The sequence below is a fragment of the Pseudomonas sp. GM18 genome, assembly GCF_000282195.1.
Classification (GTDB): Bacteria; Pseudomonadota; Gammaproteobacteria; order Pseudomonadales; family Pseudomonadaceae; genus Aquipseudomonas.
The window spans coordinates 173015-228574 of the sequence record NZ_AKJT01000022.1; the positions used below are offsets into that span (position 1 = coordinate 173015).

Annotated in this window: 56 protein-coding genes and 1 pseudogene (2 of these 57 only partly in view); 29 read left to right on the top strand and 28 right to left on the bottom strand. The window is 58.3% G+C overall.

What is annotated here, in order from left to right; genetic code table 11:
- The 6 genes from PMI21_RS23860 to PMI21_RS23850 form a co-directional block, all read left to right on the top strand.
- Positions 1–1696, top strand: partial view of a type VI secretion system Vgr family protein gene (locus PMI21_RS23860; protein ID WP_007934557.1) — the 3' portion only. The gene continues 341 nt to the left of window position 1, outside the view; 1696 of the gene's 2037 nt are visible here — the last part of the coding sequence; its start codon lies off the left edge, out of view; its stop codon occupies positions 1694–1696.
- A 5-nt stretch (positions 1697–1701) separates the two neighbouring features.
- Positions 1702–1902: a hypothetical protein gene (locus tag PMI21_RS29425; protein ID WP_157214287.1), complete on the top strand. Its 201-nt coding sequence runs from the start codon at positions 1702–1704 to the stop codon at positions 1900–1902.
- The gene (locus tag PMI21_RS23855) at positions 1895–4567 is read left to right on the top strand and encodes a glycoside hydrolase family 19 protein (protein WP_007934561.1); all 2673 of its coding nucleotides are present in this window, start codon (positions 1895–1897) and stop codon (positions 4565–4567) included. Before PMI21_RS29425 ends, PMI21_RS23855 begins: the two co-directional genes overlap by 8 nt.
- A 20-nt stretch (positions 4568–4587) precedes the next feature.
- A complete protein-coding gene (locus tag PMI21_RS28590; protein WP_238541196.1) occupies positions 4588–5088 on the top strand; it encodes a hypothetical protein in 501 nt (166 codons plus the stop codon).
- A gap of 244 nt (positions 5089–5332) precedes the next feature.
- Positions 5333–5872, top strand: a complete 540-nt coding sequence (locus PMI21_RS28595) for a hypothetical protein (protein WP_007934563.1) — start codon at positions 5333–5335, stop codon at positions 5870–5872.
- Between the two features lie 42 nt (positions 5873–5914).
- A complete protein-coding gene (locus PMI21_RS23850) occupies positions 5915–7276 on the top strand; it encodes a lysozyme inhibitor LprI family protein (RefSeq protein ID WP_007934564.1) in 1362 nt (453 codons plus the stop codon).
- Between the two features lie 60 nt (positions 7277–7336).
- Here PMI21_RS23850 and PMI21_RS23845 read toward each other — a convergent pair whose 3' ends face one another.
- Positions 7337–7717 carry a DUF6124 family protein gene (locus PMI21_RS23845; protein WP_007934565.1) on the bottom strand — a complete coding sequence of 127 codons (381 nt, stop codon included), beginning with the start codon at positions 7715–7717 and terminating at the stop codon, positions 7337–7339.
- A gap of 393 nt (positions 7718–8110) precedes the next feature.
- Here PMI21_RS23845 and PMI21_RS23840 point away from each other — a divergent pair, with 393 nt between their 5' ends.
- The 5 genes from PMI21_RS23840 to PMI21_RS23820 all read left to right on the top strand — a co-directional run bounded on the left by PMI21_RS23840 (position 8111) and on the right by PMI21_RS23820 (position 12278).
- Positions 8111–9391: a hypothetical protein gene (locus PMI21_RS23840; protein WP_007934566.1), complete on the top strand. Its 1281-nt coding sequence runs from the start codon at positions 8111–8113 to the stop codon at positions 9389–9391.
- 109 nt (positions 9392–9500) lie between these two features.
- Entirely contained in the window at positions 9501–9989 is a 489-nt protein-coding gene (locus PMI21_RS23835; RefSeq protein WP_007934570.1) for a hypothetical protein, read from the top strand.
- A gap of 188 nt (positions 9990–10177) precedes the next feature.
- Positions 10178–10600, top strand: a complete 423-nt coding sequence (locus PMI21_RS23830) for a hypothetical protein (protein WP_007934573.1) — start codon at positions 10178–10180, stop codon at positions 10598–10600.
- A complete protein-coding gene (locus tag PMI21_RS23825) occupies positions 10597–11679 on the top strand; it encodes a bacterial transcriptional activator domain-containing protein (RefSeq protein ID WP_238541197.1) in 1083 nt (360 codons plus the stop codon). Before PMI21_RS23830 ends, PMI21_RS23825 begins: the two co-directional genes overlap by 4 nt.
- The gene (locus PMI21_RS23820; protein ID WP_007934577.1) at positions 11676–12278 is read left to right on the top strand and encodes a lysozyme inhibitor LprI family protein; all 603 of its coding nucleotides are present in this window, start codon (positions 11676–11678) and stop codon (positions 12276–12278) included. Before PMI21_RS23825 ends, PMI21_RS23820 begins: the two co-directional genes overlap by 4 nt.
- Before the next feature lie 38 nt (positions 12279–12316).
- Here the strand turns inward: PMI21_RS23820 and PMI21_RS23815 are convergent, their stop codons facing one another.
- The gene (locus PMI21_RS23815; protein ID WP_007934579.1) at positions 12317–12697 is read right to left on the bottom strand and encodes a DUF6124 family protein; all 381 of its coding nucleotides are present in this window, start codon (positions 12695–12697) and stop codon (positions 12317–12319) included.
- Between the two features lie 585 nt (positions 12698–13282).
- On the opposite strand from PMI21_RS23815, the gene PMI21_RS23810 reads away from it, so the two are divergent.
- Positions 13283–13666, top strand: coding sequence for a hypothetical protein (locus PMI21_RS23810; protein ID WP_007934580.1), 384 nt, complete (start codon positions 13283–13285; stop codon positions 13664–13666).
- A gap of 277 nt (positions 13667–13943) precedes the next feature.
- Here the strand turns inward: PMI21_RS23810 and PMI21_RS23805 are convergent, their stop codons facing one another.
- The 6 genes from PMI21_RS23805 to exbB all read right to left on the bottom strand — a co-directional run bounded on the left by PMI21_RS23805 (position 13944) and on the right by exbB (position 20744).
- Positions 13944–15344: an aminoacyl-tRNA deacylase and HDOD domain-containing protein gene (locus PMI21_RS23805; protein WP_007934583.1), complete on the bottom strand. Its 1401-nt coding sequence runs from the start codon at positions 15342–15344 to the stop codon at positions 13944–13946.
- Between the two features lie 78 nt (positions 15345–15422).
- The gene (gene recG / locus PMI21_RS23800; protein WP_007934585.1) at positions 15423–17498 is read right to left on the bottom strand and encodes an ATP-dependent DNA helicase RecG; all 2076 of its coding nucleotides are present in this window, start codon (positions 17496–17498) and stop codon (positions 15423–15425) included.
- A gap of 9 nt (positions 17499–17507) precedes the next feature.
- Complete coding sequence (locus tag PMI21_RS23795) at positions 17508–18437, bottom strand: hydrogen peroxide-inducible genes activator (RefSeq protein ID WP_007894647.1); 930 nt, start codon at positions 18435–18437, stop codon at positions 17508–17510.
- A 187-nt stretch (positions 18438–18624) separates the two neighbouring features.
- Positions 18625–19371 (bottom strand): energy transducer TonB family protein, encoded by a 747-nt coding sequence (locus PMI21_RS23790; RefSeq protein WP_007894649.1) that lies wholly within the window; start codon positions 19369–19371, stop codon positions 18625–18627.
- Positions 19368–19796, bottom strand: a complete 429-nt coding sequence (exbD, locus tag PMI21_RS23785) for a TonB system transport protein ExbD (RefSeq protein ID WP_007934588.1) — start codon at positions 19794–19796, stop codon at positions 19368–19370. The genes PMI21_RS23790 and exbD overlap by 4 nt, the downstream gene beginning before the upstream one ends.
- 6 nt (positions 19797–19802) lie before the next feature.
- Positions 19803–20744: a tonB-system energizer ExbB gene (gene exbB, locus PMI21_RS23780; RefSeq protein ID WP_007934589.1), complete on the bottom strand. Its 942-nt coding sequence runs from the start codon at positions 20742–20744 to the stop codon at positions 19803–19805.
- A gap of 189 nt (positions 20745–20933) precedes the next feature.
- Here exbB and PMI21_RS23775 point away from each other — a divergent pair, with 189 nt between their 5' ends.
- Positions 20934–21791 carry an SDR family oxidoreductase gene (locus PMI21_RS23775; protein WP_007934590.1) on the top strand — a complete coding sequence of 286 codons (858 nt, stop codon included), beginning with the start codon at positions 20934–20936 and terminating at the stop codon, positions 21789–21791.
- A gap of 140 nt (positions 21792–21931) precedes the next feature.
- On the opposite strand, the gene PMI21_RS23770 is transcribed toward PMI21_RS23775, so the two are convergent.
- From PMI21_RS23770 to PMI21_RS23745, 6 genes are all read right to left on the bottom strand, one after another.
- Positions 21932–22672 carry a hypothetical protein gene (locus PMI21_RS23770; RefSeq protein ID WP_007934592.1) on the bottom strand — a complete coding sequence of 247 codons (741 nt, stop codon included), beginning with the start codon at positions 22670–22672 and terminating at the stop codon, positions 21932–21934.
- Positions 22673–22741: 69 nt separating this feature from the next.
- Positions 22742–23122 carry a RidA family protein gene (locus PMI21_RS23765; protein ID WP_003177257.1) on the bottom strand — a complete coding sequence of 127 codons (381 nt, stop codon included), beginning with the start codon at positions 23120–23122 and terminating at the stop codon, positions 22742–22744.
- A 24-nt stretch (positions 23123–23146) separates the two neighbouring features.
- Positions 23147–25252: a bifunctional GTP diphosphokinase/guanosine-3',5'-bis pyrophosphate 3'-pyrophosphohydrolase gene (gene spoT / locus PMI21_RS23760; RefSeq protein ID WP_007934594.1), complete on the bottom strand. Its 2106-nt coding sequence runs from the start codon at positions 25250–25252 to the stop codon at positions 23147–23149.
- Between the two features lie 57 nt (positions 25253–25309).
- The gene (rpoZ, locus tag PMI21_RS23755; RefSeq protein WP_003177259.1) at positions 25310–25573 is read right to left on the bottom strand and encodes a DNA-directed RNA polymerase subunit omega; all 264 of its coding nucleotides are present in this window, start codon (positions 25571–25573) and stop codon (positions 25310–25312) included.
- Positions 25574–25740: 167 nt separating this feature from the next.
- A complete protein-coding gene (gene gmk, locus PMI21_RS23750) occupies positions 25741–26361 on the bottom strand; it encodes a guanylate kinase (protein ID WP_003229498.1) in 621 nt (206 codons plus the stop codon).
- 12 nt (positions 26362–26373) lie between these two features.
- The gene (locus PMI21_RS23745) at positions 26374–27237 is read right to left on the bottom strand and encodes a YicC/YloC family endoribonuclease (RefSeq protein WP_007934598.1); all 864 of its coding nucleotides are present in this window, start codon (positions 27235–27237) and stop codon (positions 26374–26376) included.
- 268 nt (positions 27238–27505) lie between these two features.
- Here PMI21_RS23745 and rph point away from each other — a divergent pair, with 268 nt between their 5' ends.
- Together rph and PMI21_RS23735 are read left to right on the top strand one after the other, a co-directional pair.
- The gene (gene rph, locus PMI21_RS23740) at positions 27506–28228 is read left to right on the top strand and encodes a ribonuclease PH (protein WP_007934600.1); all 723 of its coding nucleotides are present in this window, start codon (positions 27506–27508) and stop codon (positions 28226–28228) included.
- A 30-nt stretch (positions 28229–28258) separates the two neighbouring features.
- A complete protein-coding gene (locus tag PMI21_RS23735; RefSeq protein WP_007934607.1) occupies positions 28259–28627 on the top strand; it encodes a DUF4870 domain-containing protein in 369 nt (122 codons plus the stop codon).
- 90 nt (positions 28628–28717) lie between these two features.
- Here PMI21_RS23735 and PMI21_RS23730 read toward each other — a convergent pair whose 3' ends face one another.
- On the bottom strand, positions 28718–29497 hold the full coding sequence (locus PMI21_RS23730; RefSeq protein ID WP_007934608.1) for an exodeoxyribonuclease III: 780 nt from the start codon (positions 29495–29497) through the stop codon (positions 28718–28720).
- Positions 29498–29579: 82 nt separating this feature from the next.
- Between PMI21_RS23730 and pyrE the strand changes: the two genes are divergently transcribed.
- Positions 29580–30224: an orotate phosphoribosyltransferase gene (gene pyrE, locus PMI21_RS23725; RefSeq protein WP_007934609.1), complete on the top strand. Its 645-nt coding sequence runs from the start codon at positions 29580–29582 to the stop codon at positions 30222–30224.
- 118 nt (positions 30225–30342) lie between these two features.
- Here the strand turns inward: pyrE and PMI21_RS23720 are convergent, their stop codons facing one another.
- The 5 genes and pseudogenes from PMI21_RS23720 to coaBC all read right to left on the bottom strand — a co-directional run bounded on the left by PMI21_RS23720 (position 30343) and on the right by coaBC (position 35118).
- Complete coding sequence (locus tag PMI21_RS23720; protein WP_007934610.1) at positions 30343–30603, bottom strand: hypothetical protein; 261 nt, start codon at positions 30601–30603, stop codon at positions 30343–30345.
- A 195-nt stretch (positions 30604–30798) separates the two neighbouring features.
- The gene (gene argB / locus PMI21_RS23715) at positions 30799–31704 is read right to left on the bottom strand and encodes an acetylglutamate kinase (protein WP_007934611.1); all 906 of its coding nucleotides are present in this window, start codon (positions 31702–31704) and stop codon (positions 30799–30801) included.
- A gap of 25 nt (positions 31705–31729) precedes the next feature.
- Positions 31730–33106, bottom strand: a pseudogene (locus PMI21_RS23710) (phosphomannomutase/phosphoglucomutase); the annotation flags it as partial.
- Positions 33107–33448: 342 nt separating this feature from the next.
- Entirely contained in the window at positions 33449–33904 is a 456-nt protein-coding gene (gene dut / locus PMI21_RS23705; RefSeq protein ID WP_007934613.1) for a dUTP diphosphatase, read from the bottom strand.
- A gap of 5 nt (positions 33905–33909) precedes the next feature.
- Positions 33910–35118 (bottom strand): bifunctional phosphopantothenoylcysteine decarboxylase/phosphopantothenate--cysteine ligase CoaBC, encoded by a 1209-nt coding sequence (gene coaBC, locus PMI21_RS23700; protein WP_007934614.1) that lies wholly within the window; start codon positions 35116–35118, stop codon positions 33910–33912.
- Positions 35119–35253: 135 nt separating this feature from the next.
- Here coaBC and radC point away from each other — a divergent pair, with 135 nt between their 5' ends.
- Positions 35254–35928, top strand: a complete 675-nt coding sequence (radC, locus tag PMI21_RS23695; protein ID WP_007934616.1) for a RadC family protein — start codon at positions 35254–35256, stop codon at positions 35926–35928.
- A gap of 70 nt (positions 35929–35998) precedes the next feature.
- Here the strand turns inward: radC and PMI21_RS23690 are convergent, their stop codons facing one another.
- Positions 35999–37585, bottom strand: coding sequence for an ABC transporter substrate-binding protein (locus PMI21_RS23690; protein ID WP_007934618.1), 1587 nt, complete (start codon positions 37583–37585; stop codon positions 35999–36001).
- Between the two features lie 446 nt (positions 37586–38031).
- Here PMI21_RS23690 and rpmB point away from each other — a divergent pair, with 446 nt between their 5' ends.
- Both rpmB and rpmG read left to right on the top strand, forming a co-directional pair.
- Positions 38032–38265, top strand: coding sequence for a 50S ribosomal protein L28 (gene rpmB, locus PMI21_RS23685; protein ID WP_007894701.1), 234 nt, complete (start codon positions 38032–38034; stop codon positions 38263–38265).
- 11 nt (positions 38266–38276) lie between these two features.
- Positions 38277–38432: a 50S ribosomal protein L33 gene (gene rpmG / locus PMI21_RS23680; protein WP_003177274.1), complete on the top strand. Its 156-nt coding sequence runs from the start codon at positions 38277–38279 to the stop codon at positions 38430–38432.
- A gap of 84 nt (positions 38433–38516) precedes the next feature.
- Here rpmG and PMI21_RS23675 read toward each other — a convergent pair whose 3' ends face one another.
- Positions 38517–38879 (bottom strand): cupin domain-containing protein, encoded by a 363-nt coding sequence (locus PMI21_RS23675; protein WP_007934620.1) that lies wholly within the window; start codon positions 38877–38879, stop codon positions 38517–38519.
- Between the two features lie 236 nt (positions 38880–39115).
- Between PMI21_RS23675 and PMI21_RS23670 the strand changes: the two genes are divergently transcribed.
- Complete coding sequence (locus PMI21_RS23670; protein WP_007934621.1) at positions 39116–40609, top strand: aldehyde dehydrogenase; 1494 nt, start codon at positions 39116–39118, stop codon at positions 40607–40609.
- Positions 40610–40793: 184 nt separating this feature from the next.
- The gene (locus tag PMI21_RS23665) at positions 40794–41936 is read left to right on the top strand and encodes an MFS transporter (RefSeq protein ID WP_007934622.1); all 1143 of its coding nucleotides are present in this window, start codon (positions 40794–40796) and stop codon (positions 41934–41936) included.
- 28 nt (positions 41937–41964) lie between these two features.
- Here the strand turns inward: PMI21_RS23665 and PMI21_RS23660 are convergent, their stop codons facing one another.
- Positions 41965–43533, bottom strand: coding sequence for a phospholipase D family protein (locus tag PMI21_RS23660; RefSeq protein ID WP_033063812.1), 1569 nt, complete (start codon positions 43531–43533; stop codon positions 41965–41967).
- A 58-nt stretch (positions 43534–43591) separates the two neighbouring features.
- Complete coding sequence (locus PMI21_RS23655; protein ID WP_007934624.1) at positions 43592–45013, bottom strand: aminotransferase-like domain-containing protein; 1422 nt, start codon at positions 45011–45013, stop codon at positions 43592–43594.
- A gap of 179 nt (positions 45014–45192) precedes the next feature.
- Here PMI21_RS23655 and PMI21_RS23650 point away from each other — a divergent pair, with 179 nt between their 5' ends.
- Positions 45193–45438 (top strand): DUF1127 domain-containing protein, encoded by a 246-nt coding sequence (locus PMI21_RS23650; RefSeq protein WP_007934625.1) that lies wholly within the window; start codon positions 45193–45195, stop codon positions 45436–45438.
- A 51-nt stretch (positions 45439–45489) separates the two neighbouring features.
- On the opposite strand, the gene PMI21_RS23645 is transcribed toward PMI21_RS23650, so the two are convergent.
- A complete protein-coding gene (locus PMI21_RS23645; RefSeq protein ID WP_007934626.1) occupies positions 45490–46803 on the bottom strand; it encodes an NAD(P)/FAD-dependent oxidoreductase in 1314 nt (437 codons plus the stop codon).
- A 147-nt stretch (positions 46804–46950) separates the two neighbouring features.
- Between PMI21_RS23645 and PMI21_RS23640 the strand changes: the two genes are divergently transcribed.
- The gene (locus PMI21_RS23640; RefSeq protein WP_007934627.1) at positions 46951–47304 is read left to right on the top strand and encodes a YkgJ family cysteine cluster protein; all 354 of its coding nucleotides are present in this window, start codon (positions 46951–46953) and stop codon (positions 47302–47304) included.
- Positions 47305–47358: 54 nt separating this feature from the next.
- On the opposite strand, the gene PMI21_RS23635 is transcribed toward PMI21_RS23640, so the two are convergent.
- Positions 47359–47847 carry an Lrp/AsnC ligand binding domain-containing protein gene (locus PMI21_RS23635; protein ID WP_003177284.1) on the bottom strand — a complete coding sequence of 163 codons (489 nt, stop codon included), beginning with the start codon at positions 47845–47847 and terminating at the stop codon, positions 47359–47361.
- Between the two features lie 156 nt (positions 47848–48003).
- On the opposite strand from PMI21_RS23635, the gene dadA reads away from it, so the two are divergent.
- The 6 genes from dadA to PMI21_RS23605 all read left to right on the top strand — a co-directional run bounded on the left by dadA (position 48004) and on the right by PMI21_RS23605 (position 54150).
- A complete protein-coding gene (dadA, locus tag PMI21_RS23630; protein WP_007934630.1) occupies positions 48004–49308 on the top strand; it encodes a D-amino acid dehydrogenase in 1305 nt (434 codons plus the stop codon).
- Positions 49280–49633: a RidA family protein gene (locus PMI21_RS23625; RefSeq protein WP_007934633.1), complete on the top strand. Its 354-nt coding sequence runs from the start codon at positions 49280–49282 to the stop codon at positions 49631–49633. Before dadA ends, PMI21_RS23625 begins: the two co-directional genes overlap by 29 nt.
- Positions 49634–49744: 111 nt before the next feature.
- Positions 49745–50818 (top strand): alanine racemase, encoded by a 1074-nt coding sequence (gene alr / locus PMI21_RS23620; RefSeq protein ID WP_007934635.1) that lies wholly within the window; start codon positions 49745–49747, stop codon positions 50816–50818.
- Between the two features lie 128 nt (positions 50819–50946).
- A complete protein-coding gene (locus PMI21_RS23615; protein WP_007894746.1) occupies positions 50947–51495 on the top strand; it encodes a cupin domain-containing protein in 549 nt (182 codons plus the stop codon).
- A 170-nt stretch (positions 51496–51665) separates the two neighbouring features.
- Positions 51666–52094: a c-type cytochrome gene (locus PMI21_RS23610; RefSeq protein WP_007934643.1), complete on the top strand. Its 429-nt coding sequence runs from the start codon at positions 51666–51668 to the stop codon at positions 52092–52094.
- 130 nt (positions 52095–52224) lie between these two features.
- Entirely contained in the window at positions 52225–54150 is a 1926-nt protein-coding gene (locus tag PMI21_RS23605) for an acetyl-CoA hydrolase/transferase C-terminal domain-containing protein (RefSeq protein ID WP_007934645.1), read from the top strand.
- Positions 54151–54239: 89 nt separating this feature from the next.
- On the opposite strand, the gene PMI21_RS23600 is transcribed toward PMI21_RS23605, so the two are convergent.
- Positions 54240–54812, bottom strand: coding sequence for a xanthine phosphoribosyltransferase (locus tag PMI21_RS23600; protein ID WP_007934646.1), 573 nt, complete (start codon positions 54810–54812; stop codon positions 54240–54242).
- Between the two features lie 57 nt (positions 54813–54869).
- Positions 54870–55560, bottom strand: partial view of a DNA helicase Rep gene (gene rep / locus PMI21_RS23595; protein ID WP_007934647.1) — the end only. 1319 nt of this gene lie beyond the right edge of the window; 691 of the gene's 2010 nt are visible here — the last part of the coding sequence; the start codon falls outside the window, past its right edge — the gene reads right to left on this strand; the stop codon is at positions 54870–54872.

The window sequence follows — 55560 nt, forward strand, 5'->3', positions numbered from 1 at the left end:
GCCGAAAATCATCGCGCTGATCCTCGAAGAACACGGCATCAAGGGCAACGCCTACCGCTTCCAGCTGAGCACCCCGTGCCCGGACCGCGACTACTGCGTGCAATACGACGAAACCGACCTGCACTTCGTCCAGCGCCTGTGCGAAGAAGAAGGTATTCACTACCACTTCCAGCACAGCGAAAAAGCCCACCTGCTGGTGTTCGGTGACGACCAGACCGTGTTCCCGAAACTCGGCCAGCCCACCGCCTACGTCCAAGGCAGCGGCATGGTCGCCGACGAACCGGTGATCAAAGGCTTCAAACTGCGCCTGGAAACCCGCACCGGCCGCGTCACCCGTCGCGACTACGACTTCGAAAAGCCCAACCTGCGACTTGAAGCGGCGTACAAACCCGACGGCGAAAGCACCGAACCGGACCTCGAAGACTACGACTACCCCGGTCGCTTCCTCGACCGCGCCCGCGGCAAATTCCTCAGCCAACGCGCCCTCGAACGCCACCGCGCCGACTACCAGCAAGCCGAAGGCCATGGCGACCAGACCACCCTCGTCAGCGGCCACTTCCTGGAAATCTCCGACCACCCGCGCACCGAGTGGAACGACCTGTGGCTGCTCACCGAAGTCGTCCACGAAGGCAAACAGCCGCAAGTGCTCGAAGAGGCGGTGACCAGCGACACCACCGACAACAAGGACGACTTCCACCAGGGCTACCGCAACCGCTTCCTCGCCACCCCGTGGGCCGTGTTCTACCGCCCGGCCCTGGAACACCCCAAACCCCGCGTCCTCGGCAGCCAGACCGCCATGGTCACCGGCCCCAAAGGCGAAGAAATCCACTGCGACCAATACGGCCGCATCAAAGTGCAATTCCACTGGGACCGCGAAGGTCTGGCCGACGACAAAACCAGCTGCTGGATGCGCGTCTCATCGAGCTGGGCCGGCGACCGCTACGGCGCCATCGCCATCCCACGCATCGGCATGGAAGTCCTCGTCACCTTCCTCGAAGGCGACCCCGACCAACCGCTGGTGACCGGTTGCCTGTACCACAAGGAAAACCAGGTTCCCTACGACCTGCCGGCGAACAAAACCCGCACCGTATTCAAAACCCTCAGCTCACCGGGGGGCGGCGGGTACAACGAACTGCGGATTGAAGACAAGAAAGGCGCCGAACAGATCTTCATCCATGCCCAGCGAGATTGGGATGAAAACATCGAGCACGACCAGAAGATTCGTGTGGGCAACGAACGCCACGATACGGTGGTGAAGAACACCTACACCGAGCTGAAGGCCGAAGAACACCGCACCACCAGCGCCGACCGCAAGACTGAAGCGCGGATGGACGACCACCTGACGATTGGGCAGAACCAGCACATCAAGCTTGGAACTGCGCAGCTGACCAGTGCCGGGAAGGAAATACACCTCAAGGCTGGGGACAAGATTGTTATCGAGGCTGGGATGGAGCTCACGGTTAAGGCCGGTGGGAGTTTTATCAAGCTTGATGCGGGTGGTGTGACGGTTGTTGGGCCGGTGGTGAAGATTAATGCTGGCGGGTCGGCGGGGAGTGGGACCGGGATTGGGATTAAGCCGCCGGTACTGCCGGGGGCGGCGGATAAGGATAAGGCGGGGAGTTTGATGGATCAGGCGTTGGGGAATGCGGTGCCTGAGAAGGTTAAACCGAAGGCTTTTTTTGTGTTTTCTGAGTGATCGACATGAATGGTGTTTTGAAGAAAAAGATAGACACGGGGGCAGAAATTTTCACCGCACTCCCGATGGCATTTTCGGCCAGTGCTCAAGTGCAATCGCGAATCACAACTTCAGCAGTAAAGCCGTCGATATTGCGGGCCACCGAACAAGAAGGGGTTGAGTCAAAGAACTCAACTGTAAATTTGCAGGAAGCAAAGAATGACTGACTCATCTAACCAAAACTCCACTGCGCCGGCAGTCTCTCCGACGATTAAATTTGAATTCCCCATCAGAAACTCCGATGGGAAACAGTTTAAGGATGCCGAAGAAATTTATAAGGCCATCGAAAATGAGAAGTCAGGTCACTATCTGCTGGGAAGTAATAAGTTTTGGCATGGCGGTATCCATATTAGCGACTTGAGTGCTCCTCAATGTGTTCTCCATGAGCCTGTACGCTGTATAGCCGATGGTGAGGTGGTGGCTTATCGCTTGAGTAAAGACTACTTGACTTCAAGTTTCGGTGAGGGCGAAGGCGCTAAATCTCTGAAATACACCAATTCGTTCTGCTTGGTACGTCACGAATATGAGTCACCGCCGAATCCCGAAGTAGGTGCGAACAAGGATAAGCAGAACAAGCTGACCTTTTACAGTCTTTACATGCATTTGTTACCGTTTGAACGGTATCCGTTGTCGCCTGAAGAAACACCTAATCAAAAAATCAAAATGATCGCCGGAGGTTTTACTGCACGTAGCGACGCCAAGGGTGAGCCGGGTTGCCACACTTACGGAGCGATTGCTACCGGCACTGAGTTTGAGATCCTCGATAAAAAGGGCACTGACGAGGTTTATGCCAAGGGCAAAATTCTTAAGGGGAGTGTGGTAGGCCGTTCTGTAGGTCAAGAGGTGTGGTTTGCCTACAAAAAAAATGGCGAGGTGTATCCCCGCTCCGCAGGTGGTGGTGCCAGTTGGTTCGAGATTTTACCTCCGCAACGAGGCAGACCGAATTATTGGCACGGTAAAGTGAAGGCTACAGTGGGGCCCAGACCGTTACCTCTTTTCAACGCTCCAGCATCACCTACCAATCAACAAAACGCAGGTACTCCTATCGGCTCGATGGCACTGGTAGCCAGCAGTGTTGTTGCGTTCGATAGTGAGAAGGTGGTCAATCTTAACGTCGCCGGAAGTCTTAGGCGTATGGCTGAATGCACACTCATTAGCGGTGGGTTGGGAGGGGAAGGAACGGCTCCTCCAACGTTCTGGGCTTGTGTTGAAAATGAACTTCCAGAACCTACGATGCGGTGGGACACGGTAACACCCGCTGATGAGACTTTTAAAGAAGTCATTCTCACGAGTATCGGTATCAAGGCAGGGGATCCCATCGGGTACCTCGGCCTAATGGAAAACCTTGCGGATGAGAGTGGTGAAGTAACTCGTAAGCACCAAGTCCACATTGAGGTTTTTACAGCTGATCCAAAAATAGAAGAGTTCCTACAGAACCTGGCTGGACTGACAACCGGGAAGCAGTTTCTGCGTTTGCCCGCGAATACAGAATTGACTAAAAAAGCTCCTCAGACGGGAACCGTTAAGTTGTTGAAGGAGCATATCGTTGAACTGAGTAAGGCACCAATATTCAAAGATCCTGCTGAATGGTATGAGCCCAAAGTTGAGGAGGATGGTCAAAACAAAACAGGCCTGATCGCAAAAGCTAATGCGGAGATAATCACTCAGCACGACTTGGAAAAACTTGGCTTCCGGATCGTAAAAGAGTCGAGTACTGGTGCAGATGGCTTCCTTGATCCGGATGACATGCCTGAGTTTTTTAAGGGCTTGTACAGCGATCTGGATAGACTTGGAAATGCTGACGGGAAAGTCACGCCAGAAGACTTTCCTAAGGCTCTGCAAAATGCTGAGTTAAGATCTCATTGGTCGAAGCTGATCGCCTATCACCCGACTGAGTGGAAGGACAAATCCGGCGAGGCGAAGTGGGGCAGATTGGCGCAAATTCTGGAAGACTCACCGAAATCACTTATGCATGAGAAGGCTCGCATAGATGAGCTCGTATTCTGGAGCAAACTATCTGGCAAAGCTGAGGTTCCTGCTGATGGGATGGTTTGTCATTTTCATCCGATAGAGTTTATTGAATATATAAAAATAAAACCAAAGTTTGAATTTACTTTGGATATGATGAAGAAAGTCTATCCGTTAATTGATTCATCTAAATATGGTGATCTTCAGGCGGTAGCGAATGAGCTTAATGCGCACATTGATTTCTTTAAACTTGATACCCCGCTGCGCAGAAGTCATTTTTTTGCCCAGGTAATGCAAGAAACAGGCCCGCTGTTTAGTGTTGAAGAAAGCTTTCTATGGAAGGCGTCTTCACTAATAGCAACCTTCACGTACTTTTCAAATAATCCCAGTGCGGCTCATGCACATGGGTATCAAACTACAAAGCCAATAAAAGCTGATGGTACCGCAGTAACACAGGCTGACTACGAAGCGGTTGCTAATGGCGCGTATGGTGGTCGAGCGCAACTTGGGAACGGAAATTATGCAAGTGGTGACGGTTGGAAGTATCGCGGTCGAGGGCTTAAGCAGTTAACGGGAAGAGCAAATTACCGAGACTTTACAACTTGGTATCGAAGCAATTCAGATCAATGGCCAAATGAAGAGCACGATTTCGAGGCGTCACCTGATTTTTTGATACAAATGAAATACGCTGTGCGTTCAGCGTGTTACTTTTGGGTAGACCATAATTTGCACGAAAGGGCGGATGGAGGGCCAACAGATGCAGTGGTAGATTTGATTACGGATGTGGTGAATCTAAGCACAAATAGTCGGCCGGAAAGGAAAGCTAATTTCAAAAGAATTTGGGATGGGGAATACTTTAAATGAATGCATGTGCAGGGTGGGTTATGTCTAAAAAAAACAGCATTAAGCTTTCATTTATGCTTTTTGTATTTAATTTTTTTGTATCCTCGGCGTTTGCAGGGGAAACGGATGTTACTTTGTGTGAGACTCATGAGGATATTTATTTCAGTTGTCCACTTCCTGGTGGGAAAATTGTATCGGTATGTGCTTCTAATAATGATAAGCCGAGTTCGGGTTATGTGCAGTATAGATATGGTGCGCCGGAAAAGATTGAACTTGTGTACCCCCAGAGCAAAGTTCCTCCAGAAGGTCGATTCTATGTTGTAAATGCTTCAGAGGGGAGCGTAAACTTAAATATAATTAAGTTTTATAATGGAAGGTACACATATCTTGTTGCACAAGCCTTTAAGAGTTTTTTGACGGTTTTAAAAGATGACAAACTTGCTCTTCGGAAGTCATGCGAGAGGGGTAGTTACTCATTCATTAATCGAAAGGCATTAAAAGGTATTGAGGAACTTCCGAAAAGCGCTGAAGATTTTAGGTAGTTGTTAATGTAAACAGCTTGAAAGGAGACAGATTTATTTAGATTTAGCTGTCGATAAATCTGTCTTTTTTGCTGTATACAAGAGCTCTGGTTGTTCTAGCAGTGTAGGTGTTACGCTACTTCTGTCTGTCGTCTCAATAGTGTTTGCTGGAGGCCAAAGTGTAAACCATACTCCACTTCAAGGCTGAGTGTTTTGTTCCTGTTGTTTGTTGCTCATCCATTTTTTGTTTAAGCAGGTTGTTACGATGCGTAAGTTTTGTTTTTTATTGTTGGTATTTATGCTCTGTAGAGTCTCCGTCGCTCAGAACGATAGCCTCTATCTGCGGGGGGCAGTAGTAGATGGACCCTATAAAACAACTGTTGTCGAAAATGCGGAGTTATCGGTTTTGGAAACGGGAGATGCAGAGTATCCCGTGTCTTTAGTCCTCGACGTGAAAAACAGCGATGGAGTATCGGCTAGACAGTTAGTTGATAAATATGATGTTGCTGGTTCGCCACCTAAGGTCGAATCGATATTTTTTTATCCGGTTCAGGATGTAAAGAGTGTCTTTGTTTTGGTTTCTTGGGAAATTAACCATAGAGGCATTGGTACCTACGGTACTTTGTATCAGGTCTATGCTTATGCACGAAGTAGCAATGGTAGGTTGATCTCCAATCAATTGATTCAGGCTAATAGGTACTTGAGCGGGATCGATGGCTTTAGTGAGGGTGTACCACAAACGTTTGCTTATAAAGATGCGGCCTCAATAAAGGCATACGTAAAGAAGCACCTTAATACGCCATAACCCGTTCGAAGGGATCTGTTAAAAATCACAAGGATGATTGGGATGAATCAGTTTATATGGCTCCTTATTGGTGCAATGTTTAGTGGCCTGCTAGGTTTGCCCAGTGCGTTTGCGCAGGATGATTGCAACGAGATCACCATAAGCGAGCAAATTGATAGGTGTTCTGATGTCGCGAAGAACACTGCCGATTCTCAGTTGAATACGAGTTACCACCAGTTGATGACTCGACTCGAAACGCAGTATCGAGCCGAACCCGACACAGGGGCGGCGTATACGGTGAAGGTCAAAGAAGCACAGCGTGTGTGGATAAAGTTGCGCGATGCGAGTTGTCCGCTCGAAGCGTTTGAGATTAAGCCTGGCACGTCCGCTTATGTGGCGACGGTGAACAATTGCATCGCAAGAATGAGCCGCGAGCGCACAGTCTTTCTGGACAGTATTGCGCCCGACATCGTGAGTGGTTCAGCTTTTGGGCGAGGGTCAGACGTCTCGTGTCCATCCCAGAACTTTGCTCAGTTTCTGCCGGCATTCACCGCCAGTGCTGAAACCCAGAAGCGCCTAACCGCACTGGCGGTGAAAATATTGGTGTTGAAGCGGACCTCGGATCCAGGTCGATTTGAACCGCAAATTACTGCGGATACTGGCTCCAGTTTGACGTTTCCGTTGATGGCTGCGATGGAAGGCAGGACTGGAGGGGTTGAGATCGAAACGGTCGACGACACTCACATGAACGTTGTGGATAAACGAGCCGGTAACAGCAACATCAAGATTTTTAACTTTGCTAAAAAGTCGTGTTGGTCGCTGGTGGGGATTGAGGATTGGTCGATCAGCGAGAAGGAGCTTGTCGCATCAGGTAGACCTGGAATGAACCGTGCTGAGAACCTTTGTTTTCAACGTGCCGAGGGCTTGGGTGGTTTAGGGTTTCTTGAGCAGTACCGTTTGACTAAGGAGTTGATTGAAGCGTCCCTGGAAAACTATGTCTGTGCTGCGGAGTCGGGTGATCCACAGGCGAGTCTGTCGGCGGCAAGTTTGAGTCTTTCGCAGATGGCGCCTCAATTGGAAACCAGCAAGCTTGAGGCTTTGTTCAAAGCGGCATCGACGACACCGAGCGGCGCTTTGGGTTATGCCACTTATTTTTGTAACGGTAATTCCACCGACTATAACGGCCCTTGCCTGCACCCCGAGCAGGCAGAAAGGGAAGTTATTCGCGCGGTTTCCATGGGCTCCACAGATGCGATGAACTACCTTGGGTCTTCCTTTGAGGATGGCCAGTTGGGAACAAAGGATATGTCCCGGGCGTTGGCCTGTTATCAGTTGTCAGCTGATAAAGGTAGCCCGCAGGGTAGCGACGGCGTGAAGCGTTTGGTTTCGCAAGGCTCAGACATAAAGGCCAGTCGCTGCCTGTAAATTTCGCCGTGCAGGTATAAATGCTGAAGAAGGGGACGTTAAGTCCCCTTCTTATTTTTGCTACGCCTTCGCCCGATGCTCCGCCGGATTCGGCGAATCAATATGATCCAGCGCTCGCTCCACCAACAACTGCGCCCCATCGGCCATTCTGCTGAGCGCCAGGGCTACTGATCTTCGAGTGCCGTCAATGTCATCAGCCAGGTCGGCAGCGATGGCGCTGATGGACTTCAGGTCTTCTGATGCGTTGGCCAGGAGGGCTTCGGTGTCGATGTCGGGGGAGACGGTGAAGAGTTTGCCTTTGCGCTTGGGTTTTTCGTTGGGTGGCGGGGCGAAATGGTGGTCGAGGGCGCGTTCGGCGGCTTCGTGGAGTTTTTTGGAATCGAAGGATTCGTAGGGGGATGTGGCTTCGTTTTCAGGAGGATTTGGTGTTGGCTTGATCATTAAGTGTTACTCCATGATTTAAGGAGCTGACACCGTTTCGCGTGCACTTCGAAAGAGGTGGCAGCTGTGCATAGGTGTGCAAGACCGGTGGAGTCACCCGGCAGACCCGAAGGTCTCCCATACACAGCTGCCATAACGATTCGCGAGCATAGGAAAACGCTCGATGAATTGCCATAACCGAATGTGTACTCCACCGAACTTGCACGTCCGAGTCACCGATTTTGCGGTGACGAACAGAGGTTATCGGTGAACGCGAGCACCGGATAGTTCATGAACAGCCCGACGTGTTGAAGGAAATGTCCGATGGCATCGACGTCAACGTAGGCGGATGATTGAGCGTTTTTAAACACGACGCCTGAGCCGGTTAAACCGTAGGTTTTTTGAGTGATCAACATGGATTGTATTTTTAAAAAAGGATGCGGCTTCACGGCGGCTCTGATGGGCGCAGTTGTTCTGAGCCTGTTCCTTGGGGGCACGGATGCGTTCGCTGAAGATCAACCTTGCCCGTTCGAGGTGCCTCAAACGGAACTGAAGGTTGCAAGCTGCGTTCAGGAAGGGGGCGTGAACATACTCAAGCTTGTGCCCCGTAACCAACCGGACTACGCCAACAACTTCGACAATCTCCCCACTGTCATTGTTACTGGGAAAAACCTGCAGGACATTTTGGCGGTTGTCGGAATCGACAATACACGGCGCTATAACAAGCTGATCGAACTGCCTGATGCTGAATCAATCATGGAGTTTTCGGACGCTGCAGTGACAGCCAAAGCGTCGATGAAGCAGCAAGACTGGAAGCTGCTGGACATGAAAAACGTTATTTATCCTGGCCCGGGCGGTGTTGAGGGGTTCGGATTAATCTGCAACACGCTTCAAGCAGAAACCAAGAAGGGTTTTGTCGTTGTTTCGCAGTGCAACACTTTCTATGAACGTGAGAGATCAAGCCTGAAAAAAATTCTTTTCGGGATCACCTGCGAGCCCCCAAAAAGTGAAGCATTCCCAGCGCTCAACACAGACTCGGGCTCTATCGTTTTCAACTACGCCAAACTGCCTGAAGAAGAACCCCAAGGCTCTGACGACGTCGCCATCGACGTCGATTTCGTAAATTGTGCTGACGGTTCAAAAAAGAACATGGGCGGGCTGCCATTTTTGGCGGCCACCGGACGAGTGCAAGCGGCTTTCTTTGCGCAGGCTGAGCCCGAAGCCGAGCCGGTGCTTTTCGTTATACATGCGGTCGGAATCAGAGCTTACACGGGCGTTAATTATTTGGGCGACTACTACACCGTTCACGCGTATTCCCCTACGCCGACGGGTTACGTCAGGGATGAGCGGTTGTCGAACTATTTTGGCAATGGCGGTGATATTGCGCGTGATGCCGAGTCGGAGGAGTTGGTCTACACGTTCCCGTATAAAACCACTGGTGACATCGTGGCCAAACTCAATTCTGCCGCTTATAAACGCTGGGCAGCGGGGGACAGGGTGACACTCACGATTAACAAAAAGACCCCAATCTACAGTTCGCCCGTTTTGGCGGACATGACGAAAATGTATTTGATCAAGGGCGACTCGGTGTTGCAGGAAGGGGTTGAGGCGGGTTGGCTGAAAATCATGTTTAAAACCCCCAAAGGAAAGGCGATTCGGGGCTGGGTTCAATGCAACGATGCCGATGGTTGTTAGTCGACTTTCTATTAGAAATTTTAGAGGCGAGACGGGCCCCGTGATTAATCACTAAATCTCCCGTTTTCCGTTAGACTTGCGCCCCTTAAGGAAGCTCTCAGGACACGGAATGCCAGTCCCCTCATATACCCTTCGCCAAGCCCTGGTCGTTTGGCTATACGCCGCCGCACTGGTGCATCTGCTCGTCAGCATCCTGCTGACCTGGGCCGGCCATTCCGGCTTGCTCGATGGCTACCTGCAAACTATCGAAAAAGCCTTCTGGGTGGTCGACGCCGTACCCACCGCCGCCCGCACGCAACAAGTCTGGTGGCTCGCCCTATTCGGCGCCACGCTGCAAAGCTATTCCCTCTACATGCTCGCTCTCGTGCACCTCGGCCATCGTCTCAAAACCCCTATGGCATGGGGCTGGTTGATTGCCGGCATCGTGCTCTGGGCGCCGCAGGACATGTTGATTTCCCTTCAGGCACAGGTCTGGTCGCACCTGTGGTTCGACAGCTTCGCGCTGCTCACTTTGCTGCCGCCGCTGTTCTGGCTCTATCGCCACGACCGCCGCACCTCCACCTCAAAACACACACCGAGTGACGCTGACAATGCCTGATTTTTCTCTCCTGGATTGGGCGGTCACGTTGCTGATTGCCCAGGCAAGTCTGGGTGCGCCCGACACGCTGTATCACCACGAACTGACCGTCGCGCTGCCTCATCGACACAGTGCGCGGCTTGTTTATGGACAGCCTTAATCTGGCTGGACGGAATGGTGTGTGACTAGTCAAAACATGGGAGTTGTCGTTGAAAAAGTTATTGATGTTGATGTTGCTGGTTTTCCCTTTTATCGCTCACGGCGAAGTGGAAACAGAGATCCTCTGTTTCCGAGCCTTTGAAGGCAATGATATTAAGTTTGAGTTCAGGAACTACCATGATCCGGCAGCCAAGTGGAGCGGGGCGTTGGTAAAGTATGCAACGTCCAAAGAGTCGATCCCGTTGGTACACAAAAGTACCGAGCAAGAAGCAACGACCGAAGGCCGGTCTTATCTATTTATCACCAGGTGGAGCGAAGTCGTTGGCGGCGCGATCACGGGTGAATATGTCATGGTCCGCCAAGGTCCGGTTATTTACGCCATGTCGTACAAAAACGCTAAGAGCAAGAAACACTATTCGTTTGAGCGTTACCCGTCAATCAAGTCTTCTCCAGAGACGGGGTGTCAGTGGTGAAGATATTTACAGTCAGTAAGTTGAAGTTTTCGATTTTCTTATTGGTAATCTGCTGTTCAAGCGCGGGTGCCGCGCCTCAAGTTCTCAAGGAGATACCAGCCAGCTTATTGGGCGATGCCTCGCGTCAAAAAGTGTTTGTACTGACCGGCGATGCTGACGAGGCCTACCGCCGATTGTTGATTTCGCCCGAGCAAGGTGCCAGCGATAACATTCTGCTGGACACATCCGCGGCATTGCCGTTGATCAAGAGCCAATACTCGGCGGCCATGAGTGAAGGCTTCAGCGTCAATGTGATCAACAGCCCGGCGGGTGTGCTTACGGTTGTCGATGTGCAAGGGGAGCCCGTGTCAGTCAAGCAGTCTTCCGCCGAAGCCGGGGACGCGCTTGTGCTGGTCAGCAACGAAGAAGATAACGGCGTTTACAACTTCAATCTGGTGTTCCGCTACAACAAAAACTCAAAACAGTTTGAGCTGAGAAGCGTGTCGCAGGTAACCAACAACGAGTCCTGTGATCGCTCGGTAGTCAGTGTTGAAGACGTACCGAAAAGCATGATCGGTGAAACCTCGTTGGCGTCTTTTGATGGGCGCAAGGTATTAGAGCGGTTGCATGACCTGCACGTTATGCGACCCGCCGAGGGCTACAAAAAACTGATGATGTCGGATATCGCTTACCAGCTCGACCAGGCGCTGGCACTGTATCGAAAAGGGCAGACTGATGAAGTTTCGACGGTGATGGCGAATTTTCTGATGGATGGGGGCGAAGGCCACTGCTATCCGCACAGCTATATCGCGCAAAAGTATGACTTCGCTCAGATGCCGGGTTGGTCTAACGACTTGGGTTTTCTACTGGGTGAAACCGGCTATTACGACGAGTCCATTGAGCTGTTGAACGCGGTTATCGCCAGAAATCCTGCCAGAACCGTTGCCTACTTGAATCTCGCGGACAGTTACTGGGGCGTGAACGATAAGGCGCGGGCGGCACGGGCTTACAAGAAGTACGCCTCGTTGATGTCCGGCGCGGGTAAGGCGTCGAAGATTCCCGCGAGAGTGATTGAGCGCACCGACGGAGCGGTGGAATGATGAACGGGCTCAAGAAGGTTTTTTTGAGTGTGGCGGGTATTGGTTTCGCCGCGTTAATGATCCCCGTTCATGCGCAGGAAACGTGCGACAAGAACAGTTTTACGACGCCCGATTTGATCATTTGTGGTCAACAAAGCTTCGAGAAATTGGATGCGGCACTCAATGAGCAGTACAAAAAAGCTTTGGTCAGTTTGCTTCCCGCGGACAAGAAGCTGTTGATAGATGTGCAGCGCAACTGGGTAAAGTTTAAAGAGGAGTACTGCGAAGAAATCTATCAGGCGACGTTTCCGGGTGCAGAAGCACCTATCGAAAAGCTGGCGTGTTTATCGCACATCACCAACTCAAGATTGGGCGAGTTGATCTATTTGCAGACGGGGCTGACCAATGATGGCTTTTACAAGGCCGCCTCGGTGATGGCGGGGAAAGATCGCGCCTATGGACTCCAGGATTCGATCAATCGTTTGGGAGGTGATGACTTCGCCGATCCGGTTTGGAAGCACTACGCTGAAGGGCACTGTGAAATGAGCTTCAGCCTTTTCAGGGAAGACCTTGCGAACTGCATGGTGAGGATGCGTTTTCAGCTGCCGTTCAATCGCTAAACAAGAAAGGGGACGTTAAGTCCCCTTCGTATTTTTTGCTACGCCTTCGCCCGATGCTCCACCGGATTTGGCGAATCAATATGATCCAGCGCTCGCTCCACCATCAACTGAACCCCATCCGCCATTCTGCTGAGCGCCAGGGCGACTGAGCGGCGGGTGCCGTCGATGTCATCAGCCAGGTCGGCGGCGATGGCGCTGATGGACTTCAGGTCTTCGGAGGCGTTGGCCAGGAGGGCTTCGGTGTCGATGTCGGGGGACACGGTGAAGAGTTTGCCTTTGCGCTTGGGTTTTTCGTTGGGTGGTGGGGCGAAATGGTGGTCGAGGGCGCGTTCGGCGGCTTCGTGGAGTTTTCTGGAGTCGAAGGATTCGTAGGGAGAAGTGGCTTCGTTTTCAGGAGGATTTGGTGTTGGCTTGAACATAGGTGTAATCCCGTAATTAAGGAGCCGACACCGTTTCGCGTGCACTTCGAAAGAGGTGGCAGCTGTGTATAGGTGTGCAAGACCGGCGGGATTACCCGGCAGACCCGAAGGTCTCCCATACACAGCAGCCATAACGGTTCGCGAGCATAGGAAAATGCTCGATGAATTGCCATAACCATCGTGTATCCCACCGGACTTGCACGTCCGGGTCACCGATTTTGCGGTGACGGATAGAGGTTATCGGTGAAGGCCAAGGTCGCCTAGTTCACGGACAGCCCGGCGTTTTGAAGGAAATGTCCGAGAGGTTTGAGGGCATCAAGATCAAAAGATCGCAGCCTTCGGTAGCTCCTACAGGAATGTGTTTCTTCAGGTGTAGGGCGGGTGTTGGGTGTGACGCGGAGTGTCACGGGATGCATTCCCACGCGGGAGCGTGGGAACGATCAAGGTTGAGGCGGGAAAGCGTGACTTGGCGGTCATCATGCGGGAAAAGTGGTTCATCTTCTTCTAACGCAACACGATGGTGGCGTTCTGGCTTGAAGCGGCTACACTGCGCCGGCCGTTCATTTTTCTTTTGAGGCTGTGCGCATGAAATTTCGTTTTCTTCTGTGGATGCTGGGTTTGTTGATGGGTAAGGCCAGTCGGACTAATCCTGCGTTTCAGCAGCAGTTGGGTGACAAGGCGTTGGTGTTTCAGCTACAGACCCTGGACGGGAAGGTGGCGCGGCATTTCGTGGTGAAGGATCAGCGCATAACCAGTAAGGCTGGGGTGTATGCGGAGCCGGCGTTTGCGATTGCTTTTAAGGACGCGGCTTATGGCTTTGCCACGATGCAGGCGAAGAACAAGCAGTTGGCGTTTATGCAGGGGATTCAGGACAAGTCGATTCAGATCAAGGGCAACCCGGCGCTGGTGATCTGGTTTCAGGGGCTGACCAAGTATTTGAAGCCGCGGAAGGCTAAGTCTAAGGCCTGACGCAGGTCTTTGGTCAAAGGGCTTTTGTGGCGAGGGAGCTTGCTCCCGCTGGGCTGCGAAGTGGCCCTGAAATCTGAGACCTCGGTTGTATCTGACACATCGCGCTGGCTGGTTTGCGACTGCTGCGCAGTCGAGCGGGAGCAAGCTCCCTCGCCACAGGGGTTGGTTTATTTCAGATAGATCGGGGTGGATTCATCGCGGGCAAGCCCGCTCCCACAGGGATCACCTGAATCCTGTGGGAGCGTGGCTTGGTCCGGGCGGTGATCCGACGATGTTTTTAGGCCTGGCTGAATTGCGAAGCCAGTTCACGCAGCAGCACTTCAGCCTCAAGCACTTTGCTGACCACGTCGTTGGCCTTGTCGCGAGTCAGACCCACACGCTCCAGCAACGCATCCGGGATGTCTTCATCCGGCCCCGAGCCAATCCCGCGACTACGCAGCAGACGCACAGCCAGACACACAAGATTCGGGTATTCCGCGTAATCACCGTCATAGCTCGGGTCATGCTGGAAGCGCAGGGCGGTGGCCAGTTCGTCGGGCATGTCCCAGTAGCGCATCAGCCACGCGCCGATCTGTTCGCGGCTGATGCCCAGCAGGTGTTGTTCCACGTAGCTGTGGCACAGGTGCGGGTTGACCTCCAGGTGGCGGCAGATCAGCGAGAAGTGCGGCGGGAAGACGTGGGCCAGCAGCAGGTAGCCGAAGTTGTGCAGCAGGCCGGCGAGGTAGGTCAGGCCGGCTTCCGGGCGCTGGGCGCGGGGCATGGCGCGGGTCAGGCCTTCGATGACGGCGGCGGTGTAGATCGATTGCTGCCAGTACGGCGTGGTGTGTTGCGGGTGGTCTTTGGGCAGGCTCAGGGTTTTGCCCAGGGCCAGGCCCAGCGCCAGGTTGATCACCAGGTCGAAACCCAGCACGCGGACGATGGCGTCTTCCACTGAACGAATCTTGCCCGGCGAGGCGTAGTACGGCGACGCTGCCCAGCTGACGACTTGCGCGGCCAGGGCCGGGTCGGTTTCGACGACGCCGGTGATGTCGTCGATGGTGGCGTTGGGGTCGACCCGCAGTTTGATGATTTTCTGCGCGGTTTCGGCCAGTGGCGGAATTTCGATGGTCGCTTCCAGGCGTTGCTGGATGCGCCTCGCGGTGAACGCTTGCACGGCCTGGGTGATTTCCTCGCGGTCATCGTCGGGGCGGTCGAGGTTCGGGCGGATGCTGTGCACGGCTTCGCCGAAGTTGCCGGCGCTGGCCTTGGTGAGCATGGTTTTGAAATCGTCGCTGGAGATTTCCAGCAGCACGCCCGGCTCGCCCGAGTTGATCAGCAACTTCGGTTCGCGCAGCAGGCTTTCGTCATACAGGCACGGCGAACTGGTGAGCGCCGGCAGGCCGGGCAGAAGGCTCAGACTGTGTTTGCCGAGCATTTTTACCAGGCGTTCGGTGGATACAGCGGTCAACCGGCGGCCGGTGAGTTCGGCGAGGCGGTTGAGGTCGAGCAATTGGCTCTGCGGGAACAGCACCATGAGCGCGCCGACGGCATCGTCCAGCAAAACCGCCTGCACTTTGCGTGCGGCGTTCAGGCCGTGATGCTCGAGGACTTCTTCGTAAGCGATGCCCAGCTTGCCGAGCAGCAGCCGAATAACAGACGGAGCGTGCGGGGTTTCAGGGGCGAGGGCAGCTTCTGTCATGGTCTGTATCCGTTTTCAAACAATTGCAGGAGTATAACCAGCTTGTTTAAAGCCAGGGTCCAGAAACTGCGACAGTGCTCACACTTGGCCGTATTGCTGCCCATGGCGTAGCCAGCGGTCGAGCAGCGGGCTGACGTGATCCGGCCAGCGCTCGAGCAAGGCCTGGGCAGCGTCGCGCACGGCGGGCAGTAAGTCGGCGTCGCGCATCAGGTCCGCGACCTTGAATTGCAACAGGCCGGTCTGGCGCGTGCCGAGCATCTCGCCGGGGCCGCGCAGTTCGAGGTCCTTTTCGGCGATGACAAAACCGTCGTTGGTTTCGCGCATGATGCCCAGCCGCTGACGGCCGATCTGCGACAGCGGTGGATGGTAGAGCAGCACGCAATGGCTGACGGCGCTGCCCCGACCGACGCGGCCACGCAGTTGGTGCAGCTGCGCGAGCCCGAGGCGCTCGGGGTTTTCAATGATCATCAGGCTGGCGTTGGGCACGTCGACGCCGACTTCGATCACGGTGGTGGCGACCAGCAGTTGCAGGTTGCCGGCCTTGAATTCGGCCATGACGGCGGCTTTTTCGGCGGGCTTCATGCGGCCGTGGATCAAGCCGACTTTCAATTCGCCGAGGGCGGCGGTGAGGTCTTCGTGGGTGGTTTCGGCGGCCTGGCAGGTCAGCTCTTCGGATTCTTCGATCAGCGTGCACACCCAATAGGCCTGACGCCCTTCGGCACAGGCGCCGCGCACCCGCTCGATCACTTCGACACGCCGGGTGTCGGTGACCAGCACCGTGTTCACCGGGGTGCGGCCGGGGGGCAGTTCATCAAGGATCGAGGTGTCGAGGTCGGCGTAGGCGCTCATGGCCAGCGTCCGGGGAATCGGCGTGGCGGTCATAATCAGCTGGTGCGGACACATCCGCCCGCCGACGCCTTTCTGCCGCAATGCCAGACGCTGCTGTACGCCGAAGCGATGCTGTTCGTCGATGATCGCCAGCGCCAGGTTCTTGAACTGCACTTCGTCCTGGAACAGTGCGTGGGTGCCGACCACCATCGGTGCGCCGCCCGCGATCTGCTCGAGCGCGGCTACACGGTTTTTGCCCTTGAGCTTGCCGGCCAGCCACGCGACTTCGATGCCCAGCGGTTCGAGCCAGCGCTTGAAGGTGATGAAGTGCTGCTCGGCGAGGATTTCGGTGGGCGCCATCAGGGCGACCTGATAACCCGCTTCCAGCGCTTGCAGCGCGGCTAGGGCGGCGACCACGGTTTTGCCCGCGCCCACGTCGCCCTGAATCAGCCGCAGCATCGGTTCGTGCTGACTGAGGTCGTAAGCGATTTCGTTGCCGACCCGTTGCTGGGCGCCGGTCGGGGTGAAGCCGAGGTTGGCCAGATACTGTTCTGGCAGCTTCGTGGCTTTGGGCATGGCCGGCGCGCGCAGGGCACGCATGCTTTCGCGCAGGCGCTGCTGGGACAGTTGATGGGTCAGCAGTTCTTCGAAGGCCAGACGATGCTGGGCCCAGTGATGACCGAGGGCGAGTTCGTCGACGTCGGCATCGGCGGGCGGGTGATGCAGGTAGCGGATCGCATCGGCCAGCGGCGCCAGTTGATAGTCCCGGGCCAGTTCGGTCGGCAACCAGTCAGGCAGGCTGCTGGGGCCGAGCAGGGTCAGGGTTTGCATGCACAACTGGCGCAAACGCTGCTGGGTCAGGCCTTCGGTGAGTGGGTAGACCGGTGTCAGGGTTTCATCCACTGGCGGCGGTTCGTCACCGGTGATGGCGCGGTATTCCGGGTGGTAGATCTCCAGTCCCGACGCACCGGGCCGGGCTTCGCCGTAGCAACGAATCCGCGTGCCGCGTTTGAGGCCTTCTTTCTGGGCGTTGCTGAAATGGTAGAAGCGCAGGCTGAGTCCGCCGGTGCCGTCCTGCAGGCGGACAACCAGGCTACGACGCCGGCCCATGACCACGTCGGCGCCGCTGACGGTGCCTTCGATCACCGCGTCTTGCCCAGGTCGCAAATGACCGATCGGGACCACGCGAGTGCGGTCCTGATAGCGCAACGGCAGGTGGAACAGCACGTCCTGGAGATTCTCCAGGCCGACCTTGGCCAGTTTCTCGGCCATGGCTTCGCCGACACCCTTGAGTGCCGTCACCGACACTTGCGACAACTCGGTCATGACCGCGACTTAACCGGCCACCACCGGCGCTGGCGGCTTGGCCACCGAGCACAGGCGAATGGAGTCGGCGAGGATTTCAATTGCCTTCGGCCGCGGGAAGCTTGCGCGCCAGGCAATGGCCACGGTGCGGAACGGCACCGGCGCGCTCAGTGGGCGTACTTCGATCACGCCGGGGGCGTAGTGGTGGCTGTCCACCGCCGACAGCGGCAGGATCGAAATGCCGAGGCCGGAGGCGACCATGTGGCGGATGGTTTCCAGCGAGCTGGATTCCACTGTGGTGTGCTTGGCGCCGTCGTTGCCCTTGGTCAGGGTCGGGCAGGCTTCCAGCACTTGATCGCGGAAGCAGTGACCTTCGCCGAGCAGCAGCAGGCTCTTGTCGTTAAGCAGGGCGGCGTCGATGGATTCTTTTTGCGTCCACGGGTGCTGGGCCGGCATCAGGACGTAGAACGGCTCGTCGTAGAGCTGCAAGGTCAGCACGTCGGCTTCGTTGAACGGCAGGGCGATGATGATCGCGTCGAGCTCGCCGTTGCGCAGTTTGTCGCGCAGCACGTGGGTGAAGTTTTCTTCGATGTACAACGGCATCTGCGGGGCGACCCGGTGCAGTTGTGGAATCAGGTGTGGAAACAGGTACGGGCCGACGGTGTAGATCGCACCGACTTTCAGCGGGGCAGTCAGCTGGTTCTTGCCGGCCTGGGCCAGTTCGCGGATGCCTTGGGCCTGTTCCAGGACTTTCTGTGCCTGGGCGACAATGCCTTCGCCCACCGGGGTCAGGCGCACGGCGCTCTTGCTGCGCTCGAAAATCAGCACACCGAGTTCGTCTTCAAGCTTTTTCACGCCCACCGACAGGGTCGGCTGGCTGACGTGGCAACGCTCGGCCGCGTGGCCGAAGTGCTGCTCTTGGGCGAGGGTAACGATGTAGCGTAATTCTGTGAGAGTCATAGCAAGCGTCCATGAAGTTGCGGGCCAAGCATACCGGCTGCAATCGATAGACGCACGTTATCAGACTGAGTGTGTCGAGTGACACAGGGTAATGCGGGTTTGCCGTTTCCAGATATGCAAAAAGGCACCTTTCGGTGCCTTTCATAGGTTTTGTAACCGCCGAAGAGCTTGTGGGAGCGGCGGTGTTTTAGCGGCGACGTTCCAGCGAGTAAACAAACGGTGCAACGATTTCGATGGAGCCGTTGTTCAGCATGTCGGCCGGTGGCTTGGGCAGCGGCTGGGCGCGGCGGATCATTTCCAGGGTGGCCCGGTCCAGATCGGCGTTGCCGGAGCGGCCCACCAGTTCGAACGACAACACGTTACCTTCGGCATCCACCACAAAGCGCAGACGGTTCAAGCCTTCCTTGCCTCGCTGCTGGGCACTGGCCGGGTACTTTTTGTACTTGGCCAGGTGCGCGAGCAGGGTGCCTTGCCAACTGGCCTTGGCGGCTTGTTGCGCAGGCGATGGGCCGGGTGCCGGCTGAGCGGATTTCTCCGTCGGCGCCTGGGTTGGCTGCGCGTCGCTAGGCTTCTCCTCGGAAGGCTTTTCCTTCGGCGGCTCCGGCTTTTTCTCCACAGGCTTGGGCGGTTGTGGCTTCGGCTTGGGTTTGACCGGTTTCGGCACGGCAATCTCGGCCTTCGGCGCTTCTGCGAGTTTCGGAATCGGCAGTTCTTCCACCGGCGCCGGTGGCTGCGGAGGCGTGATCACCTTTGGCGGTGCGGGCGGTGGTGGCGCCGGAACCGGCGCCAACTCGACCATCATCGCTTGCGGCGGCAGCTCGATCGGCGGGCGTGACGTCCAGTTCAGCGCCAGCGCAATGGCCAGCGCATGGACGCCCAGCACCACGGCCAGGCTACCGCTGTAACGCGTCAGCTTTTGGCGCGTGTTGATCATTTTTTGGCTGCCGTCTCGAGTCCGACCAGACCGACCTTCAGGTAACCGGCGGCGCGCAGGGCATCCATCACGCTCATCAGGTCACCGTAATCCACGCCTTTGTCGGCCTGGAAGAAGATCGTCGTGTCTTTCTTGCCCTGGGTCTTGGCGTCGAGCGTAGCGCCGAGGGCTTCGGTCTTCACTTCGTCCTCGCCGAGGAACAGGCGCTGGTCAGCTTTGACGCTGAGGAACACCGGTTTCTCTGGCCGCGGCGCCGGTTTGGCGGTGGAGGCGGGCAGGTCGACCTTGATGTCCACGGTGGCCAGCGGTGCCGCCACCATGAAGATGATCAACAGCACCAGCATCACGTCGATGAACGGCGTGACGTTGATTTCGTGGTTCTCGGCCAGATCGTCGTCTGCGCCTTCTTTCAAATGCAGGCCCATGGCCGATTACCCCACTTTCACCATGTGCGGTTGCGAGCTGCGCTCGGGCGGCTGGTGGTCGAGGTCACGACTGACCAGCAGCAGGACTTCTGCCGAGGCGTCGGACACTTGCGCCTTGTAACCGGCGATGGAGCGGGCGAAGACGTTGTAGATAACCACCGCAGGAATCGCTGCAACCAGACCCAGCGCGGTCGCCAGCAGGGCTTCGGCGATGCCGGGGGCCACGACGGCGAGGTTGGTGGTCTGGGTTTTGGCGATGCCGATGAAGCTGTTCATGATGCCCCACACGGTGCCGAACAGGCCGACGAACGGCGCGGTGGAACCGATGGTGGCCAGCACGCCGGTGCCGCTGCTCATGTTGCGACCGCAGGCGGCAACCAGGCGCTCGAGGCGGAAGCTCACGCGTTCCTTGATGCCTTCTTTCTCGCGGCTGTTGGCCGACAGGCGCATTTCTTCCAGCGCGTCGTGGACCAGCAGGTTGGCGAGGGTGCCTTCCTTGGCCGCTGTCGAGCTGGCTTCTTTAAGGGTGGCGGCTTTTTTCAGGTGGACGATTTCAGCGCGCAGACGACGCTTGGCGCCCATCAGCTCGAAGCCCTTGGCGATCCAGATAGTCCAGGTGATGATCGAGGCGATGGCCAGGCCGATCATCACGATCTTCACGATAATATCGGCGTTCTGGTACATGCCCCACGGCGACAGGTCGTGGGCCATGCCCAGCGAGTTGTCGGCTTCGAGAACTTGCGGCATGTCAGCGGCGTCTACGGCCTGGACTGGATCGGTCGCGGCAGATGCGGCTGGTGTTTGAGCGGCAGCAGGCTGTGTGGCCGGCGCTTGTGCGTCGGCGAATGCGGCGGTCGGCGCCAGCATCAGGCTGAGCAGCAGGGCGGCCACCGCGCTCCAGGCGCGAGGTCGTTTGGTTGGCGAAGCGGAGAGTTGATTGCGTGTCATGCTGGCCGGACCTGAGAGGAAAAGACGGTAAGTGTTCTTCCAGGCCTCGTAAGGCCGAGAACAAAAGTGGCTGGCATTATTGCAATTAATTCTTGTTAACAAAAGTAATAGCGTCTCTTTTTTTCCTCCATTGCTAGCTGCTCATCCATTTCGGGCGCTAGTCTGTACCTTTCTTGAGGGAGTTTTCTGATGTCCGCGCCTTCTGTTTTGATCGCCGGCTGCGGTGATGTCGGCAGCCGTCTGGCTACGCAATTGTTGAATTCGGGGTGGGAGGTTCACGGCTTGCGGCGTGACGTCTCACGCCTACCCCAAGGGGTGATTGGCGTTGCCGGTGACTTGTTCAATAAAGACTGCCCGGCGACCTGGCCAATCGGGGCGGTGGATTACCTGGTGTATTGCGCGGCGGCTACCGATCACGATGAGGCCGGATACCGCGCCGCTTATATTCAGGGTTTGCAGCACGTGCTGGAATGGCTGGGCGACTACGGGCAAGTGCCCAATCGGCTGCTATTCGTTTCCAGCAGCAGTGTTTACGGCCAGCAAGAGGGCGAGTGGGTCGACGAGAATTCGCCGACCGTGGCGGCTGGCTATTCAGGGCGTGTGATGCTGGAAGCCGAGCAAGTGGCGCGTGATAGTGGCATCCCGGCCAGCATCGTGCGTCTGACCGGCATTTATGGTCCGGGTCGAGAGTGGCTGCTGACTCAGGTTCGTCGCGGTTATCGCGTGGCGATCGATCCGCCGTTGTATGCCAACCGCATTCACGTCGATGACGCGGCGGGGTTGCTGGCGTTTCTGCTTGAGGCGGATCGGCGTGGAGTGGCGCTGGATGATGCTTATATAGGTGTCGATGATGCGCCCGCGCCAATGGCAGAGGTGGTGGGCTGGTTGCGTGAGTACCTGGGCGTGACCGAATGGGCCGATGACGCCAGTGTGCGTCGTGCCGGCAGCAAGCGCTGCAGCAATGCTCGGGCGAAGGCGTTGGGCTGGACGCCGAAGTATTCGAGTTTCCGCGAGGGCTATCCCGCGATTCTTGAAGGTCGCTGCTGACTTCCAGTTACCCCAAAACAACTGTGGGAGCGAGCCTGCTCGCGATGGCGGTTTAACAATCAACGATGATGTTGAATGTTATGGCCTCATCGCGAGCAGGCTCGCTCCCACATGGGTTCTGCGTTGGCCTTAGGGCCGGGTTACTGCTTCTTGAGCAACCATTTGCGCTCGCCGGGGGCAAACTGCGGCATCTCGTCCGCCAAGGCGGTGTTCACGGCCTGAAAGAGCTCCAGTTCCTTGCCTTTGCGGGCGAAGATCCAGGTATTGCCCTGGCCATTGTGTTGCAACCAGATGTTGTCGTTGCCGATGCTCATCGATGCGCAATCGCCGGTCAGGCACAGGGCGTAACGGTCGGCGCCGGGCAGGCCGGACACTTGGCCATCGGCCTGAAACTGCACGGTGCCACCTTCGCCTGGGCCGTTGATGATTTTCCAGCTGCCGCCCATGTAGGCCGAGTACAGCGCACGCTCAAAGCTGGCACCGATCGGTGCCCCGTCCGGGACCGGGATCTGGGCTCGGTCGAAAAGCTGTTCTGGTTCGTTTTCGCTGGCGACTTGGTGCAGTTGCTTGCCATCACGCTTCAGCTCGCTGGCGGAGCTGCCATAAAAATCGACTTTCCAGGCGCCGGATTCTTCGCCCAGCAGCTTGCCTTCGACGTTTTCAAAACCATTGGTGTAGCGCGCCTGACCGGCTCTGGTGTTGACGTCCCATTCCAGGTTCGGGCCATAGGCCTGGAGCGCTTCACGCAGGGAGCCGCCTTTGGAGGCAGCATCGATCGCCGCCTGATTGATCCAGGTGCCGCTGATGTCGCGGTCGGCAGGGTTGCTGGCACATCCGCCCAAGAGTAGGGCGACCAGCGAGAGAGCTAGCGCGTGGCGCATGGTGGAATCCTTTCAGAACCCTTTGTACAAGATCAGTCGGCGCAGCCTCGCAAGGCTGCGCCGGACACATTACTCGATGACCAGAATGGCATCCATTTCAACCTGCGAACCCTTTGGCAGGGCTGCTACGCCGATGGCGGCGCGGGCTGGGTAAGGCTGGTCGAAGTACTTGCCCATGATCTCGTTGACCTTGGCGAAGTGGCTCAGGTCGGTGAGGAAAATGTTCAGTTTGACGATGTCCTTGAACGAACCACCGGCAGCTTCAGCCACGGCTTTGAGGTTCTCGAACACCTGGACGGTCTGGGCTTCGAAGCCTTCGACCAGTTCCATGGTTTTTGGGTCCAGAGGAATCTGACCCGACATGTACACGGTGTTGCCAGCCTTGATCGCCTGGGAGTAAGTACCGATGGCGGCCGGGGCCTTGTCGCTGTTGATAACGGTCTTGGTCATGTATGACTCCTTGTGAAGGGTGGGCTACGCGCGCATGCGGGTGATGCGGATCACCCCGGTCAGGGCGCGCAGTTTCTTGATCACGCGGGCCAGGTGCACGCGGTCGTGCACGCTGACCACCAGTTGGACCACGCTGATACGACCGTCGCGTTCGTCCATGCTGATTTTTTCGATGTTGCCGTCGGCCGCGTTGACACTGCTGGCCAGCAGGGCGATCAGGCCGCGCTGGTGTTCCAGTTCGACGCGCAGCTCGACGTTGAATTCGCCGGTGACATCCTTGGCCCACGAGAGCTGGATGCATTTTTCCGGGTTGTGGCGGATTTCGCTGATGTTGCGGCAGTTATCCAGGTGCACCACCATCCCTTTGCCGGCGGACAGATGGCCAACAATCGGGTCGCCAGGGATCGGTGTGCAGCACTTGGCGTAACTGAGCACCAGGCCTTCGGTGCCGCGAATGGCCAGCGGACCTTCCGGGCTCGGCAGCTGTTCGCCTTCGCCGAGCAAGCGGCGGGCGACCACATAAGCCATGCGATTGCCCAGGCCGATGTCTTCGAGCAGGTCTTCAATCAGTTCCAGGCGGTATTCGTGGAGCATCAACTGCACGCGCTCGGCCGGGACTTTTTCCAGCGAGCTGTCGAAACCGTTGAGCACCTTGTTCAGCAGGCGTTCGCCGAGGCTGATGGATTCGGAGCGGCGTTGCAGCTTAAGCGCATGGCGGATGTGGGTCCGCGCCTTGCCGGTGACTACGAAGTTGAGCCATGCCGGGTTCGGCCGCGCGCCGGGGGCACTGACGATCTCGACCGTGGAGCCGCTTTGCAGCGGTTCGGACAGTGGCGCGAGACGGCGGTTGATCCGACAGGCAATGCAGCTGTTGCCCACGTCGGTGTGCACCGCGTAAGCGAAGTCGACCGCCGTGGAGCCTTTGGGCAGCTCCATGATCCGGCCCTTGGGCGTGAACACGTAGACCTCGTCCGGGAACAGGTCGATCTTCACGCTCTCGATGAATTCCAGCGAGTTGCCGGCTCGTTGCTGCATCTCCAGCACGCCTTTGACCCACTGGCGGGCGCGGGCGTGAGTGCCTTTGGGCTGTTCGTCGCCGCTGGATTTGTACAGCCAATGGGCGGCGATGCCGTTGTTGGCCATCTCTTCCATTTCACGGGTGCGGATCTGGATCTCGATCGGCACACCGTGCATGCCGAACAGCGTGGTATGCAGCGACTGGTAGCCGTTGGCCTTGGGGATCGCGATGTAATCCTTGAAGCGTCCCGGCAACGGTTTGTACAAATTATGCACAGCACCCAGCACGCGGTAGCAGGTGTCGACCTTGTCGACGATGATCCGGAACGCGTAGACGTCCATGATCTCGTTGAAGGCCCGACGCTTGCCGCGCATTTTCTTGTAGATGCCGTAGAGGTGTTTCTGACGACCGCTGACCTCGCCCTGGATGCCGTCGATGGCCAGGCAGTGGCTGAGGGACTCTTCGATCTTGTTGACGATTTCCTTGCGGTTGCCCCGGGCGCGCTTGACCGCCTGGTTGATCCGCGCGGAACGCATCGGGTGCATGGCCTTGAAGCCGAGGTCTTCGAATTCTATGCGGATGGCGTGCATGCCCAGCCGGTTGGCAATGGGCGCATAGATTTCCAGGGTTTCCTTGGCGATCCGCCGGCGCTTTTCGCCGGACAACACTTCCAGGGTGCGCATGTTGTGCAGGCGGTCGGCCAGCTTGACCAGGATCACGCGAATGTCGCGTGCCATGGCCATGGCCATTTTCTGGAAGTTTTCGGCCTGGGCTTCGGCCTTGGTCTCGAAGTTCATCTGGGTCAGTTTGCTGACCCCGTCGACCAGTTCGGCCACGGTTTCGCCGAACTGCGCTTGCAGCGCTTCCTTGGCAATACCGGTGTCTTCGATCACGTCATGCAGCATTGCAGCCATCAGGCTCTGATGGTCCATGTGCATGTCGGCAAGAATATTCGCCACCGCAAGAGGATGCGTGACGTACGCCTCACCGCTGCGGCGGCGTTGGCCGTCGTGGGCTTGTTCGGCGTAGAAGTACGCTCGGCGGACCAGGTTGACCTGGTCCTTGCCGAGGTAGGTCGATAAGCGATCGGCGAGGGCGTCTATGCTCGGCATGATGACACCTGCCGTTTGCTATGACCCCGCGCCGTGCTACGTCGACCAGGCATGGCCTTATACTGCCTCGTTGGACTCGTCCTCGAACGCTGCGAACAGCGGTTCGTCTTCGACGATTTCAGCGTTGGCGATGAACTCATAGCTCATCAGGCCTTCAGCGATTTCACGCAGCGCTACAACTGTAGGCTTGTCGTTTTCCCACTGAACCAGGGGCTCTTTGCCACCGGTGGCCAGTTGACGGGCACGCTTGGTAGAGAGCATGACCAGCTCAAAGCGGTTTTCCACGTGTTCTAGGCAGTCTTCAACGGTTACGCGGGCCATGGTATTCCTCGGAGCGAATGCAATATGCGCGCTGCCCGGTTGGGCGAGCGGACTCAACAGTTTAAAAAATCACCAGCGATTAGGGAAGCGCTGATTTTTTGACCAGGCTCTTCAACGCGCTATAAGCACCAATGTAAAGCCCTTGCAGCAGTTTTGGGAAGAGCTGATTAGCCGAGCAATTCAGCCAGCAATTTGCCGAAACGCACCTGTTGGCGTTTCTGCTGCAGCTGATTGGCGCGGAAAATCGCCTTCAGATCGTCCAGTGCGTGGGCGAAATCGTCGTTGATGATCAGGTAGTCGTATTCGACGTAATGGCTCATCTCGCTGACGGCTTCACGCATCCGGCCGTCGATGATCTCGTCGCTGTCCTGGCCGCGGTTGGTCAGGCGCTGGTGCAGGGCCTGGAGCGACGGCGGCAGAATGAAAATCGAGCGTGCCTGCGGCATCAGCTTGCGCACTTGCTCGGCGCCTTGCCAGTCGATTTCAAGGATCAGGTCGTGACCTTCGTCCAGTGTCTGCTGCAGGCGGCTTTGCGAGGTGCCGTAAAAGTTGCCGAAGACTTCGGCGCGTTCGAGGAAGTCGCCGTGCTCGCCCATCTTCACGAACTCTTCGCGGGTCACGAAGTGGTAGTTCACGCCGTCCACTTCACCCGGACGCATGGCACGGGTGGTGTGGGAAATCGATACGCGAATCTCCGGATTGGCGTCGGTCAGGGCCTTTACCAGACTGCTCTTGCCCGCGCCCGAAGGTGCGGAAATGATGTACAGGGTGCCGGTACTGTGGGTCATGTCAGGTTTGCCTTACTCAATATTCTGCACTTGTTCGCGCATCTGCTCGATCAACACCTTGAGGTTGACCGCCGCTTGGGTGCTGCGCGGGTCGAAGGCTTTGGAGCCCAGTGTGTTGGCTTCGCGGTTGAGCTCCTGCATCAGGAAGTCCAGGCGCCGACCGGCAGCGCCGCCGGATTTGAGCACCCGGCGAACTTCGATGATGTGGGTGCTCAGGCGATCCAGTTCTTCGGCGACGTCGCTCTTTTGCGCGAGCATGACCATTTCCTGCTCCAGGCGCTGCGGGTCGAGGTCGGCCTTCATGTCGGTGAAACGGTCGAGGACTTTCTGGCGCTGAGTGGCGAGCATCTGCGGGACCAGCTCACGCAGGATCACCACATCTTCCTCAATGGACGTCAGGCGCTCGTTGATCAGCCGCGCCAGCTCCGCGCCTTCGCGCTCGCGGCCGGCCTTGAGTTCTTTCAGACCTTGGTTGAACAGCGCCAGGGCTTCGGCATTCAGCGCTTGCGGGTCGGCGGCGTCGGCCACCAGCACGCCGGGCCAGGCCAGGACTTCCAGCGGGTTCAGCGCGGCGGGGTTCTTGATCAGGCTGGCGACGGTCTCGGCGGCAGCGACCAGTTGCGCGGCGCGCTCGCGGTCCACTTGCAGCGGTTTGCCAGTGCTTTCTTCGGTGAAACGCAGGGTGCATTCGAGCTTGCCCCGGGAAATGCCCTGGCGCAGGGCTTCGCGGACCGCGCCCTCGAGGTCGCGGAAAGATTCCGGCAGGCGCAGATGGGGTTCCAGGTAGCGGCTGTTGACCGAGCGCAGCTCCCAGCTCAGGGTGCCCTGGACGCCGGCTTTCTCGACGCGGGCGAAGGCGGTCATGCTGTGCACCATGGAGGTACCTCGCAATGCAGGTCGGCGCGTAACCCATGGTTCGCGGACCCGCTATCTGTGAATTAAAGCCGACAGGCAGCAAAGGCGCAGGATTGTAGCGCAGTGGGGCGGATGCGCCCAATCACACGCTGTGACAATGAGCTGCAGGCCGTCGGCTACGCTCTATTCAGAGCTTTCAATCGTCGGGCGAATTTTTTAGAAGTGCCCACTTGCGGCCCACGGCTCTATAATGCTCGGCAGTTTTCCGTCCCCCGTACAGGTAATCCCTATGAAACGTCCAAGTGGTCGCGCTGCCGATCAGCTCCGCTCGATCCGCATTACCCGCAACTACACCAAACACGCCGAGGGGTCTGTACTGGTCGAGTTCGGTGATACCAAGGTCATCTGCACCGTCAGCGTCGAGAACGGCGTGCCGCGTTTCCTCAAGGGCCAGGGCCAGGGCTGGTTGACCGCTGAATACGGCATGCTGCCGCGCGCCACCGGCGAGCGTAACCAGCGTGAAGCGAGCCGCGGCAAGCAAGGCGGCCGCACCCTGGAAATCCAGCGTCTGATCGGCCGTTCCCTGCGCGCTGCGCTGGACATGTCCAAGCTGGGCGACGTCACCCTGTACGTCGACTGCGACGTGATCCAGGCTGACGGCGGCACCCGCACCGCGTCCATCACCGGCGCCATGGTTGCACTGGTCGATGCGTTGAAAGTGATCAAGAAGCGCGGCGGCCTCAAGGGTGGCGACCCGCTCAAGCAAATGATCGCTGCCGTTTCGGTGGGCATGTATCAGGGCGAGCCTGTGCTTGACCTCGACTACCTGGAAGACTCGGCTGCCGAGACGGACCTCAACGTGGTGATGACCAGCACCGGTGGCTTCATCGAAGTCCAGGGCACTGCCGAAGGCGCGCCGTTCCAGCCGGAAGAGCTGAACGCGATGCTGGCACTGGCGAAGAAAGGCATGATCGAGATTTTCGAACTGCAGAAGGCTGCACTGGCTGACTGATTGTTTTGATGCCCGGCAAAGGAGAGCGCCATGAGTGATGAACAGCAGTTGCTGCCCACACCGAGCCCCGAGGCTCGCCAGTGGGCGATGTTTTGTCACCTCTCGGCGTTTCTCGGTGTCTGGTTTCCATTCGGTCACCTGATCGGGCCGCTGATACTCTGGCAGTGGAAGCGTGAAGCCGATCCGTTCATCGACGCCCAAGGCAAAGAAGCGCTGAACTTTCAGATCACCGTGGCCCTGGTCTCGGGTATCTGTTACGTGCTGATGCTGGTATTGATCGGTTTTGCGCTGTTGCCGCTGGTGCTGATCGGGGCGATGGTGCTGTGCATCATTGCCGGGCTCAAGGCCAATGACGGGGTGCCTTACCGCTATCCCTTCACCTGGCGGTTGATCAAGTAACAGCCAGCAAAATCCCCACAGAAAGCAGAAATCAGCGCGCACAAAAAAGCCGACAGCAATGTCGGCTTTTTTGCATCTGCGAAAAGACGCTTAAATCGTCAGCGTCCAGTCGTAGTCCACGATCAGCGGTGCGTGCTGCGAGAACCGTGGCTGACGCGGCAGGCGCGCGCTGCGTACGAAGCGGCGCAGGCCAGGGGTCAGCAACTGGTAGTCGAAACGCCAGCCCAGGTTGAGCATCTCGGCCTGTTCGTTGTCCGGCCACCAGCTGTACTGGTCGCCTTCGCGGCTGACTTCCCGCAGGGCGTCGACATAACCCATGTTGCCGACAATCTCGTCCATCCAGGCACGCTCAGGCGCCAGGAAGCCCGGGGATTGCTGGCTGTCGCGCCAGTTCTTGATATCCAGCTTCTGTTGCGCCACGTACAGCGAGCCACAATAAATGTACTCGCGACGTTTGCGCCGCTGTTTATCCAGATAACGGGCGAAGTCGTCCATTAGCTTGAACTTCTGGTTCAAGTCTTCATCGCCATTCTGCCCCGAAGGGAGCAGCAAGGTCGCGATGCTGACCTTGTCGAAATCGGCTTGCAGGTAGCGCCCGTAGCGGTCGGCCGTCTCGAAGCCGAGACCGCTGATGACAGCCTTCGGTTGCAACCGCGAGTACAAAGCCACGCCACCTTGGGCGGGAACTTCGGCTTCGCAGGCATAAAGGAAGTAGCCATCCAGTTGGAAGGCTGGGTCGTCCAGTTCAAAGGCGGAGGCGCGGGTGTCCTGCAGGCAGATGACGTCGGCATTCTGTGCTTGCAGCCAACTGAGCAAACCACGCTCGACTGCAGCCTGAATACCATTGACGTTCACACTGATGATCCGCATAAGTGGCCCCAAAAATCGCGTGCGGGTATGATACACGGCGTCTACCTAATTAGCTAAATCCGTGGTATTTGGGGTTTTTTTCATGCAAGCGTATCAACGCGATTTCATTCGTTTTGCCATCGATCGCGGCGTTTTGCGCTTCGGTGAGTTCACCCTGAAGTCCGGGCGCACCAGTCCATACTTCTTCAATGCCGGCCTGTTCAACTCAGGTTCGGCCCTGGCGCAGCTGGGCCGTTTCTACGCGGCAGCCATCGTCGAGAGCGGTATTTCCTTCGACGTACTGTTCGGCCCGGCCTACAAAGGCATCCCGTTGGCGGCGACCACCGCCGTGGCGCTGGCCGAACATCACGACCGTGACCTGCCATGGTGCTTCAACCGCAAGGAAGCCAAGGCACACGGCGAAGGCGGCAGCCTGGTCGGCGCGCCATTGACCGGCGACGTGCTGATCATCGACGACGTGATCACCGCGGGCACCGCCATCCGTGAAGTGATGCAGATCATCGCTTCCCAGGACGGCGCCAAAGCTGCCGGTGTGCTGATCGCCCTGAACCGTCAGGAGCGTGGCAACGGTGAATTGTCGGCCATCCAGGAAGTGGAACGTGACTTCGGCATTCCGGTGATCAGCATCGTTTCGCTGAACCAGGTGCTGGAGTTCCTGGCTGACGATCCGCAGCTCAAGCAGCATTTGCCTGCTGTAGAAGCCTATCGCGCCCAGTTCGGCGTGTAACCACACTTCCCCTGTGGGAGCGGGCAAGCCCGTTCCCGCAGGGATCGCAGGCAGCAAAAGACCCCGCTCAGCAAGTTGAGCGGGGTCTTTTGTTTATATATGGTCCAGCCCCCCAGGATTATTTTTTGCTGGTGCTGCTGAATGTCTCGGACTTTTTGATCCCGGTGGGTTTATTGGTTTTCTCCGGGTACGGATCAGCCGCAGCATCGCCCTGACCAGTCAGAATTTTCCAGCCATGACGGGTGTGTGCGGTTTTGCGCAATTGCGGGCAGGGCGGCATCGATGTTTTGCCCTGATTCGAGTATTCGTGACCGCAATCGACACAGGCATAGGTGCCAGGTGAAACATCGCTGCCGTAAGGGACGTAGTCTTTTTGCATGGTAAATCTCCTGTAGGTACAGAGAAGATCCTATGCAGATTGCTTCCATCGTGATGTCGGACGTTTCGCTCGATCAGGTCAGGCATTTCCGGCGCGCATAAAAAAGATCGCAGACTTCGTCAGCTCCTACAGGTCTTTCGTACATCCGAAATCCGTAGGTGCTGCCGAAGGCTGCGATCTTTTTAAGGTTTTGAATCAGGGACGCTTGCGATTGCTGATCAGCGTACCCACACCGGTGTCAGTGAAAATTTCCAGCAGAATTGCATTTGGCACTCGACCATCGATGATCAGCGAGCTGCCTACGCCGCCCTGTACCGCTTCCAGTGCGCAACGGATCTTCGGCAGCATGCCGCCGTAGATGGTGCCATCGGCGATCAGATCGTCGACTTGCTGGGTGCTCAGGCCGGTCAGAACCTTGCCGGATTTGTCCATCAGACCGGCAATGTTGGTCAGCAGCATCAGCTTTTCAGCTTTCAGTGCCTCGGCCACTTTCCCGGCCACCAGGTCGGCGTTGATGTTGTACGACTCGCCGTTGGCACCGACGCCGATTGGCGCGATCACCGGGATGAAATCACCTTTGACCAGCAGGTTCAGCAAGTCGGTGTTGATGCCGACTACTTCGCCGACATGGCCGATGTCGATGATTTCCGGGGTGGTCATCTCCGGCGTCTGGCGGGTGACGGTGAGCTTCTTCGCGCGAATCAGCTCGGCGTCTTTACCGGTCAGGCCGATAGCGCTGCCGCCGTGACGGTTGATCAGGTTGACGATGTCCTTGTTGACCTGGCCGCCGAGGACCATTTCCACCACGTCCATGGTCGCGGCGTCGGTGACGCGCATGCCATCGACAAAGTGGCTCTCGATCGACAGTCGCTTGAGCAGGTCGCCGATTTGCGGGCCGCCACCGTGAACCACCACCGGGTTAATGCCGACGGCTTTCATCAGCACGATGTCGCGAGCGAAGCCGGTTTTCAGCTCCTCGCTTTCCATCGCGTTGCCGCCGTATTTGATCACCAGCGTCTTGCCGACATAGCGGCGAATGTAAGGCAGCGCTTCGGACAGGACTTTGGCGGTGTTGGCGGCGGCTTCGCGTTCGAGGGTCATTCAGGGCTCCGGGTGCTTCAATAGATCAAAACGGTAATTGGAGATCAGGTGCAACGCGCTTCAGCTGGACGTGGAACACATCCTTGATGCGCTGCAATTCAGCCTCGTCATCGGCCTCGAAGCGCAGCACCAGCACCGGTGTGGTGTTGGAGGCGCGAACCAGGCCCCAGCCTTTGGCATAGTCGACTCGCACGCCGTCAATGGTGGTCAGGTCGGCGCCTTCACCCCACTGTGCGTCGTGCAATGCATCAATGATGCTGAATTTGCTCTCTTCGGTCACATGGATATTGATTTCCGGCGTAGAAATATCGTTCGGGAAGGTCGCGAACAACTCTTCTGCGGTGGATTTCTCTTTGCTGAGGATCTCCAGCAGCCGCGCGGCGCTGTAAATGCCGTCGTCGAAACCGAACCAGCGCTCCTTGAAGAAGATATGCCCGCTCATTTCGCCGGCCAACAGGGCGCCGGATTGTTTCATTTTCTTTTTGATCAGCGAGTGACCTGTTTTCCACATCAGCGGACGACCACCGTATTCCTTGATCAGCGGGATCAGGCGGCGGGTGCATTTGACGTCGAAGATGATTTCCGCGTCGGGGTTGCGTGCTACCACATCCTTGGCGAACAGCATCAGCAGGCGGTCCGGGAACACGACGCTGCCGGTGTTGGTGACCACGCCCACGCGGTCGCCGTCGCCGTCGAAGGCCAGGCCCAGGTCAGCGTTGGTTTCCTTGACCTTGGCAATCAGGTCTACCAGGTTTTCCAGCTTGCCCGGGTCCGGGTGATGGTTCGGGAAGTTGCCATCGACTTCGCAGAACAGTGGGATGACTTCGCAGTTCAGGGCTTCGATCAGTTGTGGGGCAATCACACCGGCCGCGCCGTTACCGCAATCGACCACGACTTTCAGGCGGCGGGCGAGCTTGATGTCCTGAACGATTTCAGTGTTGTAGCGATCGAGGATCTCGACCTTGGTGATGCTGCCCTTGCCGCTGCTCAGGTTGTTGGTCTTGAGGCGGTCGTGCAAGGCCTGGATCTGTTCGTTGGCCAGGGTATCGCCGGCAATGACGATCTTGAAACCGTTGTAATTCGACGGGTTGTGGCTGCCGGTGAGCATCACCCCGGATTTGCCGGCCAGTACGTTGGCGGCGTAGTACAGCGCAGGCGTTGGCACCAGGCCGACGTCGCTGACGTGGCAACCGCTGTCGGCCAGGCCCTGAATCAGTTGTTCCACCAGTTCCGGGCCAGACAGGCGACCGTCGCGGCCGACAGACACATTGGGTTCGCCCTGGGCCAGGCTCTGGGAACCGATGGCGCGACCGAGCCAATAAGCGGTTTCAGCGTTCAAGAATTCCGGGACGGTGCCACGAATGTCGTAGGCGCGGAAGATGCTGTCGGGGAACTTGGGTGCGACTTGGGCTGGGGTGCTCATCTGTAGGAATGCTCCATCTTGAAAGTGGCTGGACCTGCCGGCGAAAAACTCGTCGGCAGGCTCAAACTGAAGGGTATGACGGTGTTTTCCGCAGAGAGTTCGTGGTGCGAAAAGGCCATGCCACCAATGTCGACCAGTATTGAGTCGATCAATGCCTTGATTTTCAGTGGTAAACCTTCCAGATGACGTCTATGTGATTTGTGGCGAGGGAGCTTGCTCCCGCTTGAGTGCGCAGCACTCACAAAGTCGGCAATGGTTGCCAGAATCGTGGGGCCGCTACGCTTTCCAGCGCGAGCAAGCTCGCTCGCCACAGAGGGCATATCAGTGACTGCCGGAATGTCCGAACCCGCCGGTGCCGCGCTGGGTTTCGACGAACTCTTCGACCATTTCGAAGTGCGCTTGAACCACTGGTACCAGAACAAGTTGTGCGAGGCGTTCGCCAACGACCATGTTGAAATCGGTCTGGCCACGGTTCCAGCACGACACCATCAGTGGGCCCTGGTAATCGGAGTCGATCAGGCCGACCAGGTTGCCCAGCACGATGCCGTGCTTATGGCCCAGGCCCGAGCGCGGCAGAATCAAGGCCGCCAGGCCCGGGTCGCCGATATACACCGACAGGCCGGTAGGGATCAGCAGGGTTTCGCCCGGCTTGATGATGGTGTCTTTTTCCAGCATGGCGCGCAGGTCGAGGCCGGCGGAACCTGGCGTGGCGTACTGCGGCAGCGGAAATTCGCTGCCGATGCGGGGGTCGAGGATCTTGGCTTGCAAAGCGTGCATGTAAATTAAACCTGGTTCAGACGTTCGGCGATAAAAGTGATCAGCTGGCGGGCAATCTTGCCCTTGCTGGTCTGGGCGAAAAGTGTGGCGTGTAACTGGCGATCGATCACGCTGCAGGCGTTTTCTTCACTGTTGAAGCCAATGCTCGGGTTGGCGACGTCGTTGGCGACGATCAGATCGAGGTTCTTGTCTTTCAACTTGCGGGCAGCGTAGTCGAGCAGGTGTTCGGTTTCGGCGGCAAAGCCGACACTGAACGGACGGTCGGGACGGGTGGCGATGGTGGCCAGGATGTCTGGGTTGCGCACCATTTGTAGCAACAAGCCGTCGCCGCTCGTAGGGTCTTTCTTGAGTTTCTGTGGGGCCACGACTTCCGGGCGGTAGTCCGCGACCGCTGCCGAGGCGATAAACAAGTCGCATGGAATCGCGGCTTCACAGGCAGCGAGCATGTCGCGGGCGCTGACTACGTCGATGCGCGTGACGCGATCCGGGGTCGGCAGGTGCACGGGACCTGTAATCAGGGTCACGCGGGCGCCGGCTTCCACCGCGGCTTCGGCCAGGGCAAAGCCCATCTTTCCGGAGCTGTGGTTGGTGATGTAGCGCACCGGGTCGATGTTTTCCTGGGTCGGGCCGGCGGTGATCAGCACGTGCTTGCCGGTCAGCGCCTGGCGCTGGAAGCAGTCTGCCGCGCACTGGGCGAGGTCGGTGGCTTCGAGCATGCGGCCCATGCCGACGTCGCCGCAGGCCTGGCTGCCGGAAGCCGGGCCGAAGACTTTGAGGTCGCGGCTTTCGAGGGTCTGCAGGTTGGCCTGGGTCGCCGGGTCGCGCCACATGGCCTGATTCATCGCCGGCGCCACGGCGACCACTGCGTCGGTGGCCAGCACCAGCGTGGTCAGCAGGTCGTCGGCAATGCCTTGGGCCAGGCGGGCGATCAGGTCCGCGGTGGCAGGGGCAATCAGCACCAGATCGGCCCATTTGGCCAGTTCGATGTGGCCCATGGCGGCTTCGGCCGCCGGGTCCAGCAGGTCCAGGTGGACCGGGTGCCCGGACAGGGCCTGCATGGTCAGCGGGGTAATGAATTCGCTGCCGCCACGGGTCATGACCACGCGCACTTCGGCGCCCTGATCGATCAGGCGGCGAACCAGCTCGGCGCTCTTGTAGGCAGCGATGCCGCCGCCGACGCCCAGAACGATGCGTTTCCGATACAGCCGCTGCATAGGTCTGCCTTTCATTTCGTTGATGACTGCATGGCGATACCCCCTCCCCAGGGGTGAAATCGCCCGCAAAAAAGATGGGCTACGATATCACAGCGACCGCTACGGAACAGCGGCGCCCACAGACATGGAGGTGTTATGAGCATTCGCGATTGGCCAGCGGCGGAGCGACCGCGGGAGAGGTTACTTGAGTTGGGTTCGGCGAGTCTTTCCGACGCCGAGTTGCTAGCGATTTTTTTACGTACCGGTGTATCGGGTAAAAGTGCAGTAGATCTGGCACGACATCTGTTGAATCAGTTTGGCAGCCTGCGTTCGCTGCTCGAGGCCGATCAAGCTGCGTTCAGCAGGCAATTGGGGCTCGGGCCGGCGAAATTCGCTCAGTTGCAAGCGGCACAGGAAATGGGCAGGCGGCATTTAGCCGAACGTGCGCGCCAAAAATCGGCGCTGGAAAATCCGCAGGCGGTTCGTGATTACTTGAAGTCGATGCTGCGCCACGAGCCTCACGAGGTATTCGGGTGTCTGTTTTTGGATTCAAAACATCAAGTGCTGACCTTTGAAGTGCTGTTTCGCGGCTCCATCGACAGTACCAGTGTCTATCCAAGACAAGTGGTTAAACGCGCTTTGGCCCACAACGCCGCAGCCTTGATCCTCTGCCACAACCATCCGTCGGGTAACTCCAACCCCAGTCAAGCCGACCGGATGCTGACCAAGCGCCTGCAAGAAGCGCTGGACCTGATCGATGTGCGGGTACTCGACCATTTCATTGTCGGTGAAGGCGATCCGTTATCCATGGCCGAGTACGGGTGGATGTGAGGGGGAAGTGGGTAAATGAGTTTCTGTGGGAGCGAGCAGGCTCGCTCCCACAGTTTTTTTGGCGACTCGATTACTTGAGGTTGACCTTGGAGTAATCCTGGCGACCAAACGGGCTGACTGAGTAACCCTCGACGTCTTTGCGCGTCAGGGCGAAGGCCGTCGGGTGGGCCAGTGGCAGCCACAATGCCTGTTGCTGGATCTGCGCCTGGGCCTGTTCGTAGAGCTTGGTGCGCACACCTTGCTCGCCGGTGGTCTTGCCGGCGCTGATCAGCTTGTCCAGATCCTGGTTGCAGTAACGGGCGAAGTTGGTGCCGGATTTGACCGCCGCGCAGGAAAATTGCGGCGTGAGGAAGTTGTCCGGGTCACCGTTGTCGCCGGCCCAGCCCATGAACAGCAGGTCGTGCTCGCCGGCCTTGGCGCGGCGAATCAGTTCGCCCCATTCGATCACGCGGATCTCGGCCTGAATGCCGATTTCCGCCAGGTCGGACTGAAGCAATTGCGCGCCGAGGCTCGGGTTGGGGTTCAGCAGACTGCCGGAAGGGCGAGTCCAGATAGTGGTCTGGAAACCGTTCTTGAGCCCGGCCTTGGCCATCAATGCCCGGGCTTTCTCGACATCATGCGGGTAGCCCGGCAAGTTTTTGGCATAGCTCCAGGTATTGGGCGGGTAGGGCCCATTGGCAGGCTCGGCGGTGTCTTCGAATACGGCCTTGAGGTAGTTGGCCTTGTCGAACGCCAGGTTGATTGCCTGGCGCACTTCCGGCTTGTCCAGCGGCGGATGCTGGCTGTTGATGCCGACGAATGCGGTCATGAAGGCGTCAGTCTTTTCCACCTTCAGGGTCGGCTCCTGCTTCGCAGTCTGTACGTCCAGCGGTTTGGGCGACAGGGCGATCTGGCACTCGTTGCGGCGCAATTTCTGCAGGCGCACGTTGGCGTCCGGGGTGATCGCGAAGATCAACGGGTCCACCGATGGCTTGCCCTGGAAGTAGTCGCGGTTGGCCTTATAGCGAATCGAGGCATCTTTCTGGAAACGCGTGAAGATGAACGGGCCGCTGCCGATCGGCTGGCTGTTGAGCTTCTCCGGAGTGCCGGCCTTCATCAGTTGGTCGGCGTACTCGGCCGAATAGATCGAGGCGAAGCCCATGGTCAGGGTCGGCAGGAACGTCGAGTCTGGGTGATCGAGGGTGAAACGGATGGTGAGTGGGTCCAGGGCGTCGATCTTCTTGATCAGCGTCGGTAACTGCATCGACTGAGCGTGCGGGAAGCCGCTCTGGGCGATTTTGTGCCACGGGTTTGCCGGATCAAGCATGCGGTCGAAACTGAATTTCACGTCTTCGGCGGTCAGGTCGCGCGTCGGGCTGAAATACTCGGTGCGGTGAAATTTCACCTGCGGATGCAATTTGAAGACGTAGGTCAGGCCGTCGGGCGTGACGTCCCAGCTGTCCGCGAGGCTGGCGACCACTTTGCCGCTGGCCGTGTCGAAGTCCACCAGGCGGTTCATCATCACGTCGGCTGAGGCGTTGGTGGTGGTCAACGAATTGTATTGCACCACGTCGAACCCTTCCGGGCTGGCCTCGGTGCAGACGCTCAGGGCGGCGGCAAAGGCCTGTGGGCTCAGCAGAAGCGGGGCGAGCAACAGTGGTAGGGCAGCGAGGCGCATGGTCGGATTCCTTTACAGATCGAAGGCCCATCTGCAAGTGCAGTCTGGAAAAGGCTTACCCTAGTGGGCTCTTTTGCAAATGACTATCCCCTTTTTCATTTTGAGGGGAGTATGGGCGATTGCTTTCGGTGAGTGACGGTTGAGAAAAACCCTGAATTGGCCCGTTGGCCGATTCTCTGCGACGAGCGGTCGCTATCGGGCTTAGCCTTTGTCCAAGGCATTCGACGCCCGAAAAACAGGTTTTTTATCAACTCAATGCACACCGGTTGTTGTTGCTCTCTGGTCTTTCTGGTATAAAGCAGCGCTCTTTTCTAGGGGCCCGGTTCCTTCACTGTAGGTGTAGCCGGTAAGACCTCTAAAGAAACGCGGCGCCTGGCGCCAAATGACTGAGAGATTAAGCGGCCAACCCATGCCGGGTTGGGCATGTGGTTTTAGAGGGCTGAGGCATGTCGAGAGTATGTCAAGTTACCGGTAAGGGTCCGGTGACTGGGAATAACATTTCCCACGCAAACAACAAAACCCGTCGTCGTTTCCTGCCGAACCTGCAGCATCACCGCTTCTGGGTTGAAGAAGAGAAACGTTTCGTGCGTCTGCGCGTATCTGCCAAAGGCATGCGTATCATCGACAAGCGTGGCATCACTGTCGTGCTGGCCGAAATCCGCAAAGCTGGCAAGATCTAAGGGAGCTAATCATGCGTGAATTGATTCGTTTGATTTCGAGCGCCGGTACTGGTCACTTCTACACTACCGACAAGAACAAGCGCACTACTCCGGACAAAATCGAGATCAAGAAATATGATCCGGTTGTTCGCAAGCACGTGATCTACAAAGAAGGCAAAATCAAGTAATTGATTTTTCCTCCTTATGAAAAAGGCCCGTATCGCGAGATACGGGCCTTTTTTGTTGACTGTCGGTTCAAGCGGCACAAACCCTCAAGCCTTCTGTTCAAACACCACATAAATCTTGCGGCACGGCTCCAACACTTCCCAGGTGCCTTTGAAGCCAGCCGGAATCACGAAGCGATCACCCGCGCGCAGGGTCTTGGCGGCGCCGTTGTCATCGCGCAGCACTGACACCCCCTGAACGATTTCGCAGTATTCGTGTTCGGTGTAGTTCACCCGCCACTGACCGACTTCGCCCTCCCAGACACCTGCACTCATCTGTCCGCACGGGCTGTTGTAGTGGTTGTACACCGCTTGCTCGGGGTCACCCTTGAGGACTTTCGCCGGGTCTGGCCGATAGCGATCGGGCTGGGTGGTGGCCTGACTGAAATCGACGATATCCTGAATGCTCATGCTGGTATTCCCCCGTGATTACGGCGCGACTGGCTGGAAAATTGAAAGTCTATGTTTATTAAAATGAACATCGCAAGGCCGTTTAACGGCCTTATGTCAAATATATTGAAACTTCACCCGCCGCTGGTTTAGGGTAACGGTTGCCTTGAGCCGAAAAGCAGGCTGGCCGGGCAGAATTCCTGACAGCACCCGCGAAGAGAGCGGGCGCTCGTATTCAATAAGAGGAGGACACTCGTATGACCACCCTGACTCGTGCCGACTGGGAACAACGGGCTCGCGATCTGAAGATCGAAGGCCGCGCCTACATCAATGGCGAATACACCGATGCAGTCTCCGGTGAAACGTTCGAGTGCATCAGCCCTGTCGATGGCCGTCTGCTGGGCAAGATTGCCAGCTGTGACGCCGCCGACGCCCAGCGCGCAGTGGAAAACGCTCGCGCCACATTCAATTCCGGCGCCTGGTCGCGCCTGGCGCCGACCAAACGCAAAGCCACCATGATTCGTTTTGCCGGCCTGCTGAAACAGCACGCCGAAGAGCTGGCCCTGCTCGAAACCCTGGACATGGGCAAGCCGATCAGCGATTCCCTGTACATCGACGTTCCTGGCGCGGCACAAGCCCTGAGCTGGAGCGGTGAGGCCATCGACAAGCTCTACGACGAAGTCGCCGCCACCCCGCACGATCAGCTGGGGCTGGTGACTCGCGAGCCGGTCGGTGTGGTCGGTGCGATCGTGCCGTGGAACTTCCCGTTGATGATGGCCTGCTGGAAACTCGGCCCGGCGTTGTCCACCGGTAACTCAGTGATCCTCAAGCCTTCCGAAAAATCGCCGCTGACGGCTATTCGCATTGCAGCGCTGGCGGTTGAAGCCGGTATCCCGAAAGGTGTGCTGAACGTGCTGCCGGGCTACGGTCACACCGTCGGCAAGGCCTTGGCCCTGCACAATGACGTCGACACCCTGGTGTTCACCGGCTCGAGCAAGATCGCCAAGCAACTGCTGATCTACTCCGGCGAATCGAACATGAAGCGCGTCTGGCTTGAAGCCGGTGGCAAGAGCCCGAACATCGTGTTCGCCGATGCGCCGGACCTGCAAGCCGCCGCCGAATCGGCTGCCAGCGCCATTGCCTTCAACCAGGGCGAGGTCTGCACAGCCGGTTCGCGCCTGCTGGTCGAGCGTTCGATCAAAGACAAATTCCTGCCATTGGTGATCGAAGCCCTCAAGGCCTGGAAGCCGGGCAATCCGCTGGACCCGGCAACCAACGTCGGTGCACTGGTGGATACCCAGCAGATGAACACCGTGCTGTCCTACATTGAATCCGGTCACACCGATGGCGCCAAACTGGTGGCCGGCGGTAAACGCATTCTTCAGGAAACCGGTGGCACTTACGTTGAGCCGACGATTTTCGATGGCGTGAGCAACGCGATGAAAATTGCTCAGGAAGAAATCTTCGGTCCGGTGTTGTCGGTCATCACCTTCGACAGCGCTGAAGAAGCCATCCAGATCGCCAACGACACGCCGTACGGTCTCGCCGCTGCGGTATGGACCAAGGACATCTCGAAAGCTCATCTGACCGCCAAGGCTTTGCGTGCCGGTAGTGTCTGGGTCAACCAGTACGACGGCGGCGACATGACCGCGCCGTTCGGTGGCTTCAAACAGTCCGGCAACGGTCGCGACAAGTCGCTGCATGCGTTCGACAAATACACCGAGCTGAAGGCGACCTGGATCAAGTTGTAAGCAAGTGAGGGAGCCCGGTAGTCAATCGGGCTCCTGAACGACGCAGATCCCTTGTGGGAGCGGGCTTGCTCGCGAAGGCGCCGTAACAGCCAGCGATGACGTTGGATGTGAAGGCCTCTTCGCGAGCAATCCCGCTCCCACACTGTTTTGCGCTGTACATAAAATATCCACAGGAGCGTGGAACATGCGTTGGGCGACTTATTTCGCCGTCTTGGCATCTGTCTTGAGTGTCGGCCTGGCTCTGGGCGTCAGCATGCCGTTGGTATCGCTGCGCCTGGAAGGCTGGGGTTACGGCTCGTTCGCGATCGGCGTGATGGCGGCGATGCCGGCCATTGGCGTACTGCTGGGGGCGAAGATCTCCAGCCATCTCGCGGCCCGTCTTGGCACGGCCAATCTGATGCGCCTGTGCCTGTGGGCCGGGGCGGTGTCCATCGGCTTGCTGGCGCTGTGGCCGAGCTACCCGATCTGGCTGGTGTTGCGGTTGATGATCGGGGTGATCCTGACACTCGTCTTCATCCTTGGTGAAAGCTGGATCAACCAACTGGTGGTCGAGCAATGGCGGGGGCGACTGGTGGCGCTGTATGGCAGCAGCTATGCGCTGAGTCAGCTGGCCGGACCGTTGCTGTTGGGGGCGTTGGGCACCGAGCACGATTACGGTTTTTGGGTTGGCGTCGGCTTGCTGATGACGGCACCGTTCCTGCTGCTGGGCCGTAGCGGAGCGCCCACCAGTGAGGCCTGCAGCGTGACCCTCAACGACTTGCTGAACTTCTGCCGTGGCCTGCCGGCCATTGCCTGGGCGGTGTCGCTGTTTGCCGCGTTCGAAGCGATGATCCTGACCTTGTTGCCGGTCTACTGCCTGCGTCAGGGCTTCACGACGGAAATCGCCCTGGCGATGGTCAGCACGGTGGTGGTCGGTGATGCCTTGCTGCAATTGCCGATTGGCGCGCTGGCTGATCGCTTGTCGCGGCGTACGTTATTCACTGGTTGTGCAATGCTTTTGCTGCTGTCGAGCCTGGCGATTCCAATGCTAATTGATACGTTGCTGATCTGGCCGCTGTGGGTGTTGTTTGGCGCCAGTGCCGGCGGTCTGTTCACCTTGTCGCTGATCCTGATCGGTGAGCGTTATCGCGACGATGCGCTGGTGCGGGCCAATGCCCATATCGCGCAGCTGTGGGGGATCGGTTGCCTGATCGGGCCGTTGGCGGCCGGTGCCGGGAGCCAATGGATCAGCGGGCATGCCTTGCCGTTGCTGATGGCGGCGGGTGCATTGGGGTTGGTGATTCTGGTGTCGCGGCAAGGGGCGTTTGGGGCGGTGCAGCCGGCATAGATCAAAAGATCGCAGCCTGCGGCAGCTCCTACAGCATCTTTTCCAGGCCGATCGTGCTGCTAAGCCACGAATTGAAATGCCGCCACCAACCCCCTGGTTCCTGAGTCAATGTGTGCTGTTTGCCGTCGTCTTCGGTGACCCAGACCATCTGACCCTTTTCCAGCCTGGCCTGATAACTGAGGGCCGGCGCCATCCCCTCCAGCGCCAGTTCGCGCACACGCCCGGCGAGTTGCGGGCTGTCCACCAGCACCCCGACTTCGGTGTTCCACAGCACCGAGCGTGGGTCGAAATTGAACGAGCCGATGAAGGCTTTCTGTTGGTCGAAGATCATCGCCTTGCTGTGCAGGCTGGAGTCGGAGCTACGGTAGGACCCGCTGTGGAACGGGCTCGATCCGCCGTCACCGTTGTCGCCGGGCTGGCGGCGCAATTCGAACAACTGCACGCCATGCTCCAGCAACGTTTTGCGATAAGGCGCGTAACCACCGTGCACGGCGGGTACATCGGTGGCTTCCAGTGAGTTGGTCAGCAAACGGATCGACACCCCGGCATCGGCGCGATCGGTCAGGTACACCAGCCCTGGTTGGCCGGGTACGACGTAGGCCGAGATCATGATCAGCTCTTTGCTGACCCCATTGAGTTCAGGTGCCAACTGGGTGGTCAGCAGCAAGTGCGGGTCAGGTTCGCCGTCGGACAGCACCTTGCTCGGTGCGTCCCACAGCGCCTGGTTCGAAGCCCAGATCAGTTCCCGGCGCCAGACGTCCAGGCGCGGATGAGTGGTGTAGGTCATCAGCTGTTGATAGAGCGCGTGATTCTGTTTGCGCGTTTCCTCGAGGGATTCGTCCAGTCGGGTCCGAGTATTTCTCAGGTCCCTGGCGGTCGGCTTGCTCGAGAGAAACTGCTCGATCGGCTTGCTCAAAGCGCTGTTCCAGTACTGATCGAAGCTGTGCCCCAGCTGTTCTGCAACCGGGCCGACGCTGAGCATGTCGATGTCAGTGAAATTCAGTTTGGGCTCGGCATCGAAGTACTCATCCCCCAGGTTACGCCCGCCAACGATTGCCGCGCTGTTGTCCGCTACCCACAGTTTGTTGTGCATGCGCCGGTGTTGCAGCGATACGTTGAACAACCTGCCCATGGTTCGCGTGACGCCGGTGCTGCGGCCCAGGTGCAGCGGGTTGAACACGCGAATATGTATCTGCGGATGCGCGGCCAGGGTCGCGATGATCCGGTCCAGGCCATCGCTGGTGGTGTCGTCGAGCAGAATCCGCACCCGCACGCCACGGTCGGCGGCGTTGAGCAGCTCGTTTATCAGTATCCGTGTGCTGATCCCGTCATGGACGATGTAGTACTGCAAATCGAGGCTGCTTTGTGCGTGGCGAATCAGCTCGGCACGGGCGGTGAACGCCTCCGTGCTATCGGACAGCAAGCGAAAACCCGACTGGCCTTTATGAGGCGCGGCCTGGGCCTGGATCGAACGACCGAATGCCGAGTCCGCCGCAGGCAGGGCCTGGCTCGGTTCGCGAGGGACGTGGAGTGTCGTGCAGCCGCCCAGGAACGAGGCGAGTAACAGCATAGCAAGCAGGGGCTGTCTGATTCTCACGGGGAATGTTCCAGTGGCGGCCGTTGTTTGCATATGGACGCTGGATCCCGCAGAAAGGTCAGTCGGTTTGCGCCAGCAGTTTGATCGCCGCCGCGCCGACCTTGCGCACCGCTTCTTCGATCTGCGGTGTGGGCTTGGCACCGTAGTTCATCCGCAGGCAATTACGGTATTTGCCCGAGGCGGAAAAGATACTGCCGACGGCAATCTGTACGCCCTGGTCATGCAGCGCACGATTGAGCTTCAGGGTATCGAAGCCCTCCGGCAGTTCGACCCACAACATAAAGCTGCCTTGTGGGCGACTGGCGCGAGTGCCGGCAGGGAAATAACGGGTGACCCAATCGATCATCGCGTCGCGATTGCGCTGGTATTGCGTACGCATCCGCCGTAAATGCGGTTCGAAGTGCCCAGCCTTGAGAAATTCGGCGATCGCAATCTGTGGTTGCGGCGCGGTGGAGCCGGTGCTGATGTATTTCATGTGCAGCACCCGTTCCAGATAACGCCCCGGCGCGACCCAGCCAATGCGCAGGCCCGGTGCCAGGGTCTTGGAAAACGAACTGCAAAGCAGAACGCGACCGTCTTCATCGAAGGATTTGATCGTGCGAGGACGTGGGTAGGTGTAGGACAGTTCGCCATACACATCGTCCTCGATAATCGCCACGTCAAAACGCTGTGCCAGTGTCAGCAACGCACGTTTGCGCGACTCCGGCATGATGTAGCCCAGCGGATTGTTGCAGTTGGGGGTCAACTGTATGGCCTTGATCGGCCATTGCTCCAATGCCAGTTCCAAAGCCTCGAGGCTGATCCCGGTGAGCGGGTCGGTGGGGATTTCCAGGGCTTTCATGCCCAGCCCCTTGAGCGTCTGCATGGCGCCGTGAAAGCTCGGCGAATCCACCGCCACAATGTCGCCGGGCTCACAAATGGCCCGGATGCTGGTGGATAGCGCTTCGTGGCAACCGGTGGTGACCACCAGATCGTTGGCGCTTAACTGGCAACCGGAGTCGAGCATCAGGCGGGCGATCTGTTCGCGCAGTTCGAGGGTGCCGCAGATGTTGTCGTAATACAGGCCTCGCATGTCCTGCTGGCGGCTGATTCGTGCCAGGTTGCGCAGCAGCGGTTTCATGGTCGGCGAGGTGATGTCCGGCATGCCGCGGCCCAGCTGCACGACATCCTTGCGCGGCACGGCGCGGATCAGCTCCAGCACCTGATCCCATTGCGAAATATCCACCGGGCGTTGGGCGGGGCGGCCAATCACCGGCAGTTCCGGCAGCTCGCGGCTCACCGGTACGAAATAGCCGGATTTGGGTTTGGGCATCGCCAGACCTACGTCTTCCAGCACGCGATAGGCCTGCTGCACCGTGCTCAGGCTGACCCCGTGCTCGACACTCAGCGCCCGCACCGAGGGCAGCCGGTCACCGGGGCGATAGAAGCCCTGTTCGATACGTGTGCCGAGCAACTCGGCGAGGTTGACGTAAAGGGTCATGGTGCAGTCTCGATGTGGGTGATTCGGTTAACCAATACAGATGGGGCAAAAATAAGCGATTCAGAGGCCGAAACAGAAAAGCTGTATGGAATTAATACTGCTCTGTTGAATCTGTAATGCTTTTTGCCGTCCGAGCATCATGAAAGCTCTGGCTACCCAAGTAAACAGGAGCGACGAAAATGAACGGCTTGAGCGATGTGCGGCTGACGTTACACAGTCAGGAACTGGCGGCAGGGCAACAGAACGGCGCGCGCGAGGCAATTATGCGCAACGCACCGTCCTGCCTGGGTCGCTGGGGTCTGTTCTGGCATCGTCTGCACACGCGTAAGGCGTTGTTGGAGCTGACGCCGGAGCAACTCAAGGATGTCGGGTTGAGTCGGGAGCAGGCGCGGGAGGAGGGGCTTAAACCTTTCTGGCGTCTGTGAGATGAACCGCGATCCCTTGCAGGAGCAGCCTTCGGCAGCTCCTGCAAGGGGTCAGGCCAGTTCTTTAAGGCGATGCCAAAGCATCCCCAACGCCAACAACGGCGAGCGCAAATGTTTGCCGCCTGGAAAGGTAATGTGCGGCACCTTGGCAAACAGATCGAAACCACCACTCTGCTGGCCGCTGATGGCTTCAGCCAGCAACTTGCCCGCCAAATGCGTGGCGTTTACGCCATGACCGGAATAGGCCTGGGCGTAATACACATTCGGCTGGTCCTTGAGCCGGCCGATCTGCGGCAGGCGATTGGCGCCGATGCCGATCATGCCGCCCCATTGATAATCGACCTTCACCCCGGCCAATTGCGGGAACACCGCCAGCATCTTCGGACGCATGTACGCGGCGATGTCTTTCGGATCGCGTCCTGAATAATGGCAGGCGCCGCCGAACAACAAGCGTCGGTCCGCCGAGAGGCGGTAATAATCCAGCGCTACCCGTTGATCGCAGACCGCCATGTTCTGCGGCAGCAGCGCGTGAGCCTGCTCTTCACTCAGTTGTTCGGTGGCGATGATGTAACTGCCGGCGGGCAGCACCTTGCCGCCAAGTTGCGGGTTGAGATCGTTGAGGTAGGCGTTGCAGCCCAGCACCAGGGTCTTGGCGCGGACCGTGCCCCGGGCGGTGTGGACCTTGACCTCGGGGCCATAATCGATGCGGGTTACCGCCGATTGTTCGAACAGTTTCACGCCCAATTGCCGGGCGGCTGCCGCTTCGCCCAGTGCCAGGTTCAGTGGGTGTAGATGCCCGGAACCCATGTCGATCAAACCGCCTGCATAGCGATCGGAACCCACCACGCTGTGCATTTCGTTGGCTTGCAGCAGACGGGTTTCGTAACGGTAACCGAGGCTGCGCAGCTCGATGGCGTCTTCGGCGAAGCCTTCCAGGTCGTGGGCTTTGTTGGCGAGGTCACAGTAACCCCAGGTCAGGTCGCAAGGGATCTGAAATCGCTCGATCCGCTGTCGGACGATTTCCACCGCTTCCAGCCCCATCAGTTTCATCTGACGCACACCGTCTGCACCGATCACGTTGGTGAACTGATCGAGGCCATGGCCGACGCCGCGAATCAATTGCCCGCCATTGCGTCCGCTGGCGCCCCAACCGATCTTGTGCGCCTCCAGCAGCACCACGCGCAAGCCTCGTTCGGCCAGTTCGAGCGCCGTGTTCAGCCCTGAGAACCCGCCGCCCACCACGCACACGTCTGCAACCAGCTCGCCTGTGAGCGCCGGAAGGTCGGGTTGCGGCAGGCTGCTGGCGGCGTAATAAGAGGCGACGTGCCGGTGGTTAGGGGCAGGTTGCTGAACGGGGGCGTTCATGTACGTCATCCTGATTCTTGTGTTTGAAAAAGTTGACGGAGCATAAGCCGCCCCTTCGGATGCGGGCAACATTGGTCGGTTGGCGCTGTCTGGATCGGGGCTTTTGCGTCAGAATCCCGGTCTATTCCGCATTTGGTCACCGTTTCGATGAGCTGCAACAGTCAGAAAATTCGCACGCTGCGCCAGCAGATTCCCACCTTCGAGTGCGTGCCCGGCTGCCATGACTGCTGTGGGCCGGTCACCACCTCGCCCGAAGAAATGTCCCGCCTGCCGCGCAAGACACGGGCTGAGCAGGACGCAGCGATGGACGAACTCAATTGCGTCCATCTGGGGCCCAACGGCTGCACGGTGTATGACGAGCGACCATTGATCTGTCGTCTATTCGGTACCACCAAGACGTTGCCTTGCCCCAATGGGCGGCGACCGGTGGAGCTGATTCATCCGCGGGTCGAGAAGCAGATTCACGAATACATGGCCAGTACCCGGCAGGTGTTGGTGTAGGGGGGATCGTTCCCACGCAGAGCGTGGGAATGATCGGGCAGGTAAAACAATGTCTCAATCCGGAATCGGCAGGCTCAAGCTCTCTTTCACTTCTTCCATCACGATATAGCTCTTGGATTCGCGCACATGCGGCAACTTGAGCAGGATGTCGCCCAGCAGTTTGCGGTACGAAGCCATCTCGGAAATCCGCGCTTTCACCAGATAGTCGAAGTCCCCTGACACCAGATGGCATTCCAGTACGTGGGGCAGTTTCAGTACCGCGCGTCGGAACTCTTCGAAAGTATCGCCGGATTTGTAGTCGAGGCTGATCTCGACGAACACCAACAGACTACCCTTCAGGTGCTGCGGATTCAGCCGGGCGTTGTAGCCCATGATGATCCCTTCGCGCTCCAGGCGCCGTACCCGTTCAGTGCAGGGCGTGGTGGAGAGGCCGACCTTTTCCCCCAGTTCGGTGAAGGAAATGCGCCCGTCCGCTTGCAGGATCCGCAGGATGTTGCGGTCGATCTTGTCCAGCTCACGTTTGGTCTGTGTGTTGGTTCGCATAGGGGATGCGCCTCCGTGAAAAGGGTTTTTGCCGAGAATTGTCGCCAAATATAGGCACTTATATAGTGAAAAGCACTGGCTAATCTTTTTTAAACTGCCCACATCTTCGGTCTGCACAATAAACGTCAGCGGTAAGCCGCGATGAGGGATATGAAAATGCGCGTTCTGGTCTTGGGTAGCGGCGTCATCGGTACCGCCAGTGCCTATTATCTGGCACGAGCCGGCTTTGAAGTGACGGTCGTGGACCGTCAGCCAGCGCCGGCCATGGAAACCAGTTTCGCCAACGCCGGGCAGGTTTCGCCGGGTTATGCCTCGCCGTGGGCCGCGCCGGGCGTACCGCTCAAAGCCATCAAGTGGCTGTTGCAGCGTCACGCGCCATTGGCGATCAAGGCCACCGCCGACGTCGACCAATACCTGTGGATGGCGCAGATGCTGCGTAACTGCACCGCCAGCCGTTACGCGGTGAACAAGGAACGCATGGTCCGCCTGTCCGAGTACAGCCGCGACTGCCTCGACGAATTGCGCGCCGAAACCGGTATTGCCTACGAAGGCCGCAGCCTGGGGACTACCCAGCTGTTCCGCTCCCAGGCGCAGCTCGATGGCGCCGCTAAAGACATCGCCGTGTTGAAAGAGTCCGGTGTGCCGTTCGAACTGCTCGACCGCGCCGGCATTGCTCGGGTCGAACCAGCCCTGGCCAGCGTCACCGACATCCTCGCCGGTGCCTTGCGCCTGCCGAACGACCAGACCGGCGACTGCCAGATCTTCACCACCCGCCTGGCCGAAATGGCCGTAAAACTGGGTGTGGATTTCCGCTTCGGCCAGGACATCCAGCGCCTCGACTTCGCCGGTGATCGCATCAACGGCGTGTGGATCGACGGCAAGCTGGAAACCGCCGACCGTTACGTGCTGGCGCTGGGCAGCTACTCGCCGCAACTGCTCAAGCCGTTGGGCATCAAGGCCCCGGTGTATCCGTTGAAGGGTTACTCGCTGACCGTGCCGATCATTAACCCGGCGATGGCCCCGACGTCGACCATTCTCGACGAGACCTACAAGGTTGCGATCACTCGTTTCGACAACCGCATCCGCGTCGGTGGCATGGCGGAAATCGCTGGTTTTGACCTGTCGCTGAACCCGCGTCGGCGTGAAACCCTGGAGATGATCGTCAACGACCTTTATCCTCAGGGCGGCAATCTGCCCGAAGCGAGCTTCTGGACCGGCCTGCGTCCGACCACCCCGGACGGCACGCCGATTGTCGGTGCCACGCCATTCAAAAACCTGTTCTTGAATACGGGCCACGGCACGCTTGGCTGGACCATGGCTTGTGGTTCCGGTCGTTTGCTGGCTGACCTGATGGCCAAGAGAACGCCGCAGATCAGCGCCGAAGGCCTCGATATTTCCCGTTATGGCAACAAACTCAAGGAGTCTGCAAAACATGTCAGTCCAGCGCCAGCTCACCAATGAGCGCATGAGCCAGATCGTCGTCCATAACGGTACCGTGTATCTGGCAGGGCAGGTCGGCGACGACATGAGCGCCGGGATTGAACAGCAAACCCGTGAAACCCTCGCCAACATCGAGCGTTTGCTGGATCTGGCCGGAACGGACAAGAACCGCCTGCTGTCGGTGACGATTTACCTGAAAGATATCGACGCGCACTTCGCAGGCATGAATTCGGTGTGGGACCAGTGGCTGCCCAAAGGCGTCGCACCAGCCCGCGCGACGGTCGAAGCGAAGCTGTGCGAACCGCACATCCTGGTCGAGCTGTCGGTTGTCGCCGCGCTGCCATAAACGCTCCACCCTAAAGTAATTCAGAAAGATCCCTCTCCCGGCGCTGTTGGCGGTTCACGCTGTCAGCCAGCGCCGGTTTTTTCTCCAATGACCGACTAGAAGTCTGCCGCCATGCGTCCTGCCCGTGCCCTGATCGATCTTCAAGCCCTGCGTCACAACTACCGGATTGCCCGTGAAGTCACGGGTGCCCGTGCCCTCGCGGTGATCAAGGCCGATGCCTATGGCCATGGCGCGGTGCGTTGCGCCCAGGCGCTGGAAGCCGAGGCGGACGGCTTTGCCGTGGCGTGCATCGAAGAAGCCCTGGAGCTGCGCGTTGCCGGTATTCGTGCGCCGGTGTTGTTGCTGGAAGGTTTTTTCGAAGCCGATGAATTGGCGCTGATCGTCGAGCATGACTTCTGGTGTGTGGTGCATTCGTTGTGGCAGCTCGAAGCCATCGAAAAAGCCGCGCTGAGCAAACCGATCACGGTGTGGCTCAAGCTCGACTCCGGCATGCATCGTGTCGGCCTGCATCCGGCGGATTATCAGGCGGCGTATCAGCGGCTGCTGGCCAGCGGCAAAGTGGCGAAAATCGTGCTGATGAGTCACTTTGCCCGCGCCGATGAACTGCACTGCCAGGCCAGCGTCGATCAGGTCGCGGTATTCGAGGCGGCGCGTCAGGGGTTGGCGGCCGAAATCAGCCTGCGTAACTCGCCGGCAGTGCTTGGTTGGCCGCAGATTCCGAGCGATTGGGTACGCCCAGGCATCATGCTCTACGGCGCAACGCCGTTCGAAGAGGCCAATGCCGTGGCGTCCCGCCTGCAACCGGTGATGACTCTGGAATCGAAAGTGATTTGTGTGCGTGAACTGCCGGCCGGCGAGCCGATTGGTTACGGCGCGAAATTCGTCACCCCCAAGCCGATGCGTGTGGGTGTGGTGGCGATGGGGTATGCCGACGGTTATCCGCGCCAGGCCCCGAGCGGCACGCCGGTGTTGGTGGCCGGGCAGCGTAGTCAGTTGCTGGGTCGGGTATCGATGGACATGCTCTGCGTCGACCTGACCGACGTGCCGCAAGCCGGCCTCGGTTCTCCCGTCGAGTTGTGGGGCAAAAATATCCTCGCCAGTGACGTCGCGACGGCCGCCGACACGATTCCTTATCAGATCTTCTGCAACCTGCGACGGGTACCGCTGCTCTATTCCGGGGCCTGACAAACAGCGCTCCCGACCGAAAGTCGCTTCGCCAGGCTGGATTCAGGCGCAAGTGTTGTAAATACTGAACGCTGTCGCCATGATAACGCTCAATATTCCTGCAACTTGAATCCCTGGAGGCGCAAGCATTGGACGTCGGTGAACGACTGCAATCGATCCGTAAGCTCAAAGGTCTTTCCCAGCGTGAGCTCGCCAAACGCGCGGGTGTTACCAACAGCACCATATCGATGATCGAGAAGAACAGCGTCAGCCCCTCGATCAGTTCGCTGAGGAAAGTCCTGGGCGGGATTCCCATGTCCATGGTCGAGTTCTTTTCCGAAGAAATCCTGCAGGAAAAGCCGACTCAGATCGTCTACAAAGCGCACGAACTGATCGATATTTCCGATGGCGCAGTGACCATGAAGCTGGTCGGTCGGGCTCACCCGAGCCGGGCGATCGCGTTCCTCAACGAAATCTACCCGCCAGGCGCCGACACCGGTGACGAGATGCTCACCCATGAGGGCGAGGAAACCGGGATTCTGGTGGAAGGTCGGCTGGAGCTGGTGGTCGGGCTCGAAACATTTGTGCTCGAGGCCGGCGACAGCTACTACTTTGAGAGTACCAAGCCGCACCGTTTCCGGAATCCGTTCGATGCCCCGGCGCGACTAATCAGCGCAGCTACTCCAGCGAACTTCTAAGAGAAGAGGCGTCGTGCCCGGATTGCGCAGACGCCCATGCGGTATTTCCGCCCTGGGATAAGACCCCTTCGACTTTGGGGTTGTTTCAGTGTGGCGGGCTTACCGCTATACTTGCGCCCGCCTGCGAACCGTGGCTGCAGGCGTGACTAGCCACCATTGAGGGTGTACGCGTGAACCTAATTATGAAAATGCTGGCCGCACCAGCAACCGTATTGGCCCTTTGGGCAGTCAGCGCACAAGCTGCGACCAACGACGATATCGCTAAACGTCTTGAACCAGTCGGCCAGGTTTGTGTTCAGGGTAAAGAATGCAAGGGGATGGAAGTCGCTGCTTCGGTTGGCGGCGGTGCAGCGAAAACTCCCGACGAAATTATTGCCAAACACTGCAATGCTTGCCATGGCACCGGCCTGTTGGGCGCACCCAAGATCGGTGATGCCGCAGACTGGAAAAAACGCGCCGATAAAGAAGGCGGCACCGCTGCTGGCTTGGCGAAGGTAGCGTTGAGCGGGCTCAATGCGATGCCGCCAAAAGGCACATGCAGTGACTGCGAATTGAAAGACCTTGAAGGCGCCATCCAGAAGATGTCTGGCCTGAAATAAGCCCGTCTTCAACGAAAAGCCGCTTGCGAGCGGCTTTTTTGTGCCTGCGATTTGCCTGAGGCTATTCTTTGCAGCAAAGACCCGGCAAGCTCGGTCCAACCCCAAATCATGGAACGGGCGGGAGGATCAGATGGTGCAGTTGTGTTCTATCGAGCAGGCGGTCGATGACGTCCTGGCACGGTTGCCGGCGCATATCCACATGGGCCTGCCGCTGGGGCTGGGCAAACCCAACCACTTCGTCAACGCGCTGTATCAACGCGTCGCGCAACTGCCCGAGCGGCAGCTGACGGTCTATACCGCCCTGTGCCTGGGACGTCCGCCCTTGGGCGATGGCTTGCAAAAGCGCTTCCTCGAACCCTTCGTCGAGCGGGTGTTTGGCGATTACCTGGAACTGGATTTCCTCGCCGACTTGCATCGCGACAGCCTGCCGAACAACATCCACATTCAACAATTCTTCATGCAGCCGGGCAGCCTGCTGAACAGCAACCCAGCCCAGCAGGATTACGTCAGCAGCAATTACAGCCACGCCGCGCGGGACATCAATGCCGCCGGTTTGAACCTGGTGGCGCAATTGGTCGCCAGCCACAGCGAACATCCCGATCGCCTGAGCCTGAGCTGCAACCCGGACATCACCCTCGATCTGTTGCCGATGATCGCCAAACGCCGGGCGGCGGGGGAGACGGTCCTGATGGTGGGCCAGGTGCACAACGATTTGCCGTACATGCCTGGCGATGCGGAAATCGGCATCGACACCTTCGACCTGCTGATCGATGCGAAGGACAACACCACGTTGTTCTCCACGCCGAACATGCCGGTGGGTTTCCAGGATCACCTCATCGGGCTGCACGCCAGCACACTGGTACGCGATGGCGGCACCTTGCAGATCGGCATCGGCGCCATGGGCGACGCCCTGACGGCGGCGTTGCTGGCGCGGCAGGCGGACAACGACGGTTACAAGGCGTTGCTGGCGGACCTTGATCTCAGCCAGTGGGCGCAGTTGATCGAGCGCGAAGGCGGCGTTGATCCGTTCGCCAAGGGCCTGTATGGCTGCAGCGAAATGTTCGTCAACGGCTTGCTGGTGCTGGCCGACGCAGGGATCGTACGGCGCAAGGTCTACCCGGAGGTGTCGACCCAGCAGCAGGCCAACGCCGGCACGCTGAACGAGGCGGCGCAAACCGACGGCATCTCGGTGCATGGCGGGTTTTTCCTCGGGCCACGCAGTTTCTACGAGCGCTTGCGCGGGTTGCCGCAGAGCAAGCGGCTCGAATTCAACATGACCCGCATCAGCTACATCAACGAGCTCTATGGTCAGGAAGAGCTCAAACGCTTGCAGCGCCTTGATGCGCGCTTCATCAACACCGTGTTCACCATGACGTTGCTCGGTGCGGGCGTGGCGGATCAGCTCGAAAACGGGCGGGTGTTGAGCGGCGTCGGTGGGCAATACAACTTCGTCGCCCAAGGCCATGCGCTGGAAGGCGCGCGCTCGATCCTGCTTCTGCGCAGTTGGCGCGAGTCGGGCGGTGAAGTCAGTTCAAACATCGTTTGGGAATACGGCCATTGCACGATCCCGCGGCACCTGCGGGACATCGTTGTCACCGAGTACGGCATCGCCGATTTGCGGGGCAAGACCGACGCGGCGGTGATCGAGGCGTTGCTCAATATCAGTGACTCACGCTTCCAGTCGGGGCTGATCGAGCAGGCGCAAAACGTTGGCAAGTTGCCGAAGCATTTCCGCCTCGATCCGCGTTTCGCCGACAACAGCCCACAGCGTTTACAGGCCATTCAGGCGCGGCATTCGAATCTGTTTCCGGAATATCCGTTGGGCTGCGATTTCACCGCCCAAGAGCGGGACCTGTTGCGGGCGCTGAACTGGTTGAAGAGCAAGTTCAAGCTCACGGAGATTCTGGAGTTGGGCAAGGCGGCGCTGGATGCGCCAGAACCTTCGGAGTTTCCCGTGCATCTGGAGCGGATGCAGCTGACGAACCCTGAGGGATTGAAAGAGGATTTGTTTCAGCGGTTGCTGCTCATTGGCCTCAAAGCCACCGCGCAAACCTGATCGTTCCCACGCTCTGCGTGGGAATGCAGCCCGGGACGCTCTGCGTCCCATTCGAAAGCCGGAGCGTGGGAACGATCATTGCGGGAGGGTTATTCGATGAAGGTTACAACGCCATCCTTCAGCGACTGCACCCGCGCCAACGATTCAACCCGATAACCCTGGGCATCCAGTTCCGCACGGCCACCCTGAAACGACTTCTCGATCACGATGCCCAAACCGGCCACGGTCGCGCCGGCCTGTTTGATGATCGAGATCAGCGCTTGCGACGCCTTACCGTTGGCCAGGAAGTCGTCGATGATCAGCACGCGGTCGCTGCTGGTCAGGTGACGCGGGGAAATCGCCACGGTGCTTTCGGTTTGCTTGGTGAACGAGTAAACAGTCGCCGACAGCAGGTTTTCAGTCAGGGTCAGGGACTGATGCTTGCGCGCGAAAATCACCGGTACGCCAAGGTTCAGGCCGGTCATGATCGCAGGCGCTATACCCGAGGCTTCGATGGTGACGATCTTGGTGATGCCCGAGTCCTTGAACAGCGTGGCAAATTCGTCGCCGATCAGCTTCATCAGCGCCGGGTCGATCTGGTGGTTCAGAAAAGCGTCGACTTTCAGGACCTGGTCGGAAAGCACGATGCCTTCTTCGCGAATTTTCTTGTGCAGTGCTTCCATGAAGCTGTCCTCTGTAGGCGTCTTTTGCGCCGAAGGTCTAAATAAAAGTGGTCAATTCTAGCGCTTTAACATCGCGCGTATATCCGCCAATGCGCTGTTGCCGCGAACGGCTTTGACTTCGGTCGGGGTGTCGTCGTTGCCTTCCCAGGCCAGGTCGTCCGGCGGCAGTTCATCGAGGAAGCGGCTGGGCGCACAGTCGATGATCTCGCCGTATTGCTTACGCTTGGCGGCGAAGGTGAAAGCCAGCGTCTGACGCGCTCGGGTAATCCCGACGTAGGCCAGGCGGCGTTCCTCTTCGATGGTGTCGGCTTCGATGCTGGAGCGGTGCGGGAGGATTTCCTCTTCCATGCCCATGATGAACACGTAAGGGAATTCCAGCCCCTTGGAGGCGTGCAAGGTCATCATCTGCACACCTTCGGCGCCGTCTTCCTCTTCCTGCTGACGTTCCAGCATGTCGCGCAGCACGAGTTTGCCGATGGCGTCTTCGACGGTCATCTCGCCTTCTTCGTCTTTTTCCAGCGTGTTCTTCAGCGCCTCGATCAGGAACCAGACGTTACCCATGCGGTAATCGGCGGCCTTGTCGCTGGAGCTGTTGGTGCGCAGCCAGTTCTCGTAGTCGATGTCCATGACCATGCTGCGCAGGGCGGAGATCGGGTCTTCGCCGGCGCACTGCTCGCGGACCTTGTCCATGAAACGCTTGAAGCGCGACAGGCGATCGGTGAAGCGGCTGTCCAGGTGTTCGCCCAGG

What these genes read in the sequence shown, in the direction of transcription:
- PMI21_RS23600 (WP_007934646.1), bottom strand. Translation starts at nt 54,812, where the DNA reads ATGGAAGCACTGCACAAGAAAATTCGCGAAGAAGGCATCGTGCTTTCC.
- argB (WP_007934611.1), bottom strand. Translation starts at nt 31,704, where the DNA reads ATGACCCTCGAACGCGAAGCCGCCGCCAACACCGCCAAAGTCCTGTCC.
- PMI21_RS23605 (WP_007934645.1), top strand. Translation starts at nt 52,225, where the DNA reads ATGGTGCAGTTGTGTTCTATCGAGCAGGCGGTCGATGACGTCCTGGCA.
- rpmB (WP_007894701.1), top strand. Translation starts at nt 38,032, where the DNA reads ATGTCGAGAGTATGTCAAGTTACCGGTAAGGGTCCGGTGACTGGGAAT.
- coaBC (WP_007934614.1), bottom strand. Translation starts at nt 35,118, where the DNA reads ATGCAGCGGCTGTATCGGAAACGCATCGTTCTGGGCGTCGGCGGCGGC.
- PMI21_RS23665 (WP_007934622.1), top strand. Translation starts at nt 40,794, where the DNA reads ATGCGTTGGGCGACTTATTTCGCCGTCTTGGCATCTGTCTTGAGTGTC.
- PMI21_RS23625 (WP_007934633.1), top strand. Translation starts at nt 49,280, where the DNA reads ATGTCAGTCCAGCGCCAGCTCACCAATGAGCGCATGAGCCAGATCGTC.
- PMI21_RS28595 (WP_007934563.1), top strand. Translation starts at nt 5,333, where the DNA reads ATGCGTAAGTTTTGTTTTTTATTGTTGGTATTTATGCTCTGTAGAGTC.
- exbB (WP_007934589.1), bottom strand. Translation starts at nt 20,744, where the DNA reads ATGACACGCAATCAACTCTCCGCTTCGCCAACCAAACGACCTCGCGCC.
- dadA (WP_007934630.1), top strand. Translation starts at nt 48,004, where the DNA reads ATGCGCGTTCTGGTCTTGGGTAGCGGCGTCATCGGTACCGCCAGTGCC.
- PMI21_RS23810 (WP_007934580.1), top strand. Translation starts at nt 13,283, where the DNA reads ATGAAATTTCGTTTTCTTCTGTGGATGCTGGGTTTGTTGATGGGTAAG.
- alr (WP_007934635.1), top strand. Translation starts at nt 49,745, where the DNA reads ATGCGTCCTGCCCGTGCCCTGATCGATCTTCAAGCCCTGCGTCACAAC.
- PMI21_RS23775 (WP_007934590.1), top strand. Translation starts at nt 20,934, where the DNA reads ATGTCCGCGCCTTCTGTTTTGATCGCCGGCTGCGGTGATGTCGGCAGC.
- dut (WP_007934613.1), bottom strand. Translation starts at nt 33,904, where the DNA reads ATGCACGCTTTGCAAGCCAAGATCCTCGACCCCCGCATCGGCAGCGAA.
- PMI21_RS23635 (WP_003177284.1), bottom strand. Translation starts at nt 47,847, where the DNA reads ATGCGAACCAACACACAGACCAAACGTGAGCTGGACAAGATCGACCGC.
- PMI21_RS29425 (WP_157214287.1), top strand. Translation starts at nt 1,702, where the DNA reads ATGAATGGTGTTTTGAAGAAAAAGATAGACACGGGGGCAGAAATTTTC.
- PMI21_RS23820 (WP_007934577.1), top strand. Translation starts at nt 11,676, where the DNA reads ATGATGAACGGGCTCAAGAAGGTTTTTTTGAGTGTGGCGGGTATTGGT.
- PMI21_RS23655 (WP_007934624.1), bottom strand. Translation starts at nt 45,013, where the DNA reads ATGACCCTTTACGTCAACCTCGCCGAGTTGCTCGGCACACGTATCGAA.
- PMI21_RS23720 (WP_007934610.1), bottom strand. Translation starts at nt 30,603, where the DNA reads ATGCAAAAAGACTACGTCCCTTACGGCAGCGATGTTTCACCTGGCACC.
- PMI21_RS23645 (WP_007934626.1), bottom strand. Translation starts at nt 46,803, where the DNA reads ATGAACGCCCCCGTTCAGCAACCTGCCCCTAACCACCGGCACGTCGCC.
- pyrE (WP_007934609.1), top strand. Translation starts at nt 29,580, where the DNA reads ATGCAAGCGTATCAACGCGATTTCATTCGTTTTGCCATCGATCGCGGC.
- PMI21_RS23805 (WP_007934583.1), bottom strand. Translation starts at nt 15,344, where the DNA reads ATGACAGAAGCTGCCCTCGCCCCTGAAACCCCGCACGCTCCGTCTGTT.
- PMI21_RS23675 (WP_007934620.1), bottom strand. Translation starts at nt 38,879, where the DNA reads ATGAGCATTCAGGATATCGTCGATTTCAGTCAGGCCACCACCCAGCCC.
- PMI21_RS23815 (WP_007934579.1), bottom strand. Translation starts at nt 12,697, where the DNA reads ATGTTCAAGCCAACACCAAATCCTCCTGAAAACGAAGCCACTTCTCCC.
- recG (WP_007934585.1), bottom strand. Translation starts at nt 17,498, where the DNA reads ATGACCGAGTTGTCGCAAGTGTCGGTGACGGCACTCAAGGGTGTCGGC.
- PMI21_RS23730 (WP_007934608.1), bottom strand. Translation starts at nt 29,497, where the DNA reads ATGCGGATCATCAGTGTGAACGTCAATGGTATTCAGGCTGCAGTCGAG.
- PMI21_RS23640 (WP_007934627.1), top strand. Translation starts at nt 46,951, where the DNA reads ATGAGCTGCAACAGTCAGAAAATTCGCACGCTGCGCCAGCAGATTCCC.
- PMI21_RS23855 (WP_007934561.1), top strand. Translation starts at nt 1,895, where the DNA reads ATGACTGACTCATCTAACCAAAACTCCACTGCGCCGGCAGTCTCTCCG.
- PMI21_RS23835 (WP_007934570.1), top strand. Translation starts at nt 9,501, where the DNA reads ATGCCAGTCCCCTCATATACCCTTCGCCAAGCCCTGGTCGTTTGGCTA.
- PMI21_RS23650 (WP_007934625.1), top strand. Translation starts at nt 45,193, where the DNA reads ATGAACGGCTTGAGCGATGTGCGGCTGACGTTACACAGTCAGGAACTG.
- PMI21_RS23690 (WP_007934618.1), bottom strand. Translation starts at nt 37,585, where the DNA reads ATGCGCCTCGCTGCCCTACCACTGTTGCTCGCCCCGCTTCTGCTGAGC.
- rph (WP_007934600.1), top strand. Translation starts at nt 27,506, where the DNA reads ATGAAACGTCCAAGTGGTCGCGCTGCCGATCAGCTCCGCTCGATCCGC.
- PMI21_RS23670 (WP_007934621.1), top strand. Translation starts at nt 39,116, where the DNA reads ATGACCACCCTGACTCGTGCCGACTGGGAACAACGGGCTCGCGATCTG.
- PMI21_RS23745 (WP_007934598.1), bottom strand. Translation starts at nt 27,237, where the DNA reads ATGGTGCACAGCATGACCGCCTTCGCCCGCGTCGAGAAAGCCGGCGTC.
- PMI21_RS23795 (WP_007894647.1), bottom strand. Translation starts at nt 18,437, where the DNA reads ATGACTCTCACAGAATTACGCTACATCGTTACCCTCGCCCAAGAGCAG.
- PMI21_RS23770 (WP_007934592.1), bottom strand. Translation starts at nt 22,672, where the DNA reads ATGCGCCACGCGCTAGCTCTCTCGCTGGTCGCCCTACTCTTGGGCGGA.
- spoT (WP_007934594.1), bottom strand. Translation starts at nt 25,252, where the DNA reads ATGCCGAGCATAGACGCCCTCGCCGATCGCTTATCGACCTACCTCGGC.
- PMI21_RS23765 (WP_003177257.1), bottom strand. Translation starts at nt 23,122, where the DNA reads ATGACCAAGACCGTTATCAACAGCGACAAGGCCCCGGCCGCCATCGGT.
- PMI21_RS23735 (WP_007934607.1), top strand. Translation starts at nt 28,259, where the DNA reads ATGAGTGATGAACAGCAGTTGCTGCCCACACCGAGCCCCGAGGCTCGC.
- gmk (WP_003229498.1), bottom strand. Translation starts at nt 26,361, where the DNA reads ATGACCCACAGTACCGGCACCCTGTACATCATTTCCGCACCTTCGGGC.
- rpoZ (WP_003177259.1), bottom strand. Translation starts at nt 25,573, where the DNA reads ATGGCCCGCGTAACCGTTGAAGACTGCCTAGAACACGTGGAAAACCGC.
- rpmG (WP_003177274.1), top strand. Translation starts at nt 38,277, where the DNA reads ATGCGTGAATTGATTCGTTTGATTTCGAGCGCCGGTACTGGTCACTTC.
- radC (WP_007934616.1), top strand. Translation starts at nt 35,254, where the DNA reads ATGAGCATTCGCGATTGGCCAGCGGCGGAGCGACCGCGGGAGAGGTTA.
- PMI21_RS23845 (WP_007934565.1), bottom strand. Translation starts at nt 7,717, where the DNA reads ATGATCAAGCCAACACCAAATCCTCCTGAAAACGAAGCCACATCCCCC.
- PMI21_RS28590 (WP_238541196.1), top strand. Translation starts at nt 4,588, where the DNA reads ATGTCTAAAAAAAACAGCATTAAGCTTTCATTTATGCTTTTTGTATTT.
- PMI21_RS23790 (WP_007894649.1), bottom strand. Translation starts at nt 19,371, where the DNA reads ATGATCAACACGCGCCAAAAGCTGACGCGTTACAGCGGTAGCCTGGCC.
- PMI21_RS23840 (WP_007934566.1), top strand. Translation starts at nt 8,111, where the DNA reads ATGGATTGTATTTTTAAAAAAGGATGCGGCTTCACGGCGGCTCTGATG.
- PMI21_RS23850 (WP_007934564.1), top strand. Translation starts at nt 5,915, where the DNA reads ATGAATCAGTTTATATGGCTCCTTATTGGTGCAATGTTTAGTGGCCTG.
- exbD (WP_007934588.1), bottom strand. Translation starts at nt 19,796, where the DNA reads ATGGGCCTGCATTTGAAAGAAGGCGCAGACGACGATCTGGCCGAGAAC.